The following is a 43,178-nucleotide window of genomic DNA, read 5'->3' as shown; positions in this document are numbered from 1 at the left end:
TTGGCGGAGCGGACGGGACTCGAACCCGCGACCCCCGGCGTGACAGGCCGGTATTCTAACCAACTGAACTACCGCTCCGCAGCGGTTTACTACATGCCAGATTTACTGGCGTCCCCTAGGGGATTCGAACCCCTGTACCCACCGTGAAAGGGTGGTGTCCTAGGCCTCTAGACGAAGGGGACTCAAGGACTGCAAACTGCTAATTGTAGCAGACTTTGTTAGGACTGGTGGAGGTAAGCGGGATCGAACCGCTGACCTCTTGCATGCCATGCAAGCGCTCTCCCAGCTGAGCTATACCCCCGTTGTTTGCGGTGCCCTAGCAAAGAAGCAAAATTATGCACCATATTTTTTGTTTGCGCAAGTCGTACCAAGAAAAAAGTGTTTGTTGCGAAAAAACGAGGTCAATGCGCACAGAAATATTGATCCGGCATCATACGAGTGGCAAAAACGGTCATTACCCGGTTTTAGCCACAGAAGTTTCAACTTTGTAACAAAATACCGATCCGGGCGCGTACAATAGATTGTTTACCTGCTGCAGCAGACGACAAGTGGTAATGGCACGCGCCTCGCGGAATCCACGAAATGAACAACGGCAATAGCTTCGACGAGATCGTTCACATATGGTCAATCAACGGCAAAGCAACCAGCTTTCCCCCGACCGCTCCGGACAAGGGGCATCCTCTCTATACCAAAGCTTGGCCGACCACGTGGCTGTGGGTCTGTATCTTATAGAGGACGACCATTTTCGATATGTGAACATGAGGCTGGCCCAATTGTTGGGCTATACGCGCGACGAGCTGGTCGGGATGTCTCTTTACGACATCGTGGCGCACGATGAAAGGCAGCGTGTAGCCGAAACACTACGTCAGACGCTTACGGGTGACCGAAGCAGCATTCATTACGAGCGCAAGGCCCGGAGAAAGGATGGCTCGTATATCGACGTTGAGATTTTTGGCTCCCGTGTCCAGATCGGCGATAAATTGCTGGTTGCCGGCGTGATGGTAGACGTCACGACGCGCAAACAAGATGAAAACATGGCCGAGCTGACGGGTTTGGTCTACGAGCACAGCCGCCATGCCATGGTCGTCACGGATGCCAATGGAGTCATCATTACGGTGAATCCGGCATTCTCGGATATCACGGGTTATACCCTTGACGAGGTGGTCGGTCGCCGCATGAACGTGCTCAGTTCGGGCCGGCACGACAAGGAGTTCTTTCGGGCGATGTGGCAGTCCATCCAGGAGACGGGCAGCTGGGACGGCGAAATCTGGAATCGTCGCAAGGACGGTAACGAGTACGTCGAGAAACTTACGATCACTACCACCTTCAATGAGGATGGTTCGGTCCGTTGCCGTGTGGGGATGTTTTCTGACATTACCGAGCAGAAACAACACGATGACCGCATATGGCACCACGCTCACTTCGACCTTCTGACGGGGCTGCCGAATCGGCTGATGTTGCAAGAGGGTCTGGATGCCAAGATGGTGTATGCCGAGCACACGGGCGCGGCCTTCGCCTTGTTGTATCTTGATCTTGACCTGTTCAAGGATATTAACGATACCCTGGGGCATACTCAGGGTGACGAGATGTTAAGGCAGGTTGCCGGTCGGTTGCTGGGATGCGTGCGTCGCTCGGATCTGGTCGTACGCCTGGGGGGCGACGAGTTCTGCATTGTGGCTGATGCAATGAGCGACGAAGAAGAGGTTCGGGGCCTCTGCGAGAAGATAGTACGCACCATTGCCGAACCTTATGTACTGGGGGAAGACCGGGGCCTGATTTCGGTGAGCGTAGGCGTGGCGTTTTATCCACGCGATGGCAAGACACACGAAGAACTGATTCACCATGCCGATTTGGCGATGTATCACGCCAAGAGCCTGGGCAGAAACTGCTATAGCGTGTTCACTCCTGTCATGCGCAAGCAGGCCGGCGAGCGTCGTCAATTGGTGCGAGATCTTGCCGGCGCGCTGGAAAACAAGCAGCTGCTTCTGTATTACCAGCCCATATTTGATCTTAAGACCGGCCGGGTCGTAAAGGCAGAGGCGTTACTGCGTTGGAAGCATCCCACCAACGGTTTGCTAAGTCCGATTCACTTCATGCATGAAGCCGAGGAAACCGGCCTGATAGTTGATATTGGCAAGTGGGTGTTTCGTGAGGCTGCTAAGCAAGCGGCGCAATGGCGAAAATCCATTCCGGATTTTCAGATGGCGGTGAACATGTCGTACGGGCAATTTACGAGCTCTGACGTGCGACCCTCCGACCTCATTGATTCGCTTCAGGAAATTGGTCTTCCTCCGGAAGCGCTGATGATCGAGTTTACCGAGCGCTTGCTCATGGATGTCAGCCCTCAGGTGGCAGAAAAGCTGGCAGCGCTGGCCGATTCAGGCATTGGACTGGCTCTGGATGATTTTGGCACGGGGTATTCATCGCTGCCGTATCTGCTGCGCTATCACATCAGTTGTCTCAAGATCGACATGTCTTTCGTGCGCAATATCGAACGCAGCGTGCGCGAACTGCACCTTTGCGAAGCCATTATTCTGGTAGCACGCAAGCTTGGCTTGTCGGTGATTGCCGAAGGCGTGACAACTCCTGGCCAGCGCTGCGCATTGGTTGAAGCCGGTTGCGATTTTGCCCAGGGGTTCCTGTATTCGGCTCCGTTGTCCGCCGCCTCATTTGAAAAGTTGTTCGACCTTTCAAACGAGCTTTAAGCGCCGAGGATTACGGCTCACCGCAGTCGCCTGGTCAGGGTTGGGGCCGACGGCGAATCAATAGCATTGCGCCGATCATGACCAGACTCCAGATCAGTACCGGCCAGTTTCCGAATCGCACGTAAGGCGTAAGGCCGCTCATGCCTTGGACCTCGACATCCAGGACACCCTTTGCGTGGGCGTCCAGCATGGCGCGAACATGGCCGTCGGGTGCGATGGCTGCTGTCATGCCGGTGTTCGTCGCGCGCAACATCGGACGAGCTGTCTCGATTGCCCGCATCCGCGAGATCTGCAGGTGTTGACGCAAGGCCCACGACTCGCCGAACCATCCCAGATTGCTGACGTTTACCAGGATGCTGGCTCCAGGTCCGAACTGTGCGCTTGGCCGGACTGCCTGGATGATTTCTTCTCCAAAAACATCTTCGTAGCAGATATTGGGCGCGAAGCGCTGCCCCGCCAGTACGAAATGTTGCTGGCGGGTTGAGCCACGGTCGAAGTCGCCCAAGGGTATATGCATGGCATTGACGAACCAGCGGAAGCCCGGCGGAATGAATTCGCCAAAGGGAACCAGGTGATGCTTGTCGTAGCGCATGTCAGTTTGCCCCGAAAGCAGATGTTCGGTGGGTGTTGCCGCATCAAAACCGATCACGCTATTGGTGTAGCGGTCGCCTTGTGGAGTCGATGTATGCAATGGGGCGCCCATTACCAGAGCGGCATTGCGTTGGTCTGCAATGCCCTGCCACTGCTCCCACACCGCGGGTTGATATCGGTTCTGGAACAGTGGCATTATTGTTTCGGGCAGGACAATGACGGCCGGGTCCATACCCGGTTCGCGCGGCGGTAATGCAGCCAGCTCCATATAGGTCTGCACCCCCTCGTGAATGCGAGCGGGGTCGAATTTTTCGGACTGGGGCACGTTACCCTGGACCAGTCGTACCAGAACAGAAGGCCCTTCGGGTTGCCCCCACGAAAAGCCGCCCAGAAGCCAGCCCGCGGCGGCAATGACCAGGCCGGCTGCTGTTGTGGCAGCAGCGGGTGCCTCGAAGCCGGAGCGCTGGCGAAGCATAAGCAAGCCTGTCGCCGCACAGATGAACGCCGCCAGCCAGGTGATGCCGTACATTCCAATCAATGGTGCCCAGCCCGAAAGCGGGCCCTCGACGTGCCCGTAACCAATGGCCATCCAGGGGAAACCGGTAAACAGGGTGCCTCGCAGCCACTCAAAAAGTGCCCAGCATGACGCCCAGGCTGCTACGGCCAGGAAATGCCTTGCGATCCCGTCTTCTTGCGCAAGACGCCGTTGTGTCAGCCATTTGATCAGGGCTGCAGCAATGCAATAGAAAAGTGCTTCGGCGGCAGCAAGAAGCAAGGTGGCAGCGCCGGCCAGAGGTGGAGGCATGCCGCCGTAGCGATGCATGCTGATGTAGACCCAGTACAGGCCGGCGGCAAAAGAGCCCAGTCCAAAAAGAAAGCCCGTGACTGCAGCACGTTTGACGCTGGACGCGTTCCAGACATAACGAGCGAGAAAGATCAGGCACAGCAGCTGCACGTAAGGCAGCACGACGCCGGGGAGCGGATCCGGCGCAAAGGCCTGCGCGTGTGCGGCACCCAGCAGTACCAGGCTGGCACCGTATCGCCATTGTTGCACGCGACGGGCCTTGGCTGCTTTAGCTTGCTGCGTCATTCAGGGCCAGTGGGCTTTGTGCGTCGTGCTGAATGTGCAGCCACAGAACGCGTTTGTTGTCGGCACCCACGACGGTCATGTTCAAACCTTCGAAGTCAAGGGTGTCGCCGCGCTTTGGAATACGTCCGAGTTCGGCTGTGAACCATCCGCCCAGAGTGTCGTAATCGTCGTCTGGTATCGAGGTATTGAAGGCCCGGTTGAAAATCTCTATCTCGGTTGCCCCCATTGCCCGCCAGCTGTTGCTGCCGGTCTGGAAAATGGTCTTTTCGGCGTCCTCGTCGTATTCGTCTTCGATGTCGCCGACAATCTGTTCAAGAACGTCTTCCATGGTGACAAGGCCGGCCGTTCCGCCATGTTCGTTGATGACGATGGCCAGATGGTTACGGCTGCTGCGGAAGTCGTGCAGCAGCACGTTCAGGCGCTTTGTTTCTGGAATGAATACGGCAGGGCGTACAAGGGGACGCAGGTCGATCGATGGATTGGTGATCGTAAGGAGCAGGTCCTTGGCGAGCAAAATGCCTACGATATTGTCGCGATCGTCTTCATACACCGGAAACCGGGAATGACCTGTTTCGATAATCGTCGGTAGCAGCTCGGACAATGGCTTCGTGATATCGAGCATGTCTATCTTCGAGCGGGGAACCATGATGTCGGCGGCGGTCTGGTTGGCAACGTTGAGCGCACCGGAGATCATGGTGAAGGCATCGCCGTCGAGAACTTGCCTGTCGTGAGCGGCCTCGAGAACTGCCTTGATGTCTTCTTGATCTTCGGGTTCGGGCCGGATTAGAGATACGATCTTGGCGAGCAAGGATTTCGAGGGCGCCTTGCTAGATCGGGGTTCAGGGTCGGTAGAGTTGGGTTCAGACATTGTCCGCTGGACTAGTTACGAAGTGTTTAGCATAACCGAAAATGCGATTGTTTTCGGCAAGGAACAAGGCGATATTCGCGAAGTTACGTGGCAGATTGGAGTGCGCCAATCCGCCATAAGGGCCTGGGCTTTCAGGCGTACGGATCATCAATCCCCATTGAAGCCAGAATTTGTGTCTCGAGGGCTTCCATATCGCGTGCATCGTCCGCCTCGATATGATCATGTCCCAGAGCGTGAAGGACGCCGTGCACAGTCAGGTGGGCCGCATGGTCGAGCAAGGCCTTGCCTTGCTCGGCTGCCTCGCGTTCGAGCACGGGCAGGCAAAGCACAATGTCACCCGAAATGCTCCCGGTTGGGTCCAGCCCGTATTCAAACGTGAGGACGTTGGTCGCGTAGTCGCGATTACGATAGGCCAGGTTCAGTTCCCGGCCCTCGTCCAGATCAACCAGACGCAGCGTCAGCGTTACGGATCGCACTTCGGGTCGCTCGTGTGCGGCGTGTTTCACGGCACACAGTGCCCAGCGTCGAAGGCGCCAGCGCGGAAGCTCCGGTGCCGGAGCCGCATACTGAACGGCCAGGGAAAATTCAGGAGTCACCGGTGCCTGCTTTCTCGTAGGCGTCGACGATGCGCGCGACAAGAGGATGGCGAACAACATCGCGCGACGTAAAGCGCGTTGTGGCGATGCCCTGGACATCGCTCAGTACTTCGAGCGCATGGGTCAACCCGCTAGGCTGGCCGCGAGGCAGGTCGACTTGAGATGGGTCCCCGTTAACCACGGCCTTGGAGCCGAACCCGATTCGGGTCAGGAACATCTTCATTTGTTCGGGCGTGGTGTTCTGGGCTTCATCAAGAATGACGAAAGCGTGGTTGAGCGTGCGCCCCCGCATGTAGGCTAACGGCGCGATTTCGATGGTCTGTTTTTCAAACAGGCGCTGTACGCGTTCAAACCCCATCAAGTCGTAGAGCGCATCGTACAGTGGACGCAGATAGGGGTCGACCTTCTGTGCCAGGTCTCCGGGCAGAAAGCCGAGGCGTTCTCCAGCTTCGACAGCGGGTCTGGTCAATACGAGCCGTTGCACGGATTCTCGTTCCAGGGCATCGATGGCGCACGCTACGGCAAGCCAGGTCTTGCCCGTACCCGCCGGACCGACGCCAAATGTGATGTCGTGCTTGAGAATATTGTTGAGGTAGTCGCGCTGGCGTGGCGTGCGCGGGCGCAAGTCGCTGCGCCTCGTACGCAAGGAGATGTCGCCGCTTTGATCATCTATTGGTGGCAGCTCGGGCAGTTCGGGTGTGGCTGCGGGCTCACCGTCGTCGCGACTGCGACCGGCACCGAGTTCAACCATGCCCAATTGAATGTCGTCAATGGACAGTGGTTTGTGAACGGATCGCCGATGGAATAGCCGCACGGCATCAGCCGCTGCGCCGGCCCGTTCGCCATCGATGGTTATGCGGTTGCCCCGACGATTCAGGCGTACGTTCCAGCCGTCGGCAATCTGTCGCAGGTTTTCATCCAGCGGACCACACAGGTTCGCCAGGTGCGTGTTGTCACCTTCCAGGACGATGGCTATCGGCTTGCGGCGAGACGAGCTGCTCATTGGCTGTGCGCCGGCGTTTGCACCAGCTCGCCCTTGAGGGTATTGGTATTGGTGGAAGTGATGCGCACGTCTACCATTTGCCCGATAACGTCGGCAGGGGCGGCGAAGTTGACGATGCGGTTGTTTTCGGTACGGCCCATCAGCTCGTTGGGATCCTTTTTGGACGGTTTCTCGGCCAACACCCGTTCAATACCGCCGACCATCGACTGGCTTATTGCCGCAGCATGCTCATTGATAAGGGCCTGCAAGCGGTAAAGCCGGGCCAGCTTCTGTTCTTTGCTGGTGTTGTCTTCGAGATCAGCAGCGGGCGTGCCCGGCCTGCGCGAATAAATGAAGGAGAACGACTGGTCGAAGCCCACGTGGCGAATGAGGTCGAGTGTCTTTTCGAAGTCGTCTTCGGTCTCGCCCGGGAAGCCCACGATGAAGTCGGAAGAAAGCGTCATTCCGGGACGTGCGGCGCGCAACCGGCGCACAATGGATTTGAATTCGAGTGCGGTGTAGCCCCGTTTCATGGCTGCCAGAATACGGTCGCTGCCTGCCTGCACGGGCAGGTGCAGGAAGGGCACCAGCTTTTCGAGCTTGCCGTGCGCCTCGATCAGGCGCGAGGTCATTTCCTTGGGATGCGAGGTGGTGTAGCGAATGCGCTCAATACCGGGAATTTCGTGGATATATTCCAGCAGCATGGCGAAGTCGGCGATCTCTGAACTGTCGCCCATGGGGCCGCGATAGGCATTGACGTTCTGGCCCAGCAGGGTCACCTCCTTGATGCCCTGGTCGGCCAGGTCGGCGACCTCGACCAGCACGTCGTCAAAAGGCCGCGAAACTTCTTCGCCGCGCGTGTAGGGAACCACGCAAAAGCTGCAATATTTGCTGCAGCCTTCCATGATCGACACAAATGCACTGGGTCCGTTGATGCTTGCCGGAGGCAGGGCGTCAAACTTTTCGATCTCTGGAAAACTGATGTCGACTTGCGAGCGGCCGGACTGCTTGCGTTGCGAAATGAGCGCGGGCAGGCGGTGCAGGGTCTGGGGGCCGAACACCACGTCAACGTATGGCGCACGCTGAATAATGGCTTCGCCTTCCTGACTTGCCACGCAGCCTCCGACCCCGATGATGAGGTTGGGATTGCTTTGCTTCAGGTGTTGCACCCGTCCGAGATCCGAAAAGACCTTTTCCTGGGCCTTTTCTCGCACGGAACAGGTGTTGAACAGAATTACGTCCGCTTCTTCGGGGTTTTGCGTAAGCTCCAGGCCCTGATCGCTGCGCAGTACGTCGACCATTTTGTCGGAATCGTACTCGTTCATCTGGCAACCAAAGGTCTTGATGAAGAGTTTGCGGCTGGGCCCCGGGGCGGGGCGTGCTTTGGGTGCGTCGTCGCCGGTGGTAGCGGCACGTTTGATCGTGGTTTCTTGCATGGTCGTTGGCCGTGACGGGTGTCGATCCCGGGGGCAGATGAAACCGACTATTGTACTGCGAACTTCGACCTTTAATGGTGCACGAGTCATAACTCCTGCGTTGGGCGCAGCCCGCCCGAACCTATAGAAATGCTATATTGATATAGCTTAAGCGAATAGCCATAGGCTATATACCCCGGTATATAAGGGTGCTGCAAGGGCATCCCGGCGTGGAGCAAGTTGCATATCGACACGTCGTCCTGTCGCTTACCTCTAGGAGATTCACATGGAACACACAACCAACAAAACCCGTCGCAGGCTGTTGGCGACGGCGGGCGGAGCTGTTGCATGGGCAGGCCTTGGCGCCCCGGCCTTTGCGGACTCAACCGAGCCCAAATCCCAATCCAATCCAGGACCCGTATCCGACGCCAGACCCTTGCCGGACTACGCAAAATGGAAGGACGCTGACAGCCTCATCGTCCATAGCGCAAATACCATCGAGACGCGCCGTACAGCGTTTGGCTCCAGTGGCATTACGCCACTCGACCGCCTGTTTGTCCGCAATAACGTCGCGCCCCCCTCCAGCGACATTGTCAAAGATCCCGACGCCTGGCAGGTCAAGATCGAAGGCGTAAAGAACCCGCGCACCTTCACCGTTGCCGAACTCAAAAACCTGGGAGTGGAATCGGTGGCCATGGTGCTGCAGTGCTCCGGCAATGGTCGCGCCTACTTCCCTCACGACCCAAGCGGTACGCAATGGACGGTCGGTGCCGCCGGCTGCGTTGTTTTCACCGGCGTTCCCGTCAAGGAAGTTCTGAAAGCAACAGGTGGCATGGCAGACGGCATGAAGTACATGACCGGCACTGGTGGCGAAGAGATTCCTGCCGGCCTGGATCCCAACTCCATCATGGTCGAGCGTTCGGTGCCTCTGGACGCCATCGAAGACGCCTTGCTGGCTTGGGAAATCAACGGCGTACCGCTCCCCCTGGCACACGGTGGTCCGTTGCGCATGATTATTCCCGGCTACGCAGGTGTCAATAACGTCAAGTACATCAAGCGCCTGGCATTCACGCAAGAGCAGTCTCCTGCCAACATCCAGCAAAACAGCTATCGCATGTCGCCTGTTGGGGTCAAAGGCACGACTGAGCATGATTCCGTCTGGGGAATGCCGCCCAAATCCTGGATCAACATCCCGTCCGATCCCGAGCAGCCGGTCAAGGCCGGAAAGGTTGCCATCAGCGGGGTGGCCATGGGCGGCATGAGCGAAGCCGAGAAGATCGAAGTCTCGCTTAATGGCGGAAAAGACTGGAAAGAGGCCGAGTTTATCGGTCCCGATCTGGGCAAGTATGCATGGCGTAACTTTGTGCTTGTGGCTGACCTCAAGCCCGGCGAGTATGAGCTCGCTTCGCGCGTCACGAATGATGACGGTGAGACCCAGCCGGAAAACCGGGTCGAAAACAATCGCGGCTATCTCAACAACAGCTGGCGCGATCACATGGTCAAGGTAAAGGTGGTTTAATGCGCAAGCAGTTGTTTGTACTTTTGGCTGCGGCGTCCATGGCGGGCGCTGGTATTTCCGCACATGCTTCCGAATCGCCAGATCCGGCGGTTCTGGAGCAAGGCAAGGAGCTTTTCATCAGCAAGGCAGCTCCCGCCTGTGCGGTCTGCCACACGCTCGCTGACGCAGGTTCCGCCGGAACCATCGGGCCCGACCTCGACGAGATCAAGCCTGATTTTGCAGCGGTAAAAAAGGCGATGTACGAAGGACTCGGAGTGATGCCGAACTTCTCACAATCGTTGAATGAAGACGAGATCAACGCGGTGGCAAGCTACGTGTCCCACGTTGCCGGCAAATAAAACCCGGTTTTCTTGTTTGATTGGCCCGAAAAAGGGTGTCGGAATGATCCGGCACCCTTTTTGTTTGAACCTGGATTGTTTATTGTTCAACTTGTGCGGTCAATTCGGCATGAGCGCAGCATTGCGGGTGCAAGGCCCGCTGTGGGCCTTGACGCCCGATCGGGTTGATTTGAACAAGCGAATCTTTAATCGTTCGATGTACTGTGGGTCCAGTACTGATAGAGCTTTTGTGCCAGGATATCCAGCAAGAAACCCAGCGCACCGATCAGGACGATGACCGCCATCAGTTCAGAATATGCCAGACGATCGCGTGTATCGAGAATGAAATAGCCCAGCCCCGAGCTGACACCCAGCATCTCGCACGGCACCAGCATGATCCAGATGATTCCAATGGCCAAGCGCACGCCCGTCAGGATATGCCCCAGGATCCCTGGAATGACAATCCGGAACAATATTTCAGCTCGCGTCGCGCTGAGGCTTTTGGCCAGCAGCAGCCACTTGGGATTCAATTGTTTTACCCCTGCAGCGGTGTTCAGGATAATCGGCCACACAGCAGCAAAGGTAAGCAGAAAATAAATGGGTGCGTCGCCAATGCCAAATACCATCACCGCGATCGGCATCCACGATAGCGGTGAAATCATGCGCAAGAACTGAAACGCGCTGCTTGTGCTTTTTTCAAGCAGTCGCGACGAGCCGATGGCCAGCCCGATGGGGACGCCAAGAAGCAAGGCCAGTGTCAGACCTACTGCCACACGTTTCAGACTGACCAGGGTGTGGGAAGTCAGGTGGTTTTGGCTGAGCAGGTCGAACAGACTGGCAAAGGCCGGACCTGGGCGAAGCGATGAGGCCAGGGGTATGCCACCTTGCAGCAGGTATACGCCCAGCCACCACAATGCCACCAGGGCCGCCAAGCCAACGATGCCGTAGGTCCAGGCTGCGGCGTTGCGGGATTTCAAGCTTTGAATCATGTCAGGGTTCAAACGGGACGGCGCGACGGATGCGTCGTCAAACTCATGTGGTGATGGTCTCTTCGCGCTCGAAGGAGGTCAGCCCGAACTTCGAAGGACCACCAATCTGTTCAATGGCCTTGCGAACGAAGCGGTCATCGACCAGGTCCTTGGCGACGAATGACGGTTCGAGTTCGCCCAGGAACTCGTTCCGGCCCAATACCAGTGTTTCCTTCAGCTTGACGATCAGTTCCTCGGTATAGCTGGGGAAGGGATACGGTTGGAAGTCGATACGCTTCTCTTTCCAGTCGGTATTGACGATTGCGCCGTTGGACTCGTAAAGCTGTGTGTTGAGCAGTTCGGGCTGCAGAACCTGGGCAAGTGCTTCGTACGAGTGCGGGGTGTAGCGCTGCGCGTTGTCCTTCGACAGGATGCGCGCCGTCTGTTCGCGGTTGTCCTGAATCCAGGCCTGTGCCTGAACCAGCGCGTTCACGACTTTCTGGGTCCACTCGGGCCGTTCCTGCAGGTCTTGCTCATGCATCAACACCACGCAGCATGCGTGATCTTTCCATACATCGCCGGTGAAGCGCAGGATCTTGCCGATCTTGAGCACTTCAGCAGACGCATTGAACGGCTCGGCCACGATGTAGCCCGAAATCTGCTTGTTGGCCAAGGCCGGCACCATGTCCGAGGGAGCCATGACAACCAGCTTCACCTGCTTCTTGGTAGGCTCGCCGTCGCTGATGGATTCGAGGCCTTTGCTGCGCAGCAGATGTTGCAGCACCACATTGTGCAAGGAATACCAGAAGGGGATCGCCACGGTCGTGCCACCCAGATCTTCGAGGCTGTTCACTTCGTGCTGTACGGTCAGTCCCGAACCCGACATGTGATTCCAGGCAACGACCTTGGAGGGTGACTTGCTGCCGTAGCGTGCCCAGACCGTCATGGGTGAGAGCAGGTGGACGGCGTTGACCTGACCGGCCAGGAAGGCTTCCACAATCTGGGCCCAGCTGCGGAACATGCGCGGCTTTTCAACTTCCAGGCCCTGGTCCTGGAAAAGGTTGTTGTGGTGGGCGACCAGCAAGGGCGTGGCGTCAGTAATGGGCAGGTAACCGATGCGCAGCGGGGCATCGGGTTCGGCAGCGCGTGCCACATTCTGCATCTGCAGCAGGGGCAGGGCGCCGGCGGCCGTAAACATGCCGGATAGCTTGAGAAACTGGCGGCGGCGGGCAAGGGTGGTGTCAACGGGATGAGTCACGGTGTGTTTCCTGGCGAGGGTCTGAATGGATGACTTAGGCTGCAAGTTTTTGTGGTTCTGCGGTACCGCGAGAGTCGCGCAGCAACTGCATGATCTGAAGGCGAATTGCAGTGATGTCGGTGCCGACGGTGTCTCGCGGGTGCGCGCCGGGGATTTGCCATTGGCCGATCAGCTCGCCGGGTTTTCCGCCAATGAGCACGATACGGTCGGCGACGGTCAAGGCTTCGTCGATATCGTGAGTGACCAGGACGGCCGCAGTCTTGTACTTTTGAGTGATACGCAACAGCAAGGTCTGCATGTCGCCACGGGTAATCTCGTCCAGTGCACTGAAGGGTTCATCGAGCAAGAGGATTTCGGGCTGACGGGCCAGGCTGCGAGCCAGGGCCGTACGTTGCGCCATACCGCCGGACAGCTCGGACGGATAGCGCTCGGTTGCATCGCTCAGGTCGACATCTGCAATGGCCGCAGCTACGCGGGCTTTCTTCTCGGCCTTGCTGATCTGTGGCTGATGCTTGAAATCAAGGCCAAAGCCGACGTTTTCTTCGAGATTCAGCCAGGGAAGCAGGCTGGCATCCTGGAAAACAAAGCTCAGGCGTGGATGGGCACCTTGCAACAGCTCGCCATGCACGTGAACCGTGCCTTTCTGAGCTTGCTGGAGACCCGCCAGCACGCGTAGCAGCGACGATTTTCCGACTCCGCTGGGGCCAAGCAACGCCACGATTTCACCTTGCGCGACCTTGAGCGAGAAATTGCGCAGAACGGTGTTGGGCAGACCATTATTGCGGCGGTACTGCAGCTCGATGGACTGCGCTTCAAGTACAGTGGGGGCTTGTTTGATCGAAATAGCCATGGTTGCGTATGCCTTGAATTCGTATCGACTCACGCAGCTGCCGTTTCCAAGCCTTGGGCTTCAAGGGCATGGATTTCCTTGCGCAGGTGCTTGAGCGCGGGGGTAACAATGGCCACAAAGACGGCTTCACGCAGGCGGCGTTGTGCCGGGTGGATCATCAGGTAGCCCTTGGCTCCGGCGTGCAGTACCGCCGAATTGGCTGCCTTGAGGGTGAGTTCGCTGATTGCCGCCCGTGCCTTCAGGATGGGCAGCATATCTGCAGCACCGGCCTGGGCAACAGGTGCGAGCTCAGTTATTTGTTGCTCGATCCCTGCCAGTTCGGCAGTCAGGTCGGATTCCTGGACGTCGAGAAACACGTTGACGTGGCCGACGCTGGCATTGCTGTCGCGAGCAATGGCCGCGCAAGCACGCACGATGCCGATACCCATGCCGATCTGACCCAGGACGAAGCCGGGCTTGATGCGGCGAATATAGTCCGTGAACTGGTCGGGGTGCGCAACAACGTCTTCCGCGGGCACCACTACATTCTGGAAACGCAGCGTCAGGGTTTGTGTGCCCTCGAGTCCGGAAAATTCGAGGCAGGGCCGATACTGGAAGCCCGAGGCCGTGCTTGGCACGGCAAACATGATGTAGCCTTCATCTTCGACGGCTGCCGCGACAATGGCCAGATGGCCGTCGCCCACGTTCGAGACCCAGGGAAGCGAGCCATTGACGACGTAGGTGTCGCCTTCGCGACGAGCGCGTAGCTGGATCTTCTCGATGCCGGCAAGGTGCTTGACCGTGTTGGACATGCCTGTGCCGGCCAGCAAACGGCCATGGGCTACGTCTTTCAGATAGCGATCTCGCACGGCAGCATTGTCTGAGTTGTGCAAGTACCAGGCGCAACTGGACTGGCACCAGACCAGAAATGCCGTCGAGCCACATTGTTCTGCAACGGCTGCCGTGACGGCAACTTGCGCGGCCAGCCCGAGATTGTTGCCGTATTCAGCAGGAAGTGCAGCGCTGAAGCCGCCCAAGGCACCCAGCTTGTGCATGAAATCGGCCGGGTACTTGCCCTCTTGATCGATGGCCTGCACCTGCGGTGCAAGTTCGGACTCTATCAGTTGGACGATGGGCGCCAAAAAGGCCGCTTGAGCTTGAGACACTGCTATTCCTTGGAAGATTTAGGCGAATGGCTGCAATTCAGGGTTGATCGGGGTCTTGGCCAGGTTGTTGGCGTAGTTGCACAGCGTGGCCAGACTGACGCCCAGTACGACTTCCAGAGCCGCCTGCTGGTTGTAACCGGCGTCGAAGAACGCCTTCAGGTCGTCGTCGCTGACCTGGCCGCGGTTATCCATGACAGCCAATGTAAAGACAGCCAATGCATTGAGCTTGGGGTCGCTCAGGGCACGGGTTTCACGCAAGCCTTCGATGATGTCTTCGGGCATGGCCAGTTTCTTGCGGGCCAGGGCGGTATGGCCGGCCACACAGAAGCCGCATTCGTTACGACGAGCGGCCGTAATCTGCACAACTTCGCGTTCTTCGGGCGTAAGCGATGTGCGAGCGTTAATAGCACCTACAGTCTGGTAGGTTTCCAAAGCCGTTGGTGCATTTGCAAGCACGCCCAGCAAGTTGGGCAAGAAGCCATTGGCCTTCTTGGCGTTGCTCAGGCGCTCTTTGGCTTCGTCGGCGGCAGTTTCGATAGTCTGAATGGTCAGTCGGCTCATTAGTATGTCTGAAGAAAAGTGGAAATTTGCCGCAGCAAACCGATTTGCATGCGGCTCTTTATTTCCATTCATTCTATAAGTGAGCCCTAAGATATCGAACGAATATAAGGAAATTTGGATATGCTTTTTGGCTATATGGCGGTGCAACAAAAAAGGCCTCTTCGCAATGAAGAGGCCTTTTCGGGTAAATGCACGAAGCGTGTCGAGGTTACATGATTTCGGCTGCAGGGTCTTCTTTCTTGACCGGCTTGACAAGGTCTTCGCGTTTGACACCCAGCCACATGGCAATGGCTGCCGCCACGAATACAGAAGAGTAAATACCGAACCAGATACCAATAGTCAGCGCCAGCGAAAAGTTGTGCAGGGTAGGGCCGCCAAAGAAGAACATCGACAGCACCATCATCTGGGTAGATCCGTGGGTGATGATCGTGCGGGAAATGGTCTGGGTAATGGAGCTGTTGATGACTTCCTGAACGGAAGAAGTGCGTTGCTTGCGAAAGTTTTCACGGATGCGGTCCATGATGACGACCGATTCGTTGACCGAGTAGCCGAGCACTGCCAGCACGCCAGCAAGCACCGCCAGAGAGAACTCCCACTGGAAGAGGGCAAAAAAGCCAAGAATAATGACCACGTCGTGCAAGTTGGCCACAACGCCTGCTACTGCAAACTTCCATTCAAAGCGCAAACCCAGGTAGATCATGATGCCGACGACTACAAACAGAAGCGCCAGCAGTCCGTTGGTGACGAGCTCCTGGCCAACCTGCGGGCCAACGAATTCCACGCGGCGCAGCTCGACATCCGGCGATTGAGCCTTGAGCGCTTCAAGCACCGATTCGCTCTGAGCGGCAGAACCGAGGTCTTCGCGCACCGGCAGGCGGATCATGACGTCTTGCGAGGTGCCAAAATTTTGCACCTGGAAGTCGCTATAGCCCAGGGACGCGACAGCTTCGCGCACCTTGTCGATCTGGGCCCCCTGGGAATAATGCACCTCCATGACGGTACCACCGGTGAATTCGATCGAAAGATGGAAGCCGCGGGTAGCAATGAAGAAAACTGCCAGGGCAAAGGTGATCAGGCTGATCAGGTTCAGCACCAGCGCGTGGCGCATGAACGGGATGGTGCGGCGAATTCGGAAAAATTCCATGGTCTCTTACCTGTTTTAATCGCAGGCCGGTATGCAGGGCACACCGGCATAGTGCCTTAGTCGTTGGGTTTCCAGATCTGCCCGATGGAGATGCTTTGGAGCTTGCGTCGGCGACCATACCAGAGGTTGGCCAGGGCACGCACACCTACTACTGACGAGAACATCGAGGTAAGAATGCCGATGCAGTGAACGACGGCGAAGCCACGTATCGGACCTGTCCCGAAAGCCAGCAGGGCAATACCGACGATGAGAGTTGTGAGGTTGGAGTCAAGAATGGTGCCCCACGCGCGTTCGAAACCCTGATAAATGGCCTGCTGCGGCGGTAGGCCCGCCCGGAGCTCTTCGCGTATTCGTTCGTTGATCAGCACGTTGGCGTCGATGGCCATGCCCAGCGTCAGGGCAATGGCTGCAATGCCCGGCAGGGTGAGCGTGGCCTGCAGCATCGACAATACGGCAAGCAGAAGAAGTACATTGAAGGCAAGCCCCAGCGTCGAGAACAAGCCGAACAACTGGTAGTACAGGATGATAAACACGGCGATGGCCAGGAACCCGTACAGCGTCGAATTGAAGCCCATCTTGATGTTGTCGGCACCCAGGCTTGGTCCGATGGTGCGCTCTTCGATGATGCTCATGGGCGCGGCCAGGGAACCGGCTCGCAGAAGCAGTGCGATATCGGCCGCTTCCTGTGCATTCATGCTGCCGCTGATCTGCACCTGACCGCCGGGGATTTCGCTGCGGATTACCGGAGCCGTTACCACCTGGCCCTTGTTGTTCTCAAACAGCAAAATGGCCATGCGTTTGCCGATGTTGTCGCGGGTGACGTCGCGGAAGATGCGTGCGCCCTTGGCATCGAGTGTGAGGTTGACCGAAGGTTGCTGGGTTTGCTGATCGCGGCCCGGCTGGGCGTCCTGCAGGTTTTCGCCGGTCAGGATGACCTGGCGACGCAAGAGCAGGGGTCGTCCGTCGGCATCGGTATAGCGTTCGAGGCCGAAAGGAACATTTCCGCTGGCCAGAGCAGCCTGGGCCGAGGGGGAATCGTCGACCATGCGAATTTCAAGCGTGGCAGTTCGTCCCAGAATTTCTTTTGCCTTGGCGACATCCTGAACGCCGGGCAACTGCACGATGATGCGGTCGCCCCCCTGCTGCTGGATGACGGGCTCCGCGACTCCCAGCTCGTTGATCCGGTTGTGCAGGGTGACGATGTTCTGGCGCAAGGCATGGTTTTGCACCTGCAATATGGCTGTTTCGGTAAGCGTTCCGCTAAGGGTGAAGCTGTCGCCGGCTGTGCTTCCGGTGAACACCATGTCGGGCATGGTGCGACGAAGCTCTGAAATGGCATCGTCGCGGGCCTGTTGGTTGTCGAAACGGGCCACTACAGAATGGTCGCTGCGCTCTACGCCTGCTACGGGGATGCGTGCGTCGCGCAGCGTGCTGCGTACATCGTTGGCCAGAGAGTCGTAGCGTCCGGTGAGTGCGCCCTGCATATCGACCTCTAGCAGGAAGTGCACACCTCCTCGCAGATCCAGACCCAGGTACATCGGGCGGGCTCCAATGGCCGTGAGCCAGTCGGGCGACGACGACAACAGGTTCAGGGCAATGGTGTAATCAGGATCTTCCGGGTTGGGGTTGAACGCTTTTTCGAGTGCGTCCTTGGCCTGCAGTTGGATATCGGGTGTGGCAAACCGGATTCGCACTGCCCCCACCGGCCCATTCTGTTCGAAGTAGGCGCCAGTGGATTCGATGCCGCGGTCTGCCAGCACCTGCTGCGCCCGAACCAGGACGGAGTTGTCGATCTTGACCGCGGTTTTGGCCCCTGCGATCTGTACCGCCGGCGACTCGCCGAAGAAGTTGGGGAGCGTATAAAGCAGCCCTATGATCAGGGCCGCCAGCACGGTGAGGTATTTCCAGAGGGGGTAGCGGTTCATCGTCGGTCAACAAGAGATACGAAGGGCGCCCAGGACGGCTCGGGTAGCCGTGTTCGGGCAACAGGGCGGGAAGCCCCGAGCGATGGTTACAGCGACTTGATCGTGCCCTTTGGCAGAACGTTTGACACCGAATTGCGCTGCAGGACGACTTCGACCGGTTTGTCGGCAAGTTCGGCCACTTCGAGAGTGATGTAGTTGTCGCTGACTTTGGTGACCTTGCCCAGCATGCCGCCAGATGTGATGACTTCGTCGCCTTTGGCTAGCGCTGCAACCAGGTTGCGATGTTCTTTCTGGCGTTTCATCTGGGGACGAATCATCAGAAAATACAAGATGACGAACATCAGGATGATAGGCAGCATGCCCATCAGTCCGCTGGTGGCATCGCCGCCTGCGGCCTGTGCGGTAATGAGGTTGAGTAGATCGACTGCCTGCATGTCTGGCTCCTGGCTTTACTATAAGTAGTTGTAAGGAAGGTTCAAAAAAACCGAATCTTCTATTGTAGCGATATCCGGTGTCAATCGATGCCGCGTGCCCTGTTTTCTGCGAATTGTTTTCGCCAGCCCGCAAAGTTGCCTTCCGCAATAGCCTGCCGCATTTCCTGCATGAGGTTCAGGTAGAAGTGCAAATTGTGCAATGTATTCAGGCGTGCCCCGGTAATTTCATTGGCGCGCTGCAGATGATGCAGGTATGAGCGAGAAAAGTTCGAGCAGGTGTGGCACGAACAAGAGGGGTCGAGCGGGCGAATATCGTCGCGATAGCGCGCATTTCGTATCTTGATGTCTCCGTAGCGCGTGAACAGCCAGCCGTTGCGGGCGTTACGCGTGGGCATCACGCAGTCGAACATGTCCACACCGCGACTGACGCCTTCCACCAGATCTTCGGGAGTGCCCACGCCCATCAGGTAGCGAGGGGCGCCGGCGGGCAGGCGGGGTGCTACATGGGTCAACACCCTGAGCATGTCTTCCTTGGGTTCACCTACGGACAAGCCACCGATGGCATAGCCATGAAAACCGATATCCAGCAGTCCGGCCAGTGATTCGTCGCGCAACTGTTCGAACATGCCACCCTGGACGATGCCGAACAGGGCGTTGGGATTTTGCAGCGAATCGAAGGCCTCGCGCGAACGGCGGGCCCAGCGCAGTGACATGCGCATGGATCGGGCGGCCTCTTCGGCAGTTGCTGGGCGGCCATCGATGGAGTAGGGCGTGCACTCGTCAAACACCATGACAATATCCGAATTGAGCGAGCGCTGAATCCGCATCGACTCTTCCGGTGTCAGGAACAGGCGCGAGCCGTCGATCGGAGAGGCGAACTTCACGCCTTCTTCTGTGATCTTGCGCAATTCGTCCAGGCTGAACACCTGGAAGCCGCCCGAATCGGTAAGTATGGGTTTATTCCATTGCATGAACCCGTGCAGGCCGCCGTGTTTATCAAGGACCCCGGTGCCGGGACGCAGCCAGAGATGAAACGTGTTGCCCAGGACAATCTGGGCACCGATTTCTTCCAGCTCGTGCGGCAGCATGGCCTTGACGCTGCCGTAGGTGCCCACAGGCATGAAGATGGGTGTCTCGACCACGCCGTGATTCAAGGTAAGCCGACCGCGGCGCGCTGCACCCTCGGTAGCAAGAAGTTCAAATTTCAGACCGGTCATGGTTTGGGGGACTCAATGAACATGGCGTCGCCATAACTGAAAAAACGATAGCGGGACTGTACCGCATGCGCGTACGCCCGTTGAATGGGTTCCATGCCGGCCAGCGCCGATACCAACATCAACAGCGTCGACTTTGGCAGGTGAAAGTTGGTGATGAGGGCGTCGACATTCTGAAAGGTGTAGCCGGGCTTAATGAAAAGACGAGTATCGCCCTCGAGGGGGTCGGTCAGTGTGTCGGTATTGCCTGCCACGGATTCCAGGGCGCGCACGCTGGTGGTTCCAACCGCGATGACCCGCCCGCCCTTGCGGCGGGTGGTTTCAATTTCCTGCAGGACGGAACGCGGAACAACATAGCGCTCTGCGTGCATCTGATGTTGCGACAGGTCTTCGACGCGTACGGGCTGAAACGTACCGGCACCCACATGCAGGGTGACGAAGGCGTGGTTGACATCCATTGCCTTTAGCGAATCGAGCATGGCTTCATCGAAGTGAAGGCCCGCTGTCGGTGCCGCTACCGCTCCGGGTGATTGTGCGTAAACGGTTTGGTAGCGCTCTTCATCCTGCTCTTGCGCGTCATGCGTAATATAGGGTGGCAATGGCGTGGCACCGTAACTGTCAAGCAGGTCGAGCACACGTTCGGGAAACTCCAGTTCGAACAGCTCTTCATGCCTGCCCGTGACTGTGACCGCAAAGGCGTCGTCTGCCAGATGCAGGACTGAACCCGCTTTCGGAGACTTGCTTGCCTTTACGTGGGCAAGTGCGGTGGAAGCCCCTGTGATACGTTCGATCAGGATTTCGACCTTGCCGCCGCTGTCCTTCCGGCCCCGCAGTCTGGCCTTGATGACTTGCGTGTTGTTGAGCACAAGCAGATCGTCGGGCCGAAGCAGGGACGGCAAGTCGGTAAAAAACCGATCATGCAGCCTGGAACCCGTATCAAGGTGCAGCAGCCGACTGCCGCGTCGCGTGGCGGCAGGAGTCTGGGCAATCAGTTCCGGGGGGAGGTGGTAGTCGAATTGGGACAGTTGAAGTGGAGGGTTCACGCGGCAATCTGGAGTTTGGCGATGTTTGACAGGGCATTTTAAGCCTTGACGGGATTTTGCCGCTGGAACGCTAGCCGCCGGGGCTGCAGTTTCGGTATGCTGGAGTCTTTTCGTCCAGCCGAAATCAAAAGAGGGTGTCTGTGTTTTCTCTTGGTGTGATGCGATTGATATCCAGGGTGTCCGGTTGGCTGCTGGCTTGCAGCGTACTTTTGCTGGGTGCTCAGGCCATCGCTCAGGGGCTGCCCCCCGAACTGCAGCAGGCCTGGAAATCAACCCGGCTGCAACACGGCGACGTTTCCCTGGTTGTACAGGAAATTGGCGGGCCTCGCCTGATCGAGATTAATCCCGACCTGCCGCGTAATCCGGCTTCAGTCATGAAGATGGTGACGACCTGGGCGGCCCTGTCGGGCCTGGGGCCGGAGTACCGCTGGCGCACCGAACTGTTGGCCGGGCGCGGGCACCACGTCGACCAGCAGGGAAGTTTGCGCGGCCCGCTTTATATCAAGGCCTCCGGCGACCCGTTCATGACCCAGGAGGAGTTTTGGTTCCTGTTGCGTGAACTGCGTTTGCGCGGCATCAAGAACCTGACAGAAGTGGTGGTCGACAGATCAATATTTGGTCAGGTCGCCATCGACCCGAACGAGTTCGATGCTTCCGGAGACCGCCCTTACAACGCCAGCCCTGACGCCATGATGGTTGGGCTTGGGGCTGCGCGCCTGATATTCATGCCCGACAGGGTGGGGCGAAAGTGGGTTCCCGTTGTCGATCCGCCACTGCCCGGCGTTCGCGTGGTCGGCGAGGTTGCATATAGCGATGCTGTGTGTCCAGGGTCACCGTCCGTCTCGGCTCAGGCCCGTCAGGTTGGCGGCGAAACCTTGATCGAGGTCGCCGGCACGGCGGCGGGGTCCTGTGGCGAATTCAGCATCTATCGGCTGTTGCGGCCTCAGCCGGATCATTTTGAAGGGATGTTCAGGCACTTGTGGCGAGAACTGGGGGGAACATTGGCCAAGGGCATCCGCGCTGGCAAGGCTCCCGCCGATGGCGAACTGATTGCCTGGGCCGATTCTGAAACCCTCGCTGATACGATTCGCTTGATCAATAAGCAGAGCAACAATGTCATGGCCCGGGTGCTGCTGCTTACGCTCGCGGCTGAAAAAATCGGCCGGCCTGCCACACCTGCAAACGGGGCCCAGGCAGCATTGGCGGTGCTGAATGAGCAGGGTGTGGATACCCGTGGCTGGCGGATCGAGAACGGGTCCGGCCTGTCAAGGACCGAAAGGCTGACAGCCGGGGGACTGGCCGGCATGCTGGATGCGGCCTGGCGTTCGCCGCTCATGCCCGAATTTGTGTCCTCGCTGGCAATTGCTGGGGTCGATGGTACGATGCGGCGGCGGCTGCGTCAGGACGAGGCTCGCGGCATGGCTCATCTCAAAACCGGAACCCTCCGCGACGCTCGCGCCCTGGCCGGCTATGTCCTTGGGGCCAGCGGCAAGCGTTATATTGTCGTCAGTCTCGCCAACGGCGAACGCGCGACGGCCATTCGCCCGTTTGACGACGCCCTGATTCGCTGGCTCGCCTCGCGTTGATACGCGCGAATCCGGAACACTCATTCTTTAGTTGATAACCACCATGTCCATACACGAAATTCGCCATCCGCTGATACGTCACAAGTTGGGGCTGATGCGTAAAGCCGATCTGAGCACCAAGAATTTTCGGGAGATGTCTCAGGAAATTGCTGCGTTGCTTACCTATGAAGCCACCAAGGACCTGCCATTGGAACCGACCGTGGTGCAAGGCTGGTGTGGGCAGATAGAGGTCGAAAAGCTTGCCGGCAAGAAGGTGACCGTGGTGCCGATCTTGCGGGCAGGGATTGGCATGCTCGAGGGGGTACTGACACTTATTCCAGGTGCCAAGGTCAGTGCGGTGGGTATCGCGCGTGACGAAGAAACCTTGCAAGCTCACGCATATCTTGAACGACTCGTGGGTGCGCTGGATCAGCGCCTGGCACTGATCGTCGATCCCATGCTGGCAACAGGCGGGTCCATGGTTGCCACCATCGACATGCTCAAGAAAGCGGGTTGTCGCACCATTCGCGCCCTGGTTCTGGTGGCGGCGCCCGAAGGCATCAACGCGGTCGAGGCGGCACATCCCGATGTCCAGATATTTACCGCGTCCATCGATAGCCACCTTAATGCGAACGGTTATATTATTCCCGGCTTGGGCGATGCCGGTGACCGTATTTTTGGTACCAAGCAAAAAGACGATTAGCGTCCGCAAAAGCTGTGCCAGGGGCTTATCCGCTGACTGGATGACTGGCTGACCTGATCGCCCGCCTGTAAGATATTGATAACCTTTTTCCGGCTGATTTGTTACACGAGCCGGTCAAAGAATGTAGGATGCAAGTGTCGCAGTTCGAACAGAGGGTGATGGAATGCATCTGGCACGAGCAATCCCGGTCTTGGCTTTCCTGGCCTTCGGCTTCGCCGGCCAGGCGTCGGCCAGTCTATGTGACGCCCCTTTCATGCATGATCAGGGCAAGTTGCGCCTGGATGGAACAGGTGCGTTGCGCCTTGGCGCCAACCTGGCGTTTTCAGAAGTACGCAAGACCTCGACCGACGAATGTCAGGTCCGAATCACCGGAGTCGCCACATTTGGTTTGGCAGGCTTGCCGCCCGGAAAATCTGCGCTCGATTATTGGATGACCCTGCGAAGCGGTAACGCCAGTTTCGAGCGCGAGGCTGCGAGCGGCGGCCGAGAACCTGTCGAAGGCAAGTTCGATTTGCGAATGGTTGGCCTGTTTTCCTACGGCGAGCCCATTACCCGGGCCGGACAAACCTTTCCTGCACGAAAATTCCAGATAAATGTTGATCACAAAGGCATAGATTCCAAACCGGTTGTTGTCCACACGGGCACGAAAACTGTTGGTAACAAGACTGAAATCAGCACGGCAGCGGGGCAGCAAGAATGTTGGCCTATTGAATATTCGCGGGTTATTGAATCCACGCAGGCGTCGTTCAGCGGTCTGGTCATGCCTATTCCCGAGATCCGGTCTACCGTTGTTGACTGGTTCTGCCCCGACCTTAATATGGTCATGCGGCAGGAAAGCCGTCAGCAAGGTGTATCTTCAACCGTCGAGGTGACTGAACTCAAATGATATGACGCGCGTCAAAAAGCTTGTATGTTTGATCCACTACCATCAAAGTGGCAAACAGCGGTTAATCACCCATCCAAAAGGAGCCTGATCATGGCAAGAAACGATGTTAAAGCAAAAGAAGACCAGTTTATTGACAGCGTAAAAGAAAGCCTGGACGACGCCGAAAAGCTTTTGCGCGAAGCAGCCGATGCCACCGGTGAAAAGGCGACCGAGTTGCGCGAGAAAGCCATGGAATCCTTGCGTCGCAGCCGATTGGCCCTGTATGACGCTCAGGATGCCGTTCTGGCCAAAGGGCGGCAGGCGGCTCGGGCCGCCGACGACTACGTCCACGACAATCCGTGGCAGGCTGCCGGTATCGCCGGCCTTACCGGGTTGCTGGTGGGCATGTTGATCAGTCGCCGCTAACCGTCCTGTAACACTGGCCCGATCGGGGCCCCGGTTGCCCCGATCATCCAGATACAACCAAGGGGAGCTATGGCGTTAAGACACTCTGTCGGTGACATCGTAACCACCGTATTGTCGATGGCCCGCACGCGACTCGAGCTTTTCACGCTTGAGGCCACCCAAGAAAAGTCCCGTCTGCTGCGGGTGCTGTGCATGGCGTTTGGAGCCTTGTTGTTTGCGACGCTGGCACTTTTGGTGTTTTCGGTGGCCGTGACCCTATATTTCTGGCCTACCGAGGAGCGTTATCTGGCCATGGGCGTTCTGGCATTGATATACGCTGTAATTGGTGCTGGTCTTTTTATTGCGGTTTGGCGTGGTGTAGTCGACTCTCCTCCGCCATTTTCGGCCACGCTCGACGAACTAAAGCGCGATATTGCGCTTGCCAACCGTCTGCGTGAGCCCGACAACGTTGACGATACAGAGGGGATCCATGGCTAAGAAACCTTCGGCCGCCAAATTGCGCGAAGTTCGAATCGAGTTGTTGCGGGCGCGCGCCGCGCTCGAGCGTCAGACCCTTGGCACAAGCGTCCGCCATCTGGGGCAAGATCTCAAGCCGTCAGCGCTGCTGCGATCCCTCTTGCCTGGCTCGGTAAGCCGCAAGCGTCCTGCCGACTGGTTGTTCCAGGGCTTGAGCCTCATGAGGCGTTATCCCTTTATCGTTTCGACAGCATCCGCCCTGCTTTCGGGTGTACGCAAGCGTCATCGTTTATTGCGTCTGGGTGCCGGCCTGTTACTTAGTTGGCAAGTCGCCCGAAGCATGGGCGACCGGCGCTCATAAACCCAGTTCGCTCCACATCGCGTCGACGCGCGCCTTGACCGTATCGTCCATCTGAATAGGCCTCCCCCATTCGCGGTCGGTTTCGCCCGGCCATTTGTTTGTGGCGTCCATGCCCATTTTGCCGCCCAGGCCAGAAACCGGGGATGCGAAATCCAGGTAATCGATAGGGGTGTTTTCGACGAGCAGGGTGTCGCGGGCTGGATCCATGCGTGTCGTCATGGCCCACACCACCTCTTTCCAGTCACGGATATTGACATCATCGTCCACGACGATGATGAATTTGGTGTACATGAACTGCCGCAAAATACTCCACAGGCCGAACATGACCCGTTTGGCATGACCGGCGTACTGTTTGCGGATCGAAATGACGGCTAGTCGATAGCTGCATCCTTCTGGAGGCAGGTAGAAATCGACAATTTCAGGCAACTGACGGCGCAAGAGCGGTACAAAGACTTCATTCAGGGCAACGCCGAGTACGGCCGGTTCGTCAGGCGGTTTGCCTGTGTACGTGCTGTGGTAAATGGGGTTGCGCCGCATGGTGATGCGCTCGACCGTGAATACAGGGAACCAGTCTTGCTCGTTGTAATACCCTGTGTGGTCGCCGTAAGGACCTTCAAGGGCCATTTCATAGCCATTGGAGGGCGGGGGGCGCACACCATCGGGCACCTGCGGGGTGCGGGCGTCCGGATGCCCGGACGGCAGAATGTGGCCTTCGAGGACGATTTCGGCAAATGCGGGGACGGTCAGGTTGCTGCCCAGGGCATCGGCCACTTCGGTACGCGAGCCGCGCAGCAGGCCGGCGAACTGGTATTCAGACAGGCTGTCAGGCACGGGAGTCACGGCCCCCAGGGTCGTGGCGGGGTCGGCTCCCAGCGCTACGGCAATAGGAAATGCCGTGCCGGGGTGAGCCAGTGCATGATCGCGAAAGTCGAGTGCTCCGCCTCGATGCGACAGCCAGCGCATGATGAGCTTGTTACGGCCTATGACCTGTTGTCGGTATATCCCAAGGTTCTGCCGTCGGGCGTTGGGCCCGCGGGTGATCACCAGCCCCCAGGTCAGAAGCGGGGCGGCATCCTCGGGCCAGCAGGTTTGCAAGGGGATATTGTTCAGGTCGACTTCATCCCTTTCGAGGATGATTTCCTGGCAGACCGGATTGCGGATGCGCTTGGGAGACATGTCCCACAGTGCGGATTTCAGCATTGACACTTTGGCGAAGGCATCGCGCAGCCCTCGTGGGGCTTCGGGTTCACGCAAAGATGCCAGCAACTCGCCAATATCGCGTAGCGACGCGACGTCGTCAGCCCCCATGCCTTGGGCAACACGCTGTGGGGTACCGAAAAGATTGGCCAGCACCGGCATGGTCGATTTTTGCCCGCCATGTACGGGATTTTCGAACAGCAGCGCCGGCCCCTCGGCGCGTAGAACGCGATCACTGATCTCGGTCATTTCGAGCACGGTCGAAACGGGATGAGCGATGCGCTTTAATTGGCCTGCGCTTTCCAACTGGGCGATGAAGTCTCGCAGGTCGCGGTATTTCAAGTCACTCTCGCTGATTGGTTTTGATGGACGTCTAAGGTTAACATCGAGTTCGCTATTTTATTGCTATGAGGGCCGGCATTTGCCGCCCCTGACGGAGACAGTCTTCAGCTCATGACTACGTCGAGAACATATGGCCTGGTGGATCGTTCTGTGCGCTCGCTGGTACGGTGCGCTGCCGAAGTGACCCACGCGGCGGCCGTGTATCTGGGTATTGCAGTACTGGTTACCGTGGCGCTCAGCTTTGTCGTTCCGTCGCTGCGTGATCAGTCGCAGCAGATTCACGCCGCGCTGCTTGTCAGTCTCAAGCCGGGTAACGGTACATACGATGGTGCAGCCTATACCCTGGCCGATCGCTTATCGGGCGGACAACTGGTCTTGTCATCGGAGGCCGAGGCAGGGGCGCCCGACGGAGCGGCCACGCCCCAAACCTTTGTCGAGGCTCTGGGAGCGCTGGATGCGTTTTCGATTCCAGGCGTTACCAAGGTGCAGAGCCAGGCCTTGCGCAGCTACATCGCGCGCAAATACCGGATCGCTCATGATGTTGCCGGGGTCCTTATCCACACGGTGTACGCAGTGGCCCGAGAAAAAGACCTTGACCCCTTGCTTGTCCTGGCGGTGATCGCCATCGAGTCGCGATACAACCCCTTTGCGGAAAGCCATGTTGGTGCGCAGGGTCTGATGCAGGTCATGACCCGGGTACACAAAGACAAGTTTGAGTCGTTTGAAGGGGGGCCGGATGCCGCGCTGAATCCCATCGCCAACATTCGGGTCGGCAGTCAGATTCTGCATGACTGCATCAAACGGCGAGGGTCTGTTGCCGGAGGCCTCGCCTGTTATGTCGGTGCTACCGGGCCCAGCGACGGAGGGTATGGCGCCAAGGTGCTGGCAGAACGGCGCCGGCTGTCCCTGGCTTCGGGAATACCCCCGCGGCACTGATTGCGTTTATGTGTAGCGACGCGATGTGCCCGGATCACGCGCGGGCTTCCCGATTCAGAAAGGCTTCCATTCTGTGAACAGCCTCGCCAAGGCGGTCGAGGCCGGTGGCATATGAAAGCCGGATGGAATGGGCGGCGTGCGCGGGGCCGAAATCGCGACCCGGTACCGTTGCGACACCGCCTTCGTGTAACAGCCGGTGAACGAAATCGTCGCTGTCGCGGCTGAATTTCGTGATGTCAGCATAGACGTAAAACGCCCCGTCAGGCATCACGGGCACGTCCAGACCGATGCGCTTGAGCTCGGGCACGAGATAGTCCCGCCGTTGCTTGAACGAGAGCCGTCTCTGTTCATAGATACGCATGACTTCGGGCTCGAAACAGGTGACCGCGGCATGTTGAGCCAGGGAAGGGGCACAGATCGCCAGGCTGGCGGCCAGCTTCTCGATGGCGGGAATCATTGCCGCAGGTGCAATCAGCCAACCCAGACGCCAGCCGGTCATGTGGAAGTACTTTGAAAAACTGTTGATGATGACGATGTCGTCGTCCAGCTTCAGGGCACTGCGCGGCGTATCACCGTAGTACAGACCAAGGTAAATCTCGTCCATGATGATGAAGCCGTGGCGCAACCTTACCTCTGAAATCAGCTCTTGCAAGGCCTCGCGTCCGATTGTCGTTCCGGTAGGATTGCTTGGGGATGCAATGACCACGCCGCGCGTCGCGGGCCCCCAGTGCTGACGCACATCCTGGGCAGAAAGCTGAAAGCGTTGCTCTGCCGTAGAGGGAATAAGCCGGGGAACACCGCCCGCGCCCATGATGAAGTTCTGATTGGCAGGGTAAGCCGGGTCGGCCAGCAGTACTTCGTCGCCTGGATTGATCAGTGCCATGGCCGCCAGCAGAAGGGCGCCGGATGCTCCGGATGTCACCACCACCCGACCAGGATCTACCGGTGCGTCAAAGTGCTCACCATAGTAATGCGCAATGGCTTCGCGCAGCGCCGGCAGGCCCGCCGGAGCGGTGTAACCGCTGAGCCCCGCCGAAGCTGCCCGATTCAGTGTTTCAACCACCTGGGCAGGTGCGGTGAAGTCGGGCTCGCCGATACCCAGACTGATGATGTCCCGGCCCTGGGCGTTCAGGACGCTGGCCTGTTTGAAGACTTCCACCGCGTAAAATGGCATCACCTGATCGGTACGTTTGGCAAGACGGGTCATGGCATGGCTCGACGAGAAAACCCCGATTGTAGTCCGCGCTGCCGGCGATGGTGCGCCTTGCATCGCGTCTGAGCGGCCCTCGGGCGGCCGGTATACTTTCCGCAGTTTCCTACCCTTTACCAGGCATCAGAAGTAACGATGGAATCTTCATCCAGACGGGCGTTTTTGACGGGTCGTCGCACGCCCCGGACATCTTGGGAGCGATTTTCAGCGCGCATGCGTCGAGGTGTGCAGGGCGATTTTCTGGATTTTGGGGAATATGACGGCAATGGAAGTGGCCGCCTCACGCCTGCCGGCGCAGGAGATGTCCAGTTTGCCCTGAACTTATGCCGTGAACTGGGCGTGGTCCTGGCGCTTAGCGGCGTCGGCCAGGCAGACAGCCTGATGGGTAAATCCGTACTCTGGGTCGAACTCGGAGGCGCGTTGGCAGGATGCCAGCCCCTGCCCGACGACCCCAATAAATGGTTTGTTCAGCCCGGAACCCTGGTTTCCGACCTGGTTGATGCCGGATTGACACAATTTGCCGATCAGCCCGGCTACCTGACAATCGCGGCCTGGGTCGCAGACCGCAGCCTTTGCGGGTGGGGGCCTGGCGAGTCGCATTGCACAGGCTTGCTGCATGCGTCCGTGTTGATGGCCGATGGAAGCTCGGGAGTGCTCGGTCCTTTCGGCGCCCGCAATCGCATGCCGCTCGGCACCCTCACCCTGCAGACCCTGGTACCTCAACTTTTCGCCTTGATGGCCGGCGAACCCGCGGCAGGGTTTGCGACACTCGACAAGTGGCCTGCGCGTTACCGGCTTGATGCGATGGCGCCCCGGGGCGGCGGCGAGGTCAATCTGTCGCATCTGATGTTGGGGCATGGCGGCGACCTTGGATGGATCCAATGGCTGATCCTTGAGGCCAGGCCGCCGTTGCCATCAGTAGATTGGGCGACTGCGTATACCAGTCGTCCGCCGCCTGGCTACGCGGCGCAGGCAGAAGCCTCCACGGATTCGGCAGTTGATGTGTTTACGCGGTGGAAACAAGCGTCTACCCTTGATGCAAGCGTCAAGAACCTGTTCGATCCCAAGCGCGTCTTTCCCGATCCGGGCCAAGACCTTTGAGCTTTCGCCCCGTCAACGCCACAGGTAAGAAAGCGCCGCAGGCCCGCAGGTACACCTGTAACGTATGACCAACGGCGCACTAAGGGATAGAATGGGCGTCTCTAAATTATCTCGTCTTGTCTGAGTCGATCATCATGGAAGAAAACTTTCGCAAAGCGGCGCTCGAGTATCACGAGCAAGGCCGTCCGGGAAAAGTCTCGGTCACGCCCACCAAGCAGCTCTCCAACCAGCGGGATCTGGCACTGGCCTATTCGCCTGGCGTGGCAGCCGCATGCGAAGAAATCGTGATCGATCCTTTCAACGCCTATCGTTACACCGGGCGCGGCAATCTGGTAGGCGTCATCACCAACGGCACGGCTGTCCTTGGACTGGGCAACATTGGCCCGCTGGCGTCCAAGCCGGTAATGGAAGGCAAGGCTGTCCTGTTCCAGAAATTTGCCGGTATCGACGTATTTGATATTGAAATCAATGAGTCGGATCCGGACAAGCTGGTTGAGATCATCGCGGGGCTCGAGCCTACCTTTGGTGGCATCAACCTCGAAGACATCAAGGCTCCGGAGTGCTTTATTGTTGAACGCAAATTGCGCGAGCGCATGAAGATTCCGGTGTTTCACGATGACCAGCACGGTACTGCCATTTGCGTAGCCGCGGCTTTTACCAGTGCATTGCAGGTTGTCGAAAAGGACATCAAAGAGGTCAAGCTGGTGGTGTCCGGAGCCGGTGCAGCCGCCTTGGCCTGTCTTGATCTGCTGGTCGACCTGGGTCTGCCTCTCGAGAACATCTGGGTGTCCGATATTGAAGGCGTCGTGTACAAGGGTCGCACGGTATTGATGGATCCGGCCAAAGAGCGGTTCGCCCAAGACACCCAGGCCCGTACATTGGCCGAAATCATCCCGGGCGCCGATGTGTTCCTGGGCCTGTCGGCAGGGGGAGTGCTCAAGCCCGAAATGGTGGCGCAGATGGCTGCAAAGCCGATTATTCTGGCGCTGGCCAATCCCGAACCCGAAATCCTTCCCGAAATCGCCCACTCGGTACGCGACGACGTGGTGATGGCAACCGGGCGGTCCGACTACCCCAATCAGGTCAATAACGTACTTTGCTTTCCCTATATTTTTCGGGGCGCACTTGATGTCGGTGCCACGACGATTACACGCGGCATGGAAAAGGCCGCTGTCGAAGCCATTTCCAAGCTTGCCCAGGAAGAACAAAACGACGCCGTGGCGGCAGCCTATGGCACTTACAACGTTTCGTTCGGGCGCGACTATCTTATTCCCAAGCCTTTTGATACGCGCCTGATCATGCGTATTGCGCCGGCGGTTGCGCGCGCCGCCATGGAAGACGGCGTGGCGACGCGCCCCATCGCCGACTTCGATACCTACGCCGATGAACTCCAGCAGTTCATGTATCGCTCCGGATCCTTCATGCGTCCCTTGTTTTCGACTGCCAAGAGCATGGTACGAGACGGCGGCAAGGCGCGCATCGTGTTCAGTGAAGGCGAAGAAGAGCGCGTATTGCGAGCGGTACAGATCGTCGTCGACGAAAAACTGGCCAAGCCCATCCTGATCGGACGGCCTGCCGTGCTCGAGTCCCGCATCAAGAAATTCGGCCTGCGGCTCAAGCTGGGCGTTGACGTTGAGGTTACCAACCCCGAGTATGACGAACGCTTTCATCAGTATTGGACAACCTACTGGGAGATGCGTTGCCGCCATGGCATTACCAAGGAAATGGCTCGCGTCGAGATGCGCCGACGCCTGACACTGATCGGCGCCATGATGATCCATCTGGGCGATGCCGACGGCATGGTGTGCGGCACGGTCGGATCGTATGCGGATCACCTGCGCTTCATCGACGAAGTGATTGGCAAGGCCCCCGGTGCCAACACCTATGCCGCCATGAACATTCTGCTGCTGGCCGAGCGCACGATTGCGTTGGCGGACACCCACGTCAATGACAATCCTACCACCGAACAGATTGCCGAAATCACGCTGGCGGCGGCCGCTGAAATGCGTCGCCTCAATATGGAACCCAAGGTCGCCTTGCTGTCGCGTTCCAACTTCGGCACCGGCAGTTCGGCCTCCGGCACCAAGATGCGCGATGCGCTAGCGCTGGTTCAGCAACGTGATCCCACGCTTGAGATCGACGGCGAGATGCATGGAGACTGCGCCCTGGACGAGGCCTTGCGTTTGCGCATTCTGCCATCCAGTACGTTGAAGGGTGCGGCCAATCTGCTGATCTGCCCCAACGTCGACGCCGGCAATATCGCGTACAACCTGCTCAAGACGGCTGCCGGTGGAAACATTGCCGTGGGTCCGTTCCTGTTGGGCGTCAATGCACCCATACACATCCTGACATCCAGCTCCACCGTACGACGCATCGTCAACATGGCGGCGCTTACCGTGCTGGATGCGAATCAACCGCGTTCGACGTGATGCAATGCATGGAGGCTCCGGTGGTGCTCCGGTAGGACTCGTGTTGATGGGGGGCGGCGCACGCGCCGCCTACCAGGTCGGAGTCTTGTCGGGCATACTGGACATCATCGATCCGGATCGTTCTCCAAAGTTTCGCAATCCCTTTCCCATTCTCAGCGGCACCTCGGCCGGCGCCATCAACGCGGCGGCGCTGGCTTGCCGCGCCAATGATTGTCATCTGGCGGTAGACAGGCTCGTCCTGCTATGGGAATCGCTTCGAACCGAAAGCATTTATCGCAGCGACGCACTGTCGCTGTTGAGCACCGGGTGGCGGTGGCTGAGCATGCTGGCATTGGGCTGGCTGTGGCCGGATCTGCGCGGCAGGCGACCCAGTTCCTTGCTTGACAATAGCCCGCTGGCTGAGCTGCTTCATGAGACCCTGGACTTTGATCGTCTCAACGACAATCTCGATCAGGGAAATCTGCTGGCAATAGCCATTACCGCTGCGGCTTTTGTCAGCGGCGAACATTTGACGTTCTATAACGCACGCCATGTCATTGAACCGTGGACACGCAGCCTGCGTCGCGCTGTGCCCGGCCCGCTCGGTGTCGAGCATCTGATGGCGTCAAGTGCCATACCTTTCGTATTTCCCGCACAAGCCATTCTGGTCAATGGCAAAACTGAATGGTGTGGGGACGGATCCATGCGGCAACTGGCGCCCTTGAGCCCCGCCATTCATCTTGGCGCCAAGCGAGTGTTGGTTATTGGCACAGGGCACCGAGACGATACGCACGCTGAAGAACGTCGCGTAGACTCCCAATATCCGCCCCTTGCACAGGTGGGAGGACAAATATTATCGAGCATTTTTCTTGACGGCCTGTCCATGGACGTTGAACGGCTGGAGCGCATCAATGACCTGTTGGCACTCATCCCGCCGGAGTCGGGGCAATCCCTGCCGTTACGGACAGTCAGTGCACTGACCATAACCCCCAGCCAGCGACTGGATAAAATCGCCATGGAGTTTTTGCACCAAATGCCACGCGCAGTACGTACACTTTTTCGGGTACTCGGTGTATCGTCTGGTTCCGGGGCCACAACAGGTGGCGCGCTGGTATCCTACTTGCTGTTCGAGCCGGGATATATCCGCGAGCTTATTCGCCTGGGTAGAGCTGACAGCATGGAGCGTATCGAAGAAGTTAAAGCGTTTTTCAAGGAGTCGCCGTTATGACCCAAGCGCAGGCGTGGCAAAAGAAACTTCAAAAGGGCGGCCAGGTCGATGCCTCGGCCACATCCAAAGAGGACGCCGTCCAACGGGCCCAGGCTTTGGGCCTGGGTGCCTTCGTGGTGGATTGCGATCGAGCACGCAGTCGTTCCGCGGTGCTTCGGGCTGTCGTCAAGGCCGTCGATTTTCCCGAGTTCTTCGGCGGCAATCTCGATGCCCTGTACGACTGTCTCTGCGACACGGTACTCGACCAGAAGATCGGGCTGTTCCTGTGGTTTGATAACCTGCACTCGGGTGATCCGGCCCTCACCGACGATGCCAAGGCAATCCTGGCTGTTTGTGACGACGTGGTCGAGTTTGCCAAGAACAATGACCGCAGTTTTTCGTATGCTGTCGTGCATGCGGGTAAACATCCCGACCCCGAGCCTGGCGTGTCGCCCACGCCGTATTCTGGAGTACGTGAAGAATAGCCTCGAGGCTGGGTGAATCTTATACCCAGCCTTGCAGCGCACTGATGGCGGCAATCAGTGCCAAACCGGCGGTCTCTGTCCTTAACACGCGGTCGCCAAAACGTAACGGCCTTGCGCCATGACGCAGGGCCGTTTTTTGTTCCTCAGGAGACCAGCCTCCTTCCGGGCCAATCAGCAGGGAGACGCTTGAACTGCCGTCCAGGGCCTGGGCAAGGTTCTGATCCGCGTCAGGATGGCACAACAATACTGTCCCCAGGTCGTCGTTGTCGCTCAAGCAGGCTTCCAAAGACACGGGTTCGGAAAGCCGCAGGATGCGATTGCGCCCGCATTGTTCGCTGGCGGATTGGGCAATACGCTGCCAGTGCCCCAGGCGTTTCGCCCGTCGCTCGGGAGAAAGCTGCACCACGCTGCGCTGCGCTGCGACGGGAATCAGGCGCTGCGCGCCCAGCTCGACTGCCTTCTCGATAATCCAGTCCATCTTGTCGCCGGACGGCAGACCCTGGATCAGCGTAATCTGGCCTGGCAGTTCTGCCTCGACAGGATGATGAGCGCCCACCACGGCACTGGCCGTTTTTCCGTCGATGTGAAGTACTGCGTCGTAGTGTCCGCCGCTGCCGTCAAAAAGAATGATGGAAGCGCCGTCTTTCAGGCGCAGCACGCGTAGTGCGTAATGCGTCAGCTCCGGCGGCAGAGTCAGGATTTTATGTTCTTGTATCGGGACAGGGCAGAAGAAGCGTGGAGCGGCCATGGATTCTTGTTCATCGGTGCCACGGAAAGTCTTGACCGGGCGGGGGTGGTAAAATTGATGGCTTTGTGATGCTTTTGCCGGACCGCGACCGTGCGTGGTTGCCAGCCGGCCAGAGAATACCTCGAGATTACCCCATGAGCCCATCCCCCGCCCAAGATTCCACCTTGGCCAATGCCATCCGTGCGCTGTCGATGGATGCTGTCCAACAAGCCAATTCCGGTCATCCGGGCGCGCCCATGGGCATGGCCGACATCGCCGAAGCGCTTTGGACACGTCACTTGCGCCATAACCCTGCAGATCCTGCCTGGTTCGATCGTGATCGCTTCGTGCTTTCGAATGGGCACGGCTCAATGCTGATCTATGCACTGCTTCATTTGACCGGATACGATCTTCCGATCGATGAGCTTCGAAATTTCCGTCAGCTGCATTCGCGTACGCCTGGTCACCCCGAAGTCGGTATTACCGCGGGGGTTGAAACCACTACCGGCCCGCTTGGCCAGGGCCTGGCCAATGCCGTGGGCATGGCACTGGCCGAGGCCTTGCTCGCCAAGGAATTCAACCGTGAAGGTCACAAGATTGTCGACCATTACACGTACGCCTTCGTGGGTGATGGCTGCCTCATGGAAGGCATCTCGCACGAAGCCTGCTCGCTGGCCGGCACGCTAAAGCTTTCCAAGCTGATTGTCTTTTACGACGACAACGGCATTTCAATTGACGGCAAGGTCGAACATTGGTTTGGTGACGATACCCCCGGTCGTTTCGAAAGTTACGGCTGGAACGTGGTGCGTAATGTAGATGGCCACAATGTTGCCGATGTTGACCAGGCCATCGTCCAGGCCAAGACCTGGGCTGAGGCCGGCAAGGGCCCCACGCTTATATGCTGTCGCACCATCATCGGCAAGGGTTCGCCCACCATGGCCGGCAGCGAAAAAGTCCATGGTGCGCCTCTTGGCGCCGACGAAATCGTTGCTACACGCGAAGCACTTAATTGGCCGCACGAGCCCTTCGTCATTCCTGACCATGTGTATCAACGCTGGAACGCTCGCATCAAGGGCGAGCTTTGGCAGAAGGAATGGCAAACTGCGTTCGATGCATACAGCCAGGCCTATCCTTCGGAAGCAGCTGAACTGACGCGTCGCATGAAAGGGGAACTTCCCGCTGACTTTGCCCAGAAGGCGCGCGAGTTCGTGCAGGCTACCGCTGAAAAGGCCGAGACCGTCGCCAGTCGCAAGGCTTCGCAGTTCGCCATCACCGCATTTGCCGAGATACTGCCCGAGATGCTGGGTGGCTCTGCCGACCTGACCGGTTCGAACTTCACCGACTGGAAGGGCGTTGCACCGGTACGCGCAACGGCCGAAGGCCTGCAGTTTGGCCGCCACATCAATTATGGCGTCCGCGAATTTGGCATGGCTGCTGTGATGAACGGCATTGCCCTTCATGGCGGCTACCTGCCGTTCGGCGGCACCTTCCTTACCTTCTCGGATTATTCACGTAATGCAGTGCGCATGGCCGCGCTCATGAAGCAGCGCGTGGTGCACGTGTTCACGCACGACTCCATCGGTCTGGGCGAAGACGGCCCGACGCACCAATCCGTTGAGCATGCGAGCAGCTTGCGGCTGATCCCCAACCTTCATGTATGGCGGCCTTGCGACACCACCGAAACAGCCGTGGCTTGGCAACAAGCCCTGCAACGGCCCGCCAGCCTGGGCATGTCCGTGCATGACGGCGGGCCAAGCGCTTTGTTGCTGTCGCGTCAGAACCTTCCCTTTGTCGAGCGTAGCGCCGACACCATTGAAGCCATTGCTCGAGGCGGATACGTTTTGCGTGACGCGGACAATGCCAGGGCGGTCATTATCGCGACAGGGTCCGAAGTTTCCTTGGCTCTTGGTGCACAAGAGCAATTGGCAGCACGGGGCATACCGGTTCGCGTGGTTTCCATGCCGTGCACCGAGCTTTTTGACCAGCAGGATGCGCAATGGCGCGAGTCGGTTCTTCCCAAGGGCTTGCCACGTGTTGCAGTCGAAGCGGGGGTTACGGCGGGCTGGTACAAATATGTGGGTCTGGAAGGCGCAGTCGTGGGGCTGGATACCTACGGCGAGTCCGCCCCTGCAGGAGTCTTGTTCAAACATTTCGGTCTGACCGTTGAGCGTGTCGCGGCAGCCGTCGAGCAAATTTTGTAAAACAGGAGAGTAACCATGGCGATTCGCGTCGCGATCAACGGATATGGACGTATTGGCCGCAATATTCTGCGCGCCCACTACGAAGACGGTAAGAAGCACGACATTGAAATCGTGGCCATCAACGACTTGGGCGATCCCAAGACGAACGCCCACCTGACCCGTTACGATACGGCTCATGGGCGATTCCCCGGAACGGTCGAGGTCGACGGCGACTACATGATCGTCAACGGTGATCGCATCCGCGTGCTGGCCAATCGCAATCCGGCCGAACTGCCGTGGGGCGAGCTCAAGGTAGACGTCGTGCTTGAATGCACTGGCTTCTTTACCAGCAAAGAAAAAGCCAGCGCCCATATTCAAGGCGGTGCCAAGAAGGTGATCATCTCGGCGCCCGGCGGCAAGGATGTCGACGCTACCATTGTTTACGGTGTCAATCACGACGTTCTCAAGGCCAGCGACACCGTCATCTCCAACGCTTCGTGCACGACCAACTGCCTGGCTCCGCTGGTTCAGCCTTTGCACCAGAAGCTTGGCGTGGTAACAGGCCTGATGACCACCATTCACGCCTACACCAACGACCAGGTGCTGACCGATGTCTATCACAGCGATCTGCGTCGGGCCCGCTCGGCTACCTCCAGCATGATCCCCACCAAGACTGGTGCTGCGTCGGCTGTCGGTCTGGTGTTGCCAGAACTCAATGGCAAGCTCGACGGCTACGCCATTCGTGTTCCGACGATCAACGTGTCTCTGGTTGACCTTTCCTTCGTCGCAGCCCGTGAAACAACGGTCGAAGAAGTCAACAGCATTCTCAAGGCCGCTGCAGCCGAAGGTCCGCTCAAGGGCATTCTCGATTACACCGACGAGCCGCTGGTTTCGGTCGACTTCAATCACTCGACAGCGTCGAGCACGGTAGACGAGGGCCTCACCAAGGTTTCGGGCAATCTTGTCAAGGTGGGTTCGTGGTACGACAACGAGTGGGGCTTCTCCAATCGCATGCTCGACACGACCGTCGCCCTGATGACGGCCAAGTAATCGGACGCTACAGTGCAACAAGGGCGGGCGTGATCCCGCCCTTTGATATTCACACTCATAAAAACCATGTCTGCGATCAATACTTTATCGGCCCTGGCCAAGACTGACGCACTTTCCGGCAAGCGCGTCCTCATTCGTTCCGACCTCAACGTTCCGTTCAACGACGCCGGCGAAATCTCTGAAGATACGCGTATCCGTGCCTCGGTTCCGGCCATACGCATGGCGCTGGACGCCGGTGCAGCGGTGATGGTGACGTCGCACCTTGGACGCCCCACGGAAGGTACTGTGGCCGCTGCCGACACATTGGCGCCTGTCGCTGCCCGTCTGACTTCCCTCATGGGGCAGCAGGTGGAACTGGTGCAAAACTGGGTCGACGGTGTCCAGGTCGATCCGGGCCAGGTGGTATTGCTCGAGAATTGCCGGTGCAACGTCGGCGAAAAGAAGAACGACGAAGCGCTTTCGCGCAAGATGGCCAAGCTGTGTGATGTGTATGTAAACGATGCTTTCGGCACTGCACATCGTGCCGAAGCGACGACTCATGGCATTGCCAGGTTTGCCCCCATCGCTTGCGCCGGCCCTTTGCTCGAGGCCGAACTCGATGCCCTCGGACGTGCGCTCAGCAACCCCAAGCGCCCCATGGTCGCGATCGTTGCCGGTTCCAAGGTGTCCACCAAGCTGTCCATTCTGCGTTCGTTGGCAGACAAGGTTGACCAGCTCATCGTCGGTGGAGGCATCGCCAATACCTTCATGCTTGCCCAAGGGTTGGCCATAGGCAAATCGCTGGCCGAGCCCGAGCAGGTGCCCCAGGCGCGCGAAGTGATAGAAATCATGAAGGAACGCGGTGCAGACGTACCCATCCCTGTCGATGTGGTGTGTGCCAAATCGTTTGCAGCCGATGCGCAGGCTGAGGTGAAGCCTGCAGGCGAAGTGGCTGAAGATGATCTGATCCTGGATATCGGACCCGAGACAGCGGCCCTGTTGGCAGCCAAATTGCGTCAGGCCGGAACCATTGTCTGGAACGGGCCGGTTGGCGTGTTCGAGTTTGACGCCTTTTCGGGTGGCACAGAGGCCATTGCCAATGCCATTGCCGAGTCCGACGCCTTCTCGATAGCCGGCGGGGGCGACACCCTGGCCGCTATCGCCAAGTACGGTATCGCAGACAAAGTGGGTTATATCTCGACGGGCGGTGGCGCTTTCCTCGAGTTCCTCGAAGGCAGGACCCTGCCCGCGGTCGATATCCTTCAGCAACGCGCAACAAAATAAGCGTGCTTTAGCAGGAGAACCTCCATGTCCACGAATGTTCGGCTGATCCGCCGCAATCCTGATGATCTGCTGGTTGGCCTGGTGTCAGTATCCGATCGCGCCTCCAGCGGTACCTATGAGGACCAGGGCATACCTTCGCTGCAGTCCTGGCTGGACGGGGCCTTGGTAGGCACCTGTCAGTATGCGACCCGTCTGATTGCAGATGATCGCTCGACCATTGCCCGTACCTTGACAGAGCTTGTAGATGACGTCGGCTGCGACCTGGTGCTGACAACGGGCGGCACCGGTCCGGCCCGGCGCGATGTTACGCCGGAGGCCACGCTGGACGTCGCCACCAAGCCCATGCCTGGGTTTGGCGAACAGATGCGTCAGATCAGCTTGCGATTTGTGCCGACGGCGATTCTTTCACGGCAAGTGGCGGTGATTCGTGAAACCGACGACCACGCTGCCTTGATCATCAATCTGCCGGGTCAGCCCAAGGCCATCAAGGAAACCCTTGAGGGCCTCAAGGACAGCGATGGAAACCAGGTGGTGCCTGGCATTTTCGCAGCGGTGCCTTATTGCATCGACCTGATCGGCGGGCCGTATATCGAGACGAACGAACACGTGGTGAAGGCTTTCCGGCCGAAGTCAGCCGTACGCACGGCACGATCCTGATCCCGCACGCGGCGACCCGATGGTCGCTTGAAATGTTCACAGGCCGGTAGGCACGGTTTTGAAAGCCTTGTAGGGCGTTTGCATGGGAATGCGACACGTCCCGTTCGGGTAAAATTGCAGTCATCCCCTTTATTCTTTTGATTTGGAGGTCTTGTCATGGCCCTAGTTTCCATGCGCCAGTTGCTTGATCATGCCGCCGAGAACGGTTATGGCATTCCGGCATTCAACGTCAACAACCTGGAGCAGGTCCAGGCCATCATGGAGGCCGCACACGAAACTGACAGCCCGGTCATCATGCAGGCCTCGGCCGGCGCCCGCAAATATGCCGGCGAAGGTTTCCTCAAGCATCTCATCCAGGCGGCGGTCGACAGCTATCCGCATCTTCCGGTCGTCATGCACCAGGACCACGGCCAATCCCCGGCGGTTTGCAAAGGTGCCATTGATCTGGGCTTTACCAGTGTCATGATGGACGGCTCCCTCAAGGAAGACGGCAAAACCATCGCCGAATACGAGTACAACGTCGATGTCACCAAACAGGTAGTGCAGATGGCGCACAAGCTGGGCATCACCGTCGAAGGCGAACTCGGCTGCCTGGGGTCGCTCGAGACCATGACGGGTGACAAGGAAGACGGCCACGGCGCAGAAGGCACCATGACAATGGATCAGCTGCTGACCGATCCCGAGCAGGCCGCTGACTTCGTGCGTCAGACCCAGCTCGACGCCCTGGCCATCGCCATCGGTACCAGCCACGGGGCATACAAGTTCTCGCGCAAGCCTACCGGCGATATCCTTTCGATATCGCGCATCAAGGAAATTCACGCCCGCCTGCCCAACACGCATCTGGTCATGCATGGCAGCTCAAGCGTACCGCAAGACCTGCTGGCGGAAATCCGTCAGTTTGGCGGCGACATGAAAGAAACGTACGGCGTACCTGTTGAAGAAATCCAGGAAGCGATCAAGTTCGGTGTGCGCAAGATCAATATCGATACCGACATCCGCTTGGCTATGACCGGCGCCATCCGTCGTTTCATGGCCGAGAACCCGTCCAAGTTCGACCCACGCGAATACCTCAAGCCCGCACGTCTTGCTGCCAAGAAGATCTGTCTCGAGCGCTACCAGCAATTTGGCACTGCCGGCAATGCCAGCAAGATCAAGCCGATTCCGCTCGACGAAATGGCGCGTCGCTATGCCGCCGGCGAGCTGGCTCAGGTGGTGCAGTAAATGACCGCCCTGCATCAGTCGCAGATCAAGTCGCTGCCCTTATTGGCGCGTGGCAAGGTGCGCGATATGTATGCCGTAGGCGACGACAAGCTGCTTATCGTCGCCTCCGACCGCATTTCGGCCTTTGACGTCATTCTTGACGATCCCATTCCCGGCAAGGGTCAGGTTCTGACCGAGCTCACCGAGTTCTGGCTGAAGAAGCTTGCTCATGTCGTTCCCAATCATTCAACGGGAATTGCGCCCGAAGACGTGGTAACTGCTCAAGAACGCGATCAGGTCGCGGGTCGCGCCATGGTGGTCAAGCGGCTCAAGCCTGTCATGGTCGAGGCGGTTGCCCGCGGCTACCTGATCGGTTCGGGCTGGAAAGATTATCAGGCCACAGCTGCGGTGTGCGGTATCAACTTGCCGGCCGGTCTGCGCCTGGCCAGCAAGCTTCCCGAGCCAATTTTTACTCCGGCTGCCAAGGCCGAGGTGGGGGCACACGACGAAAACGTTGATTTCGCGCATGTCGTAGCCGAGGTCGGGCAAGACATGGCCGAGCACATCCGAAACGTCACCCTGCGACTGTATGGCGAAGCAGCGGCCTATGCGGCTGAAAAAGGCATCATCATTGCCGATACCAAATTCGAGTTCGGACTCGATTCGTCGGGCACATTGCATCTGATGGACGAGGTCCTGACACCTGATTCTTCACGCTTCTGGCCGGCCGACCAGTACGCCGAAGGAAGCAGTCCTCCTTCTTTTGACAAGCAGTTTGTGCGTGACTGGCTTGAAACACAGCCCTGGGACAAAACGGCGCCGGCCCCTCGTCTGCCGGCCGAGGTCATCGAAAAGACCGCGGCCAAATATCGTGAGGCGGTGACCCGCCTTGTTTCCTGATCCCGTCACATATCGCCCGCCTTGCGGGCATTATTGCCCGTCATCCTTATGAACACTTCCTCCGGCAGTCTGTCTGATGAGTCTCCGTTGATCGGCGTCATCATGGGTTCGTCCAGTGATTGGGACGTCATGAAGCATGCGGTGGCCATTCTCGAAGAGTTTGGTGTGGCGCACGAAAAACGCGTAATTTCGGCGCACAGGATGCCTGCCGATATGGCACGCTATGGCGAAGAGGCGGCTGCCAGGGGCTTGCGCGGAATTATTGCCGGCGCGGGTGGTGCGGCACACTTGCCCGGAATGATGGCTGCGCTAACTTCTGTTCCCGTATACGGTGTGCCGGTACCTTCGCGCTATCTGCGCGGTGAAGATTCCCTGCTTTCCATCGTGCAGATGCCCAAGGGTGTGCCGGTGGCCACGTTCGCCATTGGCGAGGCCGGTGCGGCGAATGCGGCCCTGCATGCCATCGCGTGCCTGGCCGTCACCGAACCCGCACTGCGCCAGAAGCTTGAAGCATTTCGCGCGCGCCAGACCGAGGCGGCACGTGCCATGGCCCTCCCCACCAGCTCTGACGGTACCGCAGGCTGATCGATTTACTATTGTTTCGCCCTGACCGGCGCAGGGCACCACAACATGAAAGAAACTTCCGACACGCATGTGATCGCACCTGGCAACTGGCTTGGAATGTTGGGTGGCGGCCAGCTTGGGCGCATGTTTTGTCATGCGGCCCAGAGCATGGGTTTTAAGGTCGCCGTACTGGATCCGGCTGCGCAATGCCCGGCAGGTGTGGTGGCCGACCTGCACATACAGGCGGCCTACGACGATGCGCAGGCTCTTGAGCGCCTGGCCGATTTATGCGCGGCGGTCACCACCGAGTTCGAGAACGTGCCGGCGCAAAGCCTGGCGCAGCTCCAGCAACGTGTCCGGGTGTCTCCTGATCCCCGTTGTGTCGCCATTGCCCAAGACCGTATCAGTGAAAAAGCGTTTCTGGCCGAAGCCGGTGTCCCGGTTGCTCCTCATGCCGCGATCCGCGTTGAGCAAGACCTTGATCAGCTGCCCGTAAACCTGTTTCCGGGTATTCTGAAATCGGCCCGCATGGGATACGACGGCAAGGGACAGGCTCGCGTAAGCTCCCTTGAGCAAGCACGTGCAGCCTGGAAATCGATGGGTGGAGTACCGTGTGTGCTCGAGGCATTCGTGCCATTGGTATCCGAAGTGTCCGTGGTTGTGGCGCGCGACGTCAAAGGGAACGCAGTGGCGTATCGTCCGTCGACGAACGAACATCGCGACGGCATTCTTGCTGTATCGTTGGTCGAT

Annotated in this window: 40 protein-coding genes and 3 tRNA genes; 22 read left to right on the top strand and 21 right to left on the bottom strand. The window is 58.4% G+C overall.

Annotation, left to right across the window (positions count from 1 at the left end; translation table 11 throughout):
• Position 1: 1 nt before the first annotated feature.
• The 3 genes from Q1J88_RS06860 to Q1J88_RS06850 all read right to left on the bottom strand — a co-directional run bounded on the left by Q1J88_RS06860 (position 2) and on the right by Q1J88_RS06850 (position 301).
• Positions 2 to 78 (bottom strand) — tRNA-Asp (locus Q1J88_RS06860).
• A gap of 28 nt (positions 79 to 106) precedes the next feature.
• Positions 107 to 182, bottom strand: a tRNA-Glu gene (locus tag Q1J88_RS06855).
• A gap of 43 nt (positions 183 to 225) precedes the next feature.
• A tRNA-Ala gene (locus Q1J88_RS06850) sits at positions 226 to 301 on the bottom strand.
• Between the two features lie 319 nt (positions 302 to 620).
• Here Q1J88_RS06850 and Q1J88_RS06845 point away from each other — a divergent pair.
• Positions 621 to 2,705 (top strand): bifunctional diguanylate cyclase/phosphodiesterase, encoded by a 2,085-nt coding sequence (locus tag Q1J88_RS06845; RefSeq protein WP_301116852.1) that lies wholly within the window; start codon positions 621 to 623, stop codon positions 2,703 to 2,705.
• Between the two features lie 34 nt (positions 2,706 to 2,739).
• Here Q1J88_RS06845 and lnt read toward each other — a convergent pair whose 3' ends face one another.
• The 5 genes from lnt to miaB all read right to left on the bottom strand — a co-directional run bounded on the left by lnt (position 2,740) and on the right by miaB (position 8,268).
• Entirely contained in the window at positions 2,740 to 4,386 is a 1,647-nt protein-coding gene (gene lnt, locus Q1J88_RS06840) for an apolipoprotein N-acyltransferase (RefSeq protein ID WP_301116851.1), read from the bottom strand.
• The gene (locus Q1J88_RS06835) at positions 4,370 to 5,254 is read right to left on the bottom strand and encodes a transporter associated domain-containing protein (RefSeq protein ID WP_301116850.1); all 885 of its coding nucleotides are present in this window, start codon (positions 5,252 to 5,254) and stop codon (positions 4,370 to 4,372) included. Before Q1J88_RS06835 ends, lnt begins: the two co-directional genes overlap by 17 nt.
• 131 nt (positions 5,255 to 5,385) lie before the next feature.
• Positions 5,386 to 5,850, bottom strand: a complete 465-nt coding sequence (gene ybeY, locus Q1J88_RS06830; protein ID WP_301116849.1) for an rRNA maturation RNase YbeY — start codon at positions 5,848 to 5,850, stop codon at positions 5,386 to 5,388.
• Positions 5,840 to 6,853: a PhoH family protein gene (locus Q1J88_RS06825; protein WP_301116848.1), complete on the bottom strand. Its 1,014-nt coding sequence runs from the start codon at positions 6,851 to 6,853 to the stop codon at positions 5,840 to 5,842. Before Q1J88_RS06825 ends, ybeY begins: the two co-directional genes overlap by 11 nt.
• On the bottom strand, positions 6,850 to 8,268 hold the full coding sequence (gene miaB, locus Q1J88_RS06820; RefSeq protein WP_301116847.1) for a tRNA (N6-isopentenyl adenosine(37)-C2)-methylthiotransferase MiaB: 1,419 nt from the start codon (positions 8,266 to 8,268) through the stop codon (positions 6,850 to 6,852). Before miaB ends, Q1J88_RS06825 begins: the two co-directional genes overlap by 4 nt.
• 265 nt (positions 8,269 to 8,533) lie before the next feature.
• Between miaB and Q1J88_RS06815 the strand changes: the two genes are divergently transcribed.
• Both Q1J88_RS06815 and Q1J88_RS06810 read left to right on the top strand, forming a co-directional pair.
• A complete protein-coding gene (locus Q1J88_RS06815; RefSeq protein WP_301116846.1) occupies positions 8,534 to 9,766 on the top strand; it encodes a sulfite oxidase in 1,233 nt (410 codons plus the stop codon).
• On the top strand, positions 9,766 to 10,104 hold the full coding sequence (locus tag Q1J88_RS06810) for a cytochrome c (protein WP_301116845.1): 339 nt from the start codon (positions 9,766 to 9,768) through the stop codon (positions 10,102 to 10,104). Before Q1J88_RS06815 ends, Q1J88_RS06810 begins: the two co-directional genes overlap by 1 nt.
• Before the next feature lie 185 nt (positions 10,105 to 10,289).
• On the opposite strand, the gene Q1J88_RS06805 is transcribed toward Q1J88_RS06810, so the two are convergent.
• From Q1J88_RS06805 to queA, 10 genes are all read right to left on the bottom strand, one after another.
• Positions 10,290 to 11,072, bottom strand: a complete 783-nt coding sequence (locus Q1J88_RS06805; protein ID WP_301116844.1) for an ABC transporter permease — start codon at positions 11,070 to 11,072, stop codon at positions 10,290 to 10,292.
• A gap of 43 nt (positions 11,073 to 11,115) precedes the next feature.
• Positions 11,116 to 12,249, bottom strand: a complete 1,134-nt coding sequence (locus Q1J88_RS06800) for an ABC transporter substrate-binding protein (protein ID WP_301116855.1) — start codon at positions 12,247 to 12,249, stop codon at positions 11,116 to 11,118.
• A gap of 94 nt (positions 12,250 to 12,343) precedes the next feature.
• Entirely contained in the window at positions 12,344 to 13,159 is an 816-nt protein-coding gene (locus Q1J88_RS06795) for an ABC transporter ATP-binding protein (protein ID WP_301116843.1), read from the bottom strand.
• Positions 13,160 to 13,188: 29 nt separating this feature from the next.
• The gene (locus Q1J88_RS06790) at positions 13,189 to 14,304 is read right to left on the bottom strand and encodes an acyl-CoA dehydrogenase family protein (protein ID WP_301116842.1); all 1,116 of its coding nucleotides are present in this window, start codon (positions 14,302 to 14,304) and stop codon (positions 13,189 to 13,191) included.
• A gap of 18 nt (positions 14,305 to 14,322) precedes the next feature.
• On the bottom strand, positions 14,323 to 14,865 hold the full coding sequence (locus Q1J88_RS06785; RefSeq protein ID WP_301116841.1) for a carboxymuconolactone decarboxylase family protein: 543 nt from the start codon (positions 14,863 to 14,865) through the stop codon (positions 14,323 to 14,325).
• A 208-nt stretch (positions 14,866 to 15,073) separates the two neighbouring features.
• A complete protein-coding gene (secF, locus tag Q1J88_RS06780) occupies positions 15,074 to 16,009 on the bottom strand; it encodes a protein translocase subunit SecF (RefSeq protein WP_301116839.1) in 936 nt (311 codons plus the stop codon).
• A 56-nt stretch (positions 16,010 to 16,065) separates the two neighbouring features.
• Entirely contained in the window at positions 16,066 to 17,934 is a 1,869-nt protein-coding gene (secD, locus tag Q1J88_RS06775; RefSeq protein WP_301116838.1) for a protein translocase subunit SecD, read from the bottom strand.
• A gap of 86 nt (positions 17,935 to 18,020) precedes the next feature.
• Positions 18,021 to 18,368: a preprotein translocase subunit YajC gene (gene yajC, locus Q1J88_RS06770; RefSeq protein ID WP_301116837.1), complete on the bottom strand. Its 348-nt coding sequence runs from the start codon at positions 18,366 to 18,368 to the stop codon at positions 18,021 to 18,023.
• 80 nt (positions 18,369 to 18,448) lie between these two features.
• Entirely contained in the window at positions 18,449 to 19,585 is a 1,137-nt protein-coding gene (gene tgt, locus Q1J88_RS06765; RefSeq protein ID WP_301116836.1) for a tRNA guanosine(34) transglycosylase Tgt, read from the bottom strand.
• A complete protein-coding gene (queA, locus tag Q1J88_RS06760; RefSeq protein WP_301116834.1) occupies positions 19,582 to 20,625 on the bottom strand; it encodes a tRNA preQ1(34) S-adenosylmethionine ribosyltransferase-isomerase QueA in 1,044 nt (347 codons plus the stop codon). The genes tgt and queA overlap by 4 nt, the downstream gene beginning before the upstream one ends.
• A gap of 158 nt (positions 20,626 to 20,783) precedes the next feature.
• On the opposite strand from queA, the gene dacB reads away from it, so the two are divergent.
• From dacB to Q1J88_RS06730, 6 genes are all read left to right on the top strand, one after another.
• Positions 20,784 to 22,211: a D-alanyl-D-alanine carboxypeptidase/D-alanyl-D-alanine-endopeptidase gene (gene dacB / locus Q1J88_RS06755; RefSeq protein WP_301116854.1), complete on the top strand. Its 1,428-nt coding sequence runs from the start codon at positions 20,784 to 20,786 to the stop codon at positions 22,209 to 22,211.
• Positions 22,212 to 22,254: 43 nt separating this feature from the next.
• Positions 22,255 to 22,893, top strand: a complete 639-nt coding sequence (gene upp, locus Q1J88_RS06750; RefSeq protein WP_301116833.1) for a uracil phosphoribosyltransferase — start codon at positions 22,255 to 22,257, stop codon at positions 22,891 to 22,893.
• 163 nt (positions 22,894 to 23,056) lie between these two features.
• The gene (locus Q1J88_RS06745; RefSeq protein ID WP_301116832.1) at positions 23,057 to 23,779 is read left to right on the top strand and encodes a hypothetical protein; all 723 of its coding nucleotides are present in this window, start codon (positions 23,057 to 23,059) and stop codon (positions 23,777 to 23,779) included.
• A gap of 90 nt (positions 23,780 to 23,869) precedes the next feature.
• The gene (locus Q1J88_RS06740; protein WP_301116831.1) at positions 23,870 to 24,184 is read left to right on the top strand and encodes a DUF883 family protein; all 315 of its coding nucleotides are present in this window, start codon (positions 23,870 to 23,872) and stop codon (positions 24,182 to 24,184) included.
• 69 nt (positions 24,185 to 24,253) lie between these two features.
• Positions 24,254 to 24,661 (top strand): phage holin family protein, encoded by a 408-nt coding sequence (locus tag Q1J88_RS06735; protein WP_301116830.1) that lies wholly within the window; start codon positions 24,254 to 24,256, stop codon positions 24,659 to 24,661.
• A complete protein-coding gene (locus Q1J88_RS06730; protein ID WP_301116829.1) occupies positions 24,654 to 25,001 on the top strand; it encodes a hypothetical protein in 348 nt (115 codons plus the stop codon). Before Q1J88_RS06735 ends, Q1J88_RS06730 begins: the two co-directional genes overlap by 8 nt.
• On the opposite strand, the gene Q1J88_RS06725 is transcribed toward Q1J88_RS06730, so the two are convergent.
• Positions 24,996 to 26,540: a UbiD family decarboxylase gene (locus Q1J88_RS06725; protein ID WP_301116827.1), complete on the bottom strand. Its 1,545-nt coding sequence runs from the start codon at positions 26,538 to 26,540 to the stop codon at positions 24,996 to 24,998. The genes Q1J88_RS06730 and Q1J88_RS06725 overlap by 6 nt on opposite strands.
• Positions 26,541 to 26,675: 135 nt before the next feature.
• Here Q1J88_RS06725 and Q1J88_RS06720 point away from each other — a divergent pair, with 135 nt between their 5' ends.
• On the top strand, positions 26,676 to 27,476 hold the full coding sequence (locus Q1J88_RS06720) for a transglycosylase SLT domain-containing protein (protein ID WP_301116853.1): 801 nt from the start codon (positions 26,676 to 26,678) through the stop codon (positions 27,474 to 27,476).
• Between the two features lie 34 nt (positions 27,477 to 27,510).
• On the opposite strand, the gene Q1J88_RS06715 is transcribed toward Q1J88_RS06720, so the two are convergent.
• Positions 27,511 to 28,683: a pyridoxal phosphate-dependent aminotransferase gene (locus tag Q1J88_RS06715; protein ID WP_301116825.1), complete on the bottom strand. Its 1,173-nt coding sequence runs from the start codon at positions 28,681 to 28,683 to the stop codon at positions 27,511 to 27,513.
• 216 nt (positions 28,684 to 28,899) lie between these two features.
• On the opposite strand from Q1J88_RS06715, the gene Q1J88_RS06710 reads away from it, so the two are divergent.
• From Q1J88_RS06710 to Q1J88_RS06695, 4 genes are all read left to right on the top strand, one after another.
• Positions 28,900 to 29,787: an FAD-binding protein gene (locus Q1J88_RS06710; RefSeq protein ID WP_301116823.1), complete on the top strand. Its 888-nt coding sequence runs from the start codon at positions 28,900 to 28,902 to the stop codon at positions 29,785 to 29,787.
• A gap of 134 nt (positions 29,788 to 29,921) precedes the next feature.
• Positions 29,922 to 32,216, top strand: coding sequence for an NADP-dependent malic enzyme (locus tag Q1J88_RS06705; RefSeq protein WP_301116821.1), 2,295 nt, complete (start codon positions 29,922 to 29,924; stop codon positions 32,214 to 32,216).
• A complete protein-coding gene (locus tag Q1J88_RS06700; protein WP_301116820.1) occupies positions 32,191 to 33,423 on the top strand; it encodes a patatin-like phospholipase family protein in 1,233 nt (410 codons plus the stop codon). Before Q1J88_RS06705 ends, Q1J88_RS06700 begins: the two co-directional genes overlap by 26 nt.
• Positions 33,420 to 33,887 (top strand): barstar family protein, encoded by a 468-nt coding sequence (locus tag Q1J88_RS06695; RefSeq protein WP_301116819.1) that lies wholly within the window; start codon positions 33,420 to 33,422, stop codon positions 33,885 to 33,887. Before Q1J88_RS06700 ends, Q1J88_RS06695 begins: the two co-directional genes overlap by 4 nt.
• 19 nt (positions 33,888 to 33,906) lie before the next feature.
• On the opposite strand, the gene Q1J88_RS06690 is transcribed toward Q1J88_RS06695, so the two are convergent.
• Positions 33,907 to 34,635, bottom strand: a complete 729-nt coding sequence (locus Q1J88_RS06690) for a 16S rRNA (uracil(1498)-N(3))-methyltransferase (protein ID WP_301116817.1) — start codon at positions 34,633 to 34,635, stop codon at positions 33,907 to 33,909.
• 134 nt (positions 34,636 to 34,769) lie between these two features.
• Between Q1J88_RS06690 and tkt the strand changes: the two genes are divergently transcribed.
• The 8 genes from tkt to Q1J88_RS06650 form a co-directional block, all read left to right on the top strand.
• Positions 34,770 to 36,815 (top strand): transketolase, encoded by a 2,046-nt coding sequence (tkt, locus tag Q1J88_RS06685; protein WP_301116816.1) that lies wholly within the window; start codon positions 34,770 to 34,772, stop codon positions 36,813 to 36,815.
• Positions 36,816 to 36,830: 15 nt separating this feature from the next.
• Positions 36,831 to 37,844, top strand: coding sequence for a type I glyceraldehyde-3-phosphate dehydrogenase (gene gap, locus Q1J88_RS06680; protein WP_301116815.1), 1,014 nt, complete (start codon positions 36,831 to 36,833; stop codon positions 37,842 to 37,844).
• A 66-nt stretch (positions 37,845 to 37,910) separates the two neighbouring features.
• On the top strand, positions 37,911 to 39,107 hold the full coding sequence (locus tag Q1J88_RS06675; RefSeq protein WP_301116814.1) for a phosphoglycerate kinase: 1,197 nt from the start codon (positions 37,911 to 37,913) through the stop codon (positions 39,105 to 39,107).
• 24 nt (positions 39,108 to 39,131) lie between these two features.
• Positions 39,132 to 39,764, top strand: coding sequence for a molybdopterin adenylyltransferase (gene mog / locus Q1J88_RS06670; RefSeq protein WP_301116813.1), 633 nt, complete (start codon positions 39,132 to 39,134; stop codon positions 39,762 to 39,764).
• 156 nt (positions 39,765 to 39,920) lie between these two features.
• Positions 39,921 to 40,985, top strand: a complete 1,065-nt coding sequence (fba, locus tag Q1J88_RS06665; protein ID WP_301116812.1) for a class II fructose-bisphosphate aldolase — start codon at positions 39,921 to 39,923, stop codon at positions 40,983 to 40,985.
• Positions 40,986 to 41,864, top strand: a complete 879-nt coding sequence (locus tag Q1J88_RS06660) for a phosphoribosylaminoimidazolesuccinocarboxamide synthase (protein WP_301116810.1) — start codon at positions 40,986 to 40,988, stop codon at positions 41,862 to 41,864.
• 48 nt (positions 41,865 to 41,912) lie between these two features.
• Positions 41,913 to 42,449, top strand: a complete 537-nt coding sequence (purE, locus tag Q1J88_RS06655; protein WP_301116809.1) for a 5-(carboxyamino)imidazole ribonucleotide mutase — start codon at positions 41,913 to 41,915, stop codon at positions 42,447 to 42,449.
• A gap of 45 nt (positions 42,450 to 42,494) precedes the next feature.
• A partial coding sequence (locus tag Q1J88_RS06650) for an ATP-grasp domain-containing protein (RefSeq protein WP_301116807.1) occupies positions 42,495 to 43,178 on the top strand: 684 nt, incomplete at its 3' end.

Origin of the sequence: Pusillimonas sp. (assembly GCF_029263785.1) — a bacterium.
Classification (GTDB): Bacteria; Pseudomonadota; Gammaproteobacteria; order Burkholderiales; family Burkholderiaceae_B; genus Pusillimonas.
The sequence above is the reverse complement of the archived record's forward strand: the minus strand, read 5'-3'. Positions and strand labels throughout refer to the sequence as shown.

Coding starts and splice junctions, on each gene's coding strand:
- Q1J88_RS06660 (WP_301116810.1), top strand. CDS start 40,986: ATGACCGCCCTGCATCAGTCGCAGATCAAGTCGCTGCCCTTATTGGCG.
- Q1J88_RS06715 (WP_301116825.1), bottom strand. CDS start 28,683: ATGACCCGTCTTGCCAAACGTACCGATCAGGTGATGCCATTTTACGCG.
- Q1J88_RS06740 (WP_301116831.1), top strand. CDS start 23,870: ATGGCAAGAAACGATGTTAAAGCAAAAGAAGACCAGTTTATTGACAGC.
- yajC (WP_301116837.1), bottom strand. CDS start 18,368: ATGCAGGCAGTCGATCTACTCAACCTCATTACCGCACAGGCCGCAGGC.
- Q1J88_RS06825 (WP_301116848.1), bottom strand. CDS start 6,853: ATGAGCAGCTCGTCTCGCCGCAAGCCGATAGCCATCGTCCTGGAAGGT.
- Q1J88_RS06835 (WP_301116850.1), bottom strand. CDS start 5,254: ATGTCTGAACCCAACTCTACCGACCCTGAACCCCGATCTAGCAAGGCG.
- tkt (WP_301116816.1), top strand. CDS start 34,770: ATGAGCCCATCCCCCGCCCAAGATTCCACCTTGGCCAATGCCATCCGT.
- gap (WP_301116815.1), top strand. CDS start 36,831: ATGGCGATTCGCGTCGCGATCAACGGATATGGACGTATTGGCCGCAAT.
- Q1J88_RS06795 (WP_301116843.1), bottom strand. CDS start 13,159: ATGGCTATTTCGATCAAACAAGCCCCCACTGTACTTGAAGCGCAGTCC.
- dacB (WP_301116854.1), top strand. CDS start 20,784: ATGCGATTGATATCCAGGGTGTCCGGTTGGCTGCTGGCTTGCAGCGTA.
- secD (WP_301116838.1), bottom strand. CDS start 17,934: ATGAACCGCTACCCCCTCTGGAAATACCTCACCGTGCTGGCGGCCCTG.
- Q1J88_RS06710 (WP_301116823.1), top strand. CDS start 28,900: ATGCGTCGAGGTGTGCAGGGCGATTTTCTGGATTTTGGGGAATATGAC.
- secF (WP_301116839.1), bottom strand. CDS start 16,009: ATGGAATTTTTCCGAATTCGCCGCACCATCCCGTTCATGCGCCACGCG.
- fba (WP_301116812.1), top strand. CDS start 39,921: ATGGCCCTAGTTTCCATGCGCCAGTTGCTTGATCATGCCGCCGAGAAC.
- mog (WP_301116813.1), top strand. CDS start 39,132: ATGTCCACGAATGTTCGGCTGATCCGCCGCAATCCTGATGATCTGCTG.
- Q1J88_RS06695 (WP_301116819.1), top strand. CDS start 33,420: ATGACCCAAGCGCAGGCGTGGCAAAAGAAACTTCAAAAGGGCGGCCAG.
- purE (WP_301116809.1), top strand. CDS start 41,913: ATGAACACTTCCTCCGGCAGTCTGTCTGATGAGTCTCCGTTGATCGGC.
- Q1J88_RS06815 (WP_301116846.1), top strand. CDS start 8,534: ATGGAACACACAACCAACAAAACCCGTCGCAGGCTGTTGGCGACGGCG.
- tgt (WP_301116836.1), bottom strand. CDS start 19,585: ATGACCGGTCTGAAATTTGAACTTCTTGCTACCGAGGGTGCAGCGCGC.
- miaB (WP_301116847.1), bottom strand. CDS start 8,268: ATGCAAGAAACCACGATCAAACGTGCCGCTACCACCGGCGACGACGCA.
- upp (WP_301116833.1), top strand. CDS start 22,255: ATGTCCATACACGAAATTCGCCATCCGCTGATACGTCACAAGTTGGGG.
- Q1J88_RS06730 (WP_301116829.1), top strand. CDS start 24,654: ATGGCTAAGAAACCTTCGGCCGCCAAATTGCGCGAAGTTCGAATCGAG.
- Q1J88_RS06800 (WP_301116855.1), bottom strand. CDS start 12,249: ATGTTTACGGCCGCCGGCGCCCTGCCCCTGCTGCAGATGCAGAATGTG.
- Q1J88_RS06735 (WP_301116830.1), top strand. CDS start 24,254: ATGGCGTTAAGACACTCTGTCGGTGACATCGTAACCACCGTATTGTCG.
- Q1J88_RS06785 (WP_301116841.1), bottom strand. CDS start 14,865: ATGAGCCGACTGACCATTCAGACTATCGAAACTGCCGCCGACGAAGCC.
- Q1J88_RS06675 (WP_301116814.1), top strand. CDS start 37,911: ATGTCTGCGATCAATACTTTATCGGCCCTGGCCAAGACTGACGCACTT.
- Q1J88_RS06845 (WP_301116852.1), top strand. CDS start 621: ATGGTCAATCAACGGCAAAGCAACCAGCTTTCCCCCGACCGCTCCGGA.
- Q1J88_RS06705 (WP_301116821.1), top strand. CDS start 29,922: ATGGAAGAAAACTTTCGCAAAGCGGCGCTCGAGTATCACGAGCAAGGC.
- Q1J88_RS06805 (WP_301116844.1), bottom strand. CDS start 11,072: ATGATTCAAAGCTTGAAATCCCGCAACGCCGCAGCCTGGACCTACGGC.
- Q1J88_RS06690 (WP_301116817.1), bottom strand. CDS start 34,635: ATGGCCGCTCCACGCTTCTTCTGCCCTGTCCCGATACAAGAACATAAA.
- Q1J88_RS06745 (WP_301116832.1), top strand. CDS start 23,057: ATGCATCTGGCACGAGCAATCCCGGTCTTGGCTTTCCTGGCCTTCGGC.
- Q1J88_RS06810 (WP_301116845.1), top strand. CDS start 9,766: ATGCGCAAGCAGTTGTTTGTACTTTTGGCTGCGGCGTCCATGGCGGGC.
- lnt (WP_301116851.1), bottom strand. CDS start 4,386: ATGACGCAGCAAGCTAAAGCAGCCAAGGCCCGTCGCGTGCAACAATGG.
- Q1J88_RS06700 (WP_301116820.1), top strand. CDS start 32,191: ATGCGAATCAACCGCGTTCGACGTGATGCAATGCATGGAGGCTCCGGT.